This window comes from Methylobacterium hispanicum (assembly GCF_022179285.1).
GTDB classification, from domain to species: domain Bacteria; phylum Pseudomonadota; class Alphaproteobacteria; order Rhizobiales; family Beijerinckiaceae; genus Methylobacterium; species Methylobacterium hispanicum.
This window is the reverse complement of the sequence record NZ_BPQO01000008.1, coordinates 53,677-108,186: the sequence shown is the minus strand read 5'-3', so window position 1 is coordinate 108,186 and position 54,510 is coordinate 53,677. Positions and strand designations below refer to the sequence as shown.

Here is a 54,510-nt window from a genome sequence, read left to right as displayed (position 1 = left end):
GCCAGCGGCTACGGGCGGCGGCTGCTGATCACGGGCGTCAACGAGCGCACCAGCCGCGACGAGATCGCCCGGCTCAACCCGAGCCAGCGCGACCTGATCGCCTGCTGCGTCGATCTCGACTACCGGGCGCGCAACACCATCGGCAACGCCATCGAGACGCGCCGCTGGATGCGCCGGCACCGCTTCAGCACGGTCGCGGTGGTGACCTCGAACTACCACATGCCGCGGACCCTGATCGAGCTCGACCACGTGCTGGAGGGCGCCGACCACGTCATCCCGCACCCCGTCGTGGCGGACGGGTTCGATGCCGGGCGCTGGTGGCAATGCGCGGGCACCGCGCGGCTGCTCGCGGCCGAGTACGCGAAGTTCCTAGTGGCGTGGCTGCGGACCCGCTTCGAGGACGATCCCGAGCAGTCCCGCGCCGCGATCCTGATCGGCCGCGGCAAGCCGGTGAAGATGGTGGCCGAGCCGCTGCCGCGGGGCACCCTGCGGGCGGCGGCCGAACCGCGGCTCTGATCCCCGCGCCCGATCAGTCCCGCCCCGCGTGCCAGTCCTGCAGGGCGGCGAGCGTCACCACGCCGCCCGGCCAGGCAACGCCCGCGAGGTGCCGGTGCGGCCGGTCCGGTTCGCCGAGGTCGGAGACCGCCGAGAAGGCGCCGTCGAGGGGGTGCCCCTCGGTGTACTGGCTGCGCGTCGCCAGCACCGGCAGGCCGGCATCCAGCGCCGAGCGGATGCCGGCCGCCGAATCCTCGAAGGCGACCGCCTCGGCGGGCGCCACGCCCAGGCGCTCCAGGGCCAGGGCGAATATGTCGGGCGCGGGCTTCTTGCGGGCCGCCTCGTCGCCCGCCGCGATGGCGTCGAAGGGCTGCTCGCCGCCGGGGAAGTTCACCGCGACCAGGCGATCGACGTTCGGCCGGCTCGTCGTGGTCGCCACGGCGACCCGCAGGCCCGCCTCCCGCGCCTCCGCGATCAGCCGGCGGATGCCGGGCCGGAGACCCAGGCCGCCGGCCGCCACCAGCTCGCCGTAGAGCCGGGTCTTGAGCCCGTGGATCTCGGGCGCGCGGGCGTGGAGCGCGGCGGCCTCGTCCGCGTGCTCGGTGTCGATGAAGTGGGCGAGCCGCTCCTTGCCGCCCATCACCGCGAGCAGGTCGCGGTAGGTCGCGGGCGACCACGCCCAGGGCAGGCCGAGCGCCGCGAAGGCGCGGTTGAAGGCCTGCCGGTGCAGGTCCTCGGTCTCGGCCAGCGTGCCGTCGACGTCGAAGATCAGCGCCCTCAGCATGCGAGCGGGCCGCCGCCGGCCGCCTCGGCGCCCGCCCGGATCGCGGCGATCCGCTCCGCGTAGGCGGCGGGGCCGTCCTTGAACACGGCGTTGCCGGCCACGAACACGTCGGCCCCCGCCCGCGCCGCCGCCTCGACGGTCCTGGCGTCGATGCCGCCATCGACCTGGATGCGGATGTCGCGGCCCGCACTCATGGCGCGCACCCGCGACACGGTCTCGAGCGCGCTTCCCAGGAAGCTCTGGCCGCCGAAGCCCGGGTTGACCGTCATCACCAGCACGAGATCGACCATGTCGAGCAGAGGCTCGACCATCGCGGCCGGCGTGCCGGGGTTGAGCGCCACGCCCGCGCGCTTGCCGAGCGCCCGGATGGTCTGGAGCGAGCGGTGGATGTGGGGGCCCGCCTCGACATGGACCGTGATCCCGTCCGAGCCCGCCTCCGCGAAGGCCGCGAGGTAGGGGTCGGCCGGCGCGATCATCAGGTGCACGTCGAAGAACTTGTCCGTGTGGGGCCGCAGGGCCTTCACCACGGGGGGCCCGAAGGTGATGTTGGGCACGAAATGCCCGTCCATCACGTCGAGGTGGATCCAGTCGCCCCCGGCCTCGGCCACCGCCCGCGTCTCCTCGCCGAGCCGCGCGAAGTCGGCCGAGAGGATCGAGGGGGCGATCAGGGGCGGGCGGGTGGTCATGGGAGAGGCCTTTCGGGGCGTGTCAGATAGGGCTCCGCCGGGGCGCCGGCATCGGCCCGCGCGCGGTTCGGTGCCCGGGGGCAAGGTTCGAATCAGGCCAGCCGGCGCCGGCGCTCGACGAGCTGCATGATGATCGGTGTCAGGATGAGCTGCATGGCGAGGTCGAGCTTGCCCCCCGGGATCACGATGGAGTTCGCCCGGCTCATGAAGCTGTCGTGGATCATCGAGACGAGGTACGAGAAGTCGATCCCCTTGGGGTCCTTGAAGCGGATCACCACCATCGACTCGTCGGCCGTCGGGATCCAGCGGGCGATGAAGGGGTTCGAGGTATCGACCGTCGGCACCCGCTGGAAGTTGATGTCGGTCCACGAGAATTGCGGGCAGATCGTCTGCACGTAGTCGGGCATCCGCCGCAGGATCACGTCGGTGACGGCCTCGGTCGAGTAGCCGCGGAACGAGCGGTCCCGGTGCAGCTTCTGGATCCATTCGAGGTTGATCACCGGCACGACGCCGATCTTGAGGTCCGGGTAGCGGGCGATGTCCACGCTGGAATCGACCACGCAGCCGTGCAGCCCCTCGTAGAACAGGAGGTCCGAGCCCGCGGCAAAATCCTCCCAGGGCGAGAACGTGCCCTCGGGCACCCCGTAGCGGGCGGCGTCGGCGGCGTCGTGCACGTAGTGCCGGGTGCGGCCGCGGCCGGACTCGCCGTAGCTGCGGAACACCGCCTCGAGTTCCGGCAGCAGGTTGGCGCGCGGCGCGAAGTGGCTGAGCGTCGGCTCGCGCGCCATCATCGCCCGCATGGTCTCGCGGTCGAAGGCGTGGAAGCCGTCGCCCTCGATGTAGACCGCGCTGACGTCCTCGCGGCGGAAGATCTGCTCGAAGGTGTTGCGGACCGAGGTGGTGCCGGCCCCCGAGGAGCCGGTCACCGAGATGATGGGGTGGCGTGCCGACATCGCGTGCGAGCGTGGGGCGTCAGCTGCGCATCAGGCCGCGCTGGCCGAAGAGGGGCGAGCGCCCGGCGGCGTGGTTGCGGCCGTCGAAGTACTTGGCGACGCAGGCCACCTCCTCGGTCGAGCCGAAGACCAGCGGCACGCGCTCGTGGATGCCGGTGGCCGCGATGTCGAGGATGCGGCGCTCGCCGTCCGTCGCGCCCGCGCCCGCCTGCTCCATCAGCATGGCGATGGGCGCGGCCTCGTAGAGCAGGCGCAGCCGCCCCTGCGCGTAGCCCTTGCGCTGGTCGCCCGGGTACAGGAACACGCCGCCGCGCATCAGCACGCGCTGTGCGTCCGCGACCAGCGAGCCCAGCCAGCGCATGTTGTAGTCCTTGTCGCGCGGGCCCTCGGCGCCGCGCAGGCAATCCTCGATGAAGGCCTTGATCGGCCCTTCCCAGTGCCGGGCGTTCGAGGCGTTGATCGCGTACTCCTTCGCCGTCGTGGGCACGTCGAGGCCTGGATGCGTCAGCCGGAAGGCGCGCTCGGCCCGGTCGAGCACGTAGACCTGCGTGCCCTCGCCCAGCGTCAGGACGAGCGCGGTCGCCGGGCCGTAGGTGACGAAGCCGGCCGCGAGCTGGGCCGTGCCGGGCGTGGTGAACGAGGCGATCGGGTTGGCCTCGTCCTGCACCGCCGGGCGGATGCCGAAGATGGTGCCGACCGCCATGTTGACACCGATGTTCGACGAGCCGTCGAGCGGGTCGATCGCCACCGCCAGCGGCGCGCCGGGATTGAGGCGCATCACCTCGTCGGCCTCCTCGGAGGCGACCTCGGCCACGGGCGCGGCCTGCAGCGCCTCGGTCACGCGCTGGTGCGCGATCACGTCGAGCGCCTTCTGCACGTCGCCGTCGCTGTTCTGCGAGCCCGCCGCCGCGAGGTCGCCGCCGAGCGCGCCGCGGCCGATCACCTCGCTGATCGTGATGGCGGCGCCCGCGATGGCCGAGACGACCGCGGCCGTGTCCTTCAGCGCAGGGTTGTGCGAGACCGCCCGCGCGAGACACGCGTCGAGATGCGCTCCGACCTCAAGAGACCCGTCCGCCATCGCTCTTAGCCCTCGCATGTCCGTGTATCCGGGCCGGGAAGACCCGGCATGAGGCGAAGCCTCTAACCGGAGCCGCGCCCGGATGATACCGCGCGCCCGGTCCGGATCGCCAGAGGCGTGGCGCGGGTGCTCAAGAATTCTAAAATATCTTGCGGCCGCCTACAAAAAAACTAGAACAGCAATTGATGCGCAACCTGTCCTTGAAACAGCTCCAGGCCGTCGCCGCCGTCGCCAAGCTCGGCACGATGACGCGCGCCGCCCAGGAACTCAACGTCACCTCGGCGGCCCTCTACGCCCGCATCCGCCAGCTCGAGGAGGAGGCTGGCCTTCTCCTGTTCGACCGGACGCCGAACGGGCTGAAGCCGACCGATGCGGGCCGCGAAATGCTCTGGGCGATCGACAGCATCAACACGGTGCTGGAGAGCTGCGCCGACCGCCTGCGCACCCTGAAGGGCGGCGCCGGGGGCCGCGTGGCGATGGGCGTGGTCTCGACCGCCAAGTACTTCACCCCGCGGGCGATCGCGGGCTTCGTCGAGACCCATCCGGGCGTCGAGATCAACCTCTCGGTCGGCAATCGCGGCGAGACGGTCGAGGCGCTGCGCAACTACGAGATCGATTTCGCCATCATGGGCCGTCCGCCGCGCGACTTCGCGATCGAGGCCGAGAAGCTCGGGCCGCACCCGCTGGTGCTGATCGCCGCGCCGAACAACCCGCTGGCGGGCCGCCGCAACATCCCGCGCGAGGCGCTGGCCGACCAGCCCTTCTTCGTGCGCGAGGACGGCTCGGGCACCCGCACGGTGTTCGAGGAGTTCATCAGCGGCATCATCATCCGCCGGGCCAAGCTCGGCATCGACACCGGCTCGAACGAGACGATCAAGCAGGCGGTGATGGCGGGCCTCGGCATCGCGCTGCTCTCCGCCCACACGGTCGCGGCGGAGGTCGAGAGCGGGCGCCTCGTGCTGCTCGACGTCGAGGGCCTGCCGATCCGGCGCGACTGGTACGTGGTGCGCCGCGCCGACAAGGTGCTGGGCCCGGCGGCGGCGGCCTTCTGGGACTATCTCTACCGGGACGGCGCCCGCTGCCTGCCGCGGCTCGACGCGGTGCGGGCGATGACGGCCGGAGCCGCCCGGTGAGCGAGGCCGGCATCGTCGTCCTGGGCGGAGGCCAGGCCGGGTTCCAGGCCGCCGCCTCCCTGCGGGAGGCGGGCTTTGCCGGTGCGCTCACCCTGGTGGGCGACGAGACCGCCCTGCCCTACCAGCGGCCGCCCCTGTCGAAGGCCTATCTCGCCGGCAAGACCGATGCGGAGGCTCTGGCGCTGCGCCCCGCCGCCTATCTCGAAGAGCATCGCATCGCCTTCCGTCCGGGCCTGGTCGCGGAGGCGATCGACCGCGACGGCCGACGGCTGGTGACGACGGGCGGCCGGATCCCCTACGACCACCTCGTCATCGCCACCGGCGCACGCAACCGGCCGCTGCCCGTGCCGGGCGCGGACCTCGCGGGCGTGCACCAGCTCCGCGGCCTCGCGGACGCGGACGCGCTCAAGGCCGCCCTCGGGACCTGTCGCGCCGCCGTCGTGGTGGGCGCGGGCTTCATCGGGCTCGAATTCGCCGCGGTCGCGGCCGCGCGGGGCGTCGCCGTCACGGTGATCGAGCTGGCCGAGCGGCCGATGGCGCGCGCGGTCTCGCCCGAGACCGCCGCCTTCTTCCGAAGTGCCCACGAGGTCGCCGGGGTCCGGTTCCGCTTCGGGGCCGGGATCGCCGCGGTCGAGGGACGGGAGGGCCGGGTCTCCGGGGTGAGGCTCGCGGACGGTACCGCGCTCGCGGCCGACCTCGTGCTCGTCGGCATCGGCGTGCTGCCGAACCAGGAGATCGCCGCCGGGGCGGGCCTCGCGGTCGCCGACGGGATCCGGGTCGATGCTTGCCTCGCCAGCGACGACCCGGCGGTCTCGGCCGTCGGCGACTGCGCCCGCTTCCCGACCCGCTTCGCCCACGGCCTCTCGGCTGACGGCACCGTACGGATCGAGTCCGTGCAGAACGCGATCGACCAGGGCCGCTGCCTCGCCGCACGCCTCGCCGGGCGGCCAGCGCCCTACGCCGCGGTGCCCTGGTTCTGGAGCGACCAGGGGCCGCACAAGCTCCAGATCGCGGGTCTCGGCGCGCCCGGTGACGCGGGCGTGCGACGCGGCACGGAGGCGGCCTTCTCGGTCTTCCGCTTCCGAGGCGGGCGGCTCGCCGCGGTCGAGTCGGTCAACCGGGCGGGCGATCACATGCTGGCCCGGCGCCTGCTCGCTGCGGGCACGCCGCTCACCCCGGAGCAGGCCGCCGATCCCGGCTTCGACCTGAAGGCGCTGGCGACGCGCGCCTGAGAGCCTGTTTTACCTCCGCTCCGGAGGATTCTCCGCCCCCTTTCCGGGCCCTTCGGGCCTGCACGCCTGGAACGCAGTGGAAGGTGATCCGGGATCCAGCAGGCGAGGTGCCGCGAAGCGGCTCGATCTCCGGCCGCGTCGCAGGATCATGACGCTTCGCGCCTTCTTGTGCTCGATCCCGGATCACCCTCCGCTGGCGCTCCGGGCGTGCAGGCCCGAAGGGCCGGGAAAGGGGTGGTTCGCGCATCGCTAGGCGCTGCGAGGCGGTCAGACAGGCTCCGGGAGGGCGCACGGTTTTCACGTGAAATTAACCATCCGGACCTCGTTCGTCCGACCGCTGTCGCGCTGCAACAGGTGTGACGTGAATGCTGCGCCCAACCACGCGTGTCATTGACCGCGCGAACCTGAACGCTCAAGCTTCGTTAGGGGCTGGCACGGGTTCGAGAACGAGTCTCGGGACAAGGGTCATGACGCGTCGATCCACACTTTTCCGCGGCCTCCTCGCGCTCGGGTTCGCGGGCCAGCTCGCGGCCTGCTCCTCGCTGCCGCGCACCGCCTACACGGCCGCGCAGTCAGCGGCCGCGACCGTGCCGAACATACCGGACGCCCGGGTCTACTCGGACGCGGCGGTCGAGACCTTCACGGCGCTGGCCGCACCGAAGGCGAAGAGTCGCAGCTTCAGCTACCTCGCCCTCTCGGGCGGCGGCGGCGACGGCGCCTACGGGGCGGGTGTGCTCAACGGCTGGACGGCCTCCGGCACGCGCCCCGAGTTCAACATGGTCTCGGGCGTGAGCACGGGCGCGCTGATCGCGCCCTTCGCCTTCCTGGGTCCGGCCTACGACCCCTACCTCACCGAGTTCTACACCAGCGGCGTCGCCGAGACCCTGGTGCAGTCGCCCAACATCACCAACGTGCTGTTCGGCTCCGGCCTGTTCGGCGACGGGCGCCTGCGCAACCTGATCGGCCGCTACGTCAACGCGGACCTGCTCCGGGCGGTGGCCGAGGAGCATGCCAAGGGCCGGCGCCTGCTGGTCGTGACGGCCAACCTCGATTCGCAGCGCGCCGTGATCTGGAACATGGGCGCGATCGCCGCGAGCGGTGCGCCGAACGCCGTCGATCTGTTCCGCGACGTCCTGACCGCCTCGGCCAGCATCCCGGCGGTGTTCCCGCCCCAGCTCATCGACGTGCAGGCGGGGAACGCCGGCTTCCAGGAGCTGCACGTGGACGGCTCGGTGGTCACGCCGGTCTTCACCCTGCCCCAGTCGCTGCTGGTGCAGGAGGGGCGGCTGCGCACCGCCGGCAAGGCCGACATCTACGTGGTGATCAACGGGCGCCTCGAGCCCGAGTTCGACGTGACGCGGAACAACACGCTCGCGATCGTCGAGCGCTCCTTCACCACGGCGAGCCGCGCCCGCAGCCGCGCCACGCTGACGGCGACCTACGCCTTCGCCAAGGCGAACCGGATCGGCTTCAACCTCACCTACATCGACGAGGCGGCGCCGAACGCCTCGACGGCGCGCGGCTTCGACACCGGCTACATGCGCGCGCTCTACAACGCGGGCTACGAGAAGGGCCGCACCGGCCGCTTCTGGGAGCACAGCGTGCCGGCGGCCCCCATCCTGAAGACCGTGGCGGCCGAGGCGGCGCGCTGAAGCGCCGCCCTCCGCTCGCAATGCGGGCACCCGCCACCTAGATCCGGGGGACAGACCGAGACGAGGAGCGGATCACCCGATGAGCGAGAGCGCAGGCGAGAGCCCGAACGCGGGCCCCACGGGATCCAAGGGCCGCAAGACGGCCCAGAAGGCCGGCCCCCGCGGCGGGGCGGAGGCTGCGCCCGAGGCCCCGAAGCTGCCGCCGCGCGAGGCAGCCGTCGAGGCGCTGATGCGGCTCGCCGCCGAGCAGCCGTGGAACGACATCGAGATCGGCGACATCGCCCGCGAGGCGGGGCTGACGCTCGCCGAGCTGCGCGAGCTCTACCCCTCGAAGGGCGCGGTGCTCGGCGGCCTCACCCGCATCATCGACCGCAAGGTGCTGGCCGAGGACAACGCCGACCTCGCCGACGAGCCGACGCGCGAGCGCCTGTTCGACGTGCTGATGCGCCGCCTCGACGCGATGACGCCCTACAAGCCGGCCCTGCGCCGGATCTCCTACGCGCTGCGCGGCGACCCGCTCACCATGCTGGCGCTGAACGGCGTGATGCTCAACTCGCACCGCTACATGCTGGCCGCGGCCGGTATCGACACGGAGGGGCCGCTCGGCCGGGTGAAGCTGCAGGGCGTGGTCATCGCCTTCGCGCGCGTGACCGAGACCTGGCTGGAGGACGACGACCCGGCGCTCGCCCGCACCATGGCCCGGCTCGACCGCGAGATCCGCAACGGCGAGCGCTTCATGGAGCGGGCCGAGGACGTGCGCCGGCTGACCGCCCCGCTGCGGGCGCTCGGCCGCGCCGTGCTGGAGCGCCGGGAGCGCCGCCGCGAGCGCCCGCGGGAGGACGGGGAGGAGTCGGACCCGGCCGCGGCGATCTGAGCGAAGCCCGAGAGCGCGGTGCCCGACCTGCACCGCGCCCTCTCCCGGACGCCCGGAGCGCCAGCGGAGGGTGATCCGGGACCCAGCATAGGGAGACGCGAAGCGTCCTGATCCTGCACCGTCGCTGGGTCCCGGATCACCTTCCACTCCGTTCCAGGCGTCCGGGAAAAGGTCGCGCTTCATCTGTCGAGGTCTGCGGAGACCGGTGGCGGCGAATATCGGATCCGGTCTTCTGCCGCAGGGACGTCTCCCTTGTCCGCCCGCATCGCGGGTGCTACCGGCAAAATAACCTCGCTGTCCCAAGCCTCTACCGAAAAGTCCGCGCCGATGCCGAGCCCCACCGTCCGCCTCCACCGGGGCGACCTGCCCGAGGGCTACGCGCCGGGCGCGGCCATCGCCATCGATACCGAGACGCTCGGCCTCAACCCGCATCGGGACCGGCTCTGCGTCGTGCAGATCTCGACCGGCGACGGCTCGGCGGACGTCGTGCAGATCCCGCTCGACGGACCGGAGCCGGCGAACCTGAAGCGCGTGCTGGCCGACAGCCAAGTCCTGAAGATCTTCCACTTCGCCCGCTTCGACCTGGCGGTGCTCTATCGTCGCCTCGGCGTGATGCCGGCCCCGGTCTACTGCACCAAGATCGCCTCGAAGCTCGCCCGCACCTACACCGACCGGCACGGGCTGAAGGACGTGGTGCGCGAACTCGTGGGCGTCGATCTCTCGAAGCAGCAGCAATCCTCTGACTGGGGCGCCGAGACCCTGAGCCAGGCCCAGCTCGACTACGCGGCCTCCGACGTGCTGCACCTCCACGCCGCCCGCGCGCGCCTCGACCAGATGCTTGCCCGCGAGGGCCGCACCGATCTCGCCGCCGCCTGCTTCGCCTTCCTGCCGACCCGCGCCCGGCTCGACCTCGACGGCTGGCCCGAGACCGACATCTTCGCGCACGCCTGAACCCGCCCGATCGGCGTGCCGGGGCGCACATCCCGGTACGGGGCCTCCACTCCGCACTCTGCCGCGCTGGCCGCCAAACGCGCGCCATGGTTGAAGTTTCGGAAACGCTTGAGCCATAACTTCGCCATCGCCCGGGCGCATCCGGCGGCGGGCTCACGGGGGCAGCCCTTCCACGCATTCGCGCCCAGGGGCGCGCCGCACGGACAGGTCCATGCAGGTGGTCGACGCGATCGGGACGAACGGGGCCGGCGGCAACGCCCGGCGCACGCGCGCGCATGCCCGCGCCCACCGGCACAGCGCCCGGGTCCGCACGCTCCGGCGGGTGATCCCGGTGGTCGCGGCGGGCGCGGTCATCGCGGTCGCCGCCCTGGTCTTCAACCCCTTCGGCGCCGCGATCCCGAGCGTCAGCGTCGGCCCGGTCACCCTCTCGGGCACGAAGGTGCGGATGGACAATCCCCGCCTCTCGGGCTTCCGCAAGGGGGACCGCGGCTACGAGGTCACGGCGGCGGCCGCGCTCCAGGACATGCGCAAGCCCAGCCTGATCGAGCTCGAGACCATGCGGGGCCACATCGCCACCGACGACCGGGGCGGGCTCGCCCGGCTGGAGGCCGCGACCGGCCTGTTCGACACCGCGCGCGAATCGCTCGACCTCAACCGCGACATCCGGATCTGGACCGACAAGGGCGAGGAGGCGCGCCTGATCTCGGCTTCCGTGAACTTCAAGGCGGGCAGCGTCGTCTCGAAGGAGCCCGTCACCGTGACGGTGCCGAGCGGCTCCGTGGCCGCCGACAGTCTCGACGTGGTCGAGAACGGCCGCGTCATCTCCTTCATCGGCAACGTCCGAACCGTGTTCCACGGCGAGGACAAGGCGGCCAGGCCGGCGCGCTCCCGGCCAGGCGGCGATGTCGGCCCCACGGTCGATGGCGAGACCCTGCGGACCCTGACCTCGGCGGCCGAGCCGCAGGACGGCCGGCCATGAGAGCGTCCGTGAGACCGTGCATGAGACCCGTGCCCCTCGTCCTCCTCGCCGCGATCCTGATCGCCGGCCCGGCCGCAACGGCCCCGGCCGCTCCGGCGGCCCAGAAGGAGTCCCCGCTCGGCGGCTTCGGCGGCAGCGGCAAGGAGCCGATCAAGATCGACGCCGACCGGCTCGACGTGTTCGACCGCGAGAACAAGGCGGTCTTCGCCGGCAACGTGGTGGCGGTGCAGGGCGACAGCACCATCCGCTGCTCGACCATGACCGTGCACTACAAGCGCGGCAAGGAGAAGGACGCCCAGAAGGACAAGGCCGCCGAGAAGCCGGCCGAGGAGGCCCGCGCCACGCCCGAGAACGGCATCCAGAAGGTCGAGTGCGCCGGCCCCGTGACGGTGGTGCAGAAGGATCAGGTCGCCACCGGCGACAGCGCCGTGTTCGATCAGGCGGCCAAGCGCATCGTGCTCACCGGCAACGTCGTGCTGAGCCAGTGCCAGAACGTCACCCGCGGCTCGCGCCTCGTCTACGACATGAACACCGGCCGGGCGAACATGGACCCGGTCGCGGGCGGGCGCGTCTCGGCCATGTTCGTACCGGGCGAGAAGGCCGAGGCGAAGGGCGCCGGCTCCAAGGGCTGCGCCCAGCCGGCCGTCGCCAAACCCGCACCGAAGCCGGGCGAGCCGGACGCGACCCGGGCGCGGGCCCAGGCCAATTGAGCGAGGCCGTGTCGTTCGATGCCGGCGCCGCGGCGCCGGGCACGCCATCGGGTGCGCCGCCGGCCGCGGCGGCGCGGCGCCCCTCCCTGCTCGGGCGGCTGTTCGGCCGCGCGCGCGCCGCCGAGGGCGCGTCCGAGCCCGTCGAGGGCGGCCCCGGCATCCTCAGCGTGCGCGGCCTGCGCAAGAGCTACGGCGCCCGCACCGTTGTGCACGAGGCCGGGTTGACCGTGCGCACCGGCGAGGCGGTGGGTCTGCTCGGACCGAACGGCGCCGGCAAGACCACGATCTTCTACATGATCACCGGGCTGGTCACGGCGGATCGCGGCCACATCACCCTCGACGGCCTGCCGATAACCCAACTGCCGATGTACCAGCGCGCGCGCCTCGGCATCGGTTACCTGCCCCAGGAGGCCTCGATCTTCCGGGGCCTCTCGGTCGAGGACAACATCCGGGCCGTGCTCGAGGTGGCCGAGCCCGACCGGAAGGAGCGCGAGCGCAAGCTCGAATCCCTGCTGGAGGAGTTCGACATCGCGCGCCTGCGCAAGTCGCCCTCGATCGCGCTGTCGGGCGGCGAGCGCCGTCGCTGCGAGATCGCCCGCGCGCTCGCCTCCTCGCCGACCTTCATGCTGCTCGACGAGCCGTTCGCGGGCATCGACCCGATCGCGGTGGGCGACATCCAAGATCTGGTGAAACACCTCAAGCAGCGCGGCCTCGGCGTGCTGATCACCGACCACAACGTGCGCGAGACGCTGGGGCTGATCGACCGCGCCTACATCGCGCATTCGGGCCGCATCCTCACCGAGGGAACGCCCGAAGAGATCGTGGCGAACCCCGACGCGCGCCGCCTCTACCTCGGCGAGGATTTCCGGCTGTAGGCTCGGGCTGGCGCGGCCCTCGATACCGTCTCCGGTCGATCCCTTCGGTGCGCTCCGTCAGCCGTCATACTGGGGTCGCGCAGCGGAACCCGGGATGGCGGTGGTGAGCGCCTGACCGAACCATTCAACCGAAACCGGTACGAAGCCACCCGGCCGGGAGAGTGCCGTCACAGGCTCCCCGGGAGACGATGCATCTCCGCGCGGAGACCGATCGCGCGCACATCTTCCCTTAAGCGGCGCTGGCGCAGGTCGGCACCGGCACGGTCGGGCCATGTGCGGCCAGCACTTCCGCGGCGGAAAACCGACGCCGCGCTTTGACGCGCGGGCCGGAAGGCGCTAGACCTAACAAAAGCAACAAGCAAGAAACGTGCCGGTACGGTGCGAGCCCGGGGCTGGGCTGTCTTCTCGAACAGGCAGGGCATGGCATGAGTCTGCTGCAACGGCTGGAGATGCGCCAGGGCCAGGCCCTGGTGATGACGCCACAGCTTCTGCAGGCGATCAAGCTGCTCCAGCTCTCGCAGCTCGATCTCGCCGCCTACGTCGAGACCGAGCTGGAGCGGAACCCGCTGCTGGAGCGCGCCGAGACCGGACCGGCTGAGGGCGCCGAGAATGCCGAGCCCTACGCCGAGCCGCGGGCCGATCTCGAAGGGTCCGATGATTCGTGGTCGGCGCCGGAGCTCGACCCGGCCCGCGGCGAGATCGACGCCGGCTTCGAGACCCGCCTCGACAACGTCTTTCCGGACGACGCGCCGGCCGAGGCCCGGGCCGAGGGTCAGTCCGGGGACATGCTGGCGCTCACCCCCGCCCCCTACGGCAGCACCGGCGGCAGCTTCGACGCGCAGGCGCCGGACTTCGAGGCGAGCCTCACCGCCGAGACCTCGCTGCGCGAGCACCTCTCCGGCCAGCTCGAACTTGCGACCCGCGATCCGGTGGATCGCCTGATCGGCGGCTTCCTGATCGACGCGATCGACGATGCCGGCTACCTGCGCGAATCGATCGAGACCGTGGCCGAGCGCCTGGGCGCCGACCTCGACCGGGTGGCGGGGATCCTCCGGCTGATCCAGGGCTTCGAGCCCTCGGGCGTGGGCGCACGCGACCTCGCCGAGTGCCTCGCGATCCAGCTGCGCGAGCAGGACCGCTTCGACCCCGCCATGCAGGCGCTGGTCTCGCGCCTCGACCTCGTGGCCAAGCGCGACTTCGCCGCCTTGCGCCGCCTCTGCGGGGTGGACGACGAGGATCTGGTCGAGATGCTCTCCGAGATCCGCCGGCTCGACCCGAAGCCCGGCCGGGCCTTCGGCGCCGGCGCCGTCGAGGTGCTGATCCCCGACGTGTTCGTGCGCGCGGCCCCCGACGGCTCCTGGCTGGTCGAACTCAACGGCGAGACCCTGCCGCGGGTGCTGGTCAACCAGAGCTACTACGCGCGCGTCGCCCGGGGCGCTGCCAGCGACACCGACAAGGCCTTCCTCTCCGACTGCCTGCAGACCGCGAACTGGCTCACCCGCAGCCTGGAGCAGCGCGCCCGCACCATCCTGAAGGTCGCCACCGAGATCGTGCGCCAGCAGGACGGATTCTTCCTGCACGGGGTCTCCCACCTGCGCCCGCTGAACCTGAAGACGGTGGCCGAGGCGATCGGCATGCACGAGTCGACCGTCTCGCGCGTCACCTCCAACAAGGCGATCGGCACGAGCCGGGGCACGCTTGAGATGAAGTACTTCTTCACCGCGGCGATCCCGGGCGCGGCGGGCGCGGCCGCCCACTCCTCGGAGGCGGTGCGCCACCGGATCAAGCAACTCGTCGATGGCGAGACCCCGAACGACGTGCTCTCCGACGACGCGCTGGTGCAGAAGCTCAGGAGCGAGGGCGTCGACATCGCCCGCCGCACGGTCGCCAAATACCGGGAATCCTTGCGGATTCCCTCCTCGATCGAGCGCCGCCGGGCCCAGTACGGACAGGGCGGCGCCCCGGCCGGGGCGGTCGCGTTACGCTGAGGCGCAGCTCCGCCTGCTTCGGCTGCACCTCCGTTGACTTCCGGCGAGCCGGCTCCTTAACTCTCCTGCCACACCTGTTCTGAGCGGAGGAAACATGGGGGCGTTGCGCGTCACGGGCCACGGCCTGGACCTCGGGGAAGCACTGCGCGGGCGCGTCGAGGATCGGATGGCGGCGACGCTTTCGAAGTACCTCGACAGCCACATGAGTGGCACCTGCACGGGCCACGTCACCCTCAGGCGCGACGGCACCGCCTACCGCACGGACTGCGTCATCCACCTCGTCTCGGGCCTGACCCTGGAGGCGACCAGCGCCGCCCACGACCCCCGCGCGAGCTTCGAGCAGACCGCCGACCGGCTCGAGAAGCGCCTGCGCCGCTACAAGCACCGCCTGAAGGACCACGCGGCCGCCCAGACCAACGGCGCGGTCGAGGCGGCCTACGCGGTCTTCGCCGCACCCGAGGACGAGGAGCCCGAGGAGGTGCAGGAGGAGGACGGGGCCGAGCACCCGCCGATCGTCGCGGAGAGCACCCGGACCCTCAAGCGGCACTCGGTCAGCGAGGCGGTCACCGCCCTCGATCTCACGGGCGCCCCGGTCCTCGTCTTCGTGCACGCTGGCACCGGCCGCATCAACGTCGTATACCGGCGCAGCGACGGCGCGATCGGATGGGTCGATCCGCCCGAGGCTGCCTGAGGCACCGGGACGGATCCGGAACCGCCCTTCAGGCCGGTGATTGAGACTCGAGGGGCCGGCCGGACCGGCCCCAGGTGACGGCCCAGGGTCCCTCCGGATCCGGCCAAAGGGGCAACGGTCCTCCCATGCCAATCCTGGAATTCCTCGATCCGGATTCCGTGGTGCCGTCGTTGCGCGCCCGCGCCAAGAAGCAGGTCCTGCAGGAGCTGAGCGCGCAGGCGGCCCGCCGCCTGCCCGGCCTCGACGAGCGCGAGGTGTTCGAGACCCTGCTCCAGCGCGAGCGTCTGGGCTCGACCGGCATCGGCGACGGCGTCGCGATCCCGCACGGCAAGCTGCCGGGCTTCGACCGCCTGTTCGGTCTCGTCGCGCGGCTGGAGAAGCCCGTGGATTTCGAGGCGCTCGACGGGCAGCCCGTCGACATCGCCTTCCTGCTGCTCGCACCCGAGGGGGCGGGCGCCGACCACCTGAAGGCCCTGGCCCAGGTCGCCCGCGTCCTGCGCGAGCCCGGCATCCTGGAGCGCATCCGCGCCGCCCGGGACGCCAGCGCCCTCTACGCCCTGCTCACCCACACCCCGGCACCTCAGGCGGCATGACCCGTCCTCTTCTTCTCGCGACCCTGGCGCTCGCCCTGATCCCGGCCGGCGCCGGCGCGCAGAGTGCGGCCGACGGCACCTGCCCGCGCGACGTGCTGGTCGCCCAGTCGATGCAGCGCCAGGCCATCGACCAGCTGGAGCAGGCGGACGGCGACGAGGCCAAGAACTGCCGGATCTGGCGACGCCACATCGACACGATGCGGCGCGTCGCCAGCGTCTACGGTCGCTGCCTGTCGGGCTCGGAACGCAACGAGCGGCTCGCCCAGGTCCAGGGCTCCGAGCGCGAGTTCGCCGGCGCCATCAAGGCGCGCTGCCGGGGCAACTGAGCCTCGAAACCCCGGCGACCTGACGACCGGCCTGCCGCTCCTCGTGCCCGCCGCCGCGCTCCCCGGTGCCGCGCGGGCGCTGGCCCAGGGCGGCGCCCCTCTGAGGCGCGCCGGCCGGGCCGCGGGGGAAATTCACGGCTGCGGCGGCGACGAACGGGCGCCTTGAGCGTTGTGCCGGCACGATGCGCCCGGCTTCCGCGCCGGGCCCGACCCCGCGCCGGAGTTCACCACCATGAAACCGTTCCGCTCCGCCCCGACGTGCGCCGCCGCCCTCGCGCTCCTCGGCTGCCTCGCAGGCGCGGCCCGCGCCGACGCGGTCCCGGACCTCGACATCGAGAAGACCTGCAAGAGCGCCGGCCGCGTCGATATCGGCTCCAGCGCCTCCGAGGAGGATAGCCGCAAGGGTTGTCTCCGCTCGGAGCGGGAGGCCCGGAAGGAGGCCGAGCGCCGCTGGGGCGACTACACGCCGGCCGCGAAGAAACAGTGCCAGAGCCAGTTCGAAGCGGGCGGCTACCCGTCCTACGTCGAGATGGTGACCTGCCTGGAACTGGCGAGCGGCACCGTGCCGTCCCAGACCGGCGCCTCCGGCACCGCGGTCGGCGGCCCCGGCTCGGTCAAGGGCCAGGCCCCGCAGGAGCGCAAGCCGGGCTCCAGCTCGCTCACGCAGGAGCCCGCGGCGAGCGATCGGACGAACCCGATCCAGGTGCTGGAACGGAAGTAGGAGGTCCCGGATTCCAGAGGTCCGAGACCTTTGGTGGGTGTAGGGTGAAACCCTGCATCTGGAACCTCCATTCCGGGACCCCGCCTGCAGGCGCCGAAACGGCCTCGGCCCTTGGGAATCGCGCGGATCTCAGGCCTCGTCGGTTGCCAGGAGGACCACCGGCTGCGGCTCGCGATGGGCCGGCTTGGCGGGGGCGGGCAGCGCGCGGGTCTGGTGCAGCTCGGCGAGTTCCGGGGCCTGGGCCGTGTCGTCCGCGGTGAGGAACAGACCGCGCAGGCGCGACAGCCGGCCGAGCTCGGCGCTGCTCGTCACCACGCTCTGGACCGGGCTGGTGATCAGCGCCAGCGCCAGCGGCGCCATCCACAGGGCGAGGACCGGGTCGCCCGCGAGCGCGAGGCCCAGCGCCAGCACCGCGCCGACCACCACCGCGTCGGCCTGGAGGCGGAACGCCTCGCTCCACGGCACCCGGCGGTCATCGCGCACCTGCGCGTCCCAGCGCACCACCCGGCCGAAGAAGGTCGAGACCACGGCGCCCGCGGTGAACAGGGTCATCACCGGCCAGAGCACCACCCAGACGAGCTGCTCCAGCGCCGCGCTGGCGAGCAGGCTCCGCGTGCCCCCGAAGGCGGCGCGGCGCTCAGGGGACACCAGCACATGGCCCAGGCTCAGGAGCTTCGGCAGGGCCAGCACCGCGACGGTCAGGGCGGCGAGCACATGGGCGGCGGCCCCGGTGCCGGTGAGCCCGTAGCCGATGAGGCCGAGGTCGCCGGTCCGCGCCGCCTGCCAGGTGCCCAGGCCCAGGAAGGCGATCCAGAGCGGCAGCATCAGGTAGGAGAGGATGCCGACCGCGAGGTGCCAGCGGCTCGCCGCCCGAAGCCCCCGCCAGGGCAGCACCGAGAGGTGCTGCAGGTTGCCCTGGCACCAGCGGCGCTCGCGCCCGAGCAGATCGACGAGGTTCGTCGGCATCTCCTCCCAGGTGCCGCCCATCTCCGGGACGAGGCGGACCTCCCAGCCGGCCCGGCGCAGCAGCGCGCCCTCGACGATGTCGTGGCAGAGGATCTCGCCGCCGAGCGGGGCCTTGCCCGGCAGCACGGGAAGCGCGGCGTTGCTGGCGAAGGCCTCGATGCGCAGGATCGCGTTGTGCCCCCAGTAGCTGCCGTCCGGCCCCTGCCAGGTCTCGAGGCAGCGCAGCGCCAGCGGCGCGTAGAGCCGCACCGCGAATTGCTGCACGCGGGCGAACAGCGTGTCGCGCCCGGCCGCGTACGAGACGGTCTGGATCAGGCCGACACGGGGATTCTCCTCCATCAGCCCGACCAGGCGGCGCATGGCGGCGCCGGTCATCAGGCTGTCGGCGTCGAGCACGATCATGAAGTCGTATTCGGGCCCGTAGGTCTCGCAGAACTCGCCGATGTTGCCGGCCTTGCGGCCGATATTCTCGGTGCGGCGGCGGTAACGGATCACCGGCAGGTCGGGGCCGGCGCTCTCCCGCCAGGCCTGGATGCGGGCGAACTCGTGCTCCTCCACCGCCGCGATGGCGCCGTCGCGGGTGTCGGAGAGCACGAAGAGGTCGATGTCCTCGGCACCCGCGCGGGCGAGCGAGCGGGCCATGACGCGAAGCCCCGCGAAGACCGCGACCGCGTCCTCCGCGTGGATCGCCACGACCGCGGCCGTGCGGCTGCGGCCGCTCGGGGCGGGCACCGGCCCGTCCGAGCGCAGCTCCAGGAGAGACTTGGCGCGGTCCCCGAAGCCGGCCGCGATCAGGCCGTAGAGGTACTGCCAGGCGGTGAAGGATTGCCACGCCATCAGCACGCAGAACAGGCCGAGCACGAGGGCGCCGAGCCAGCCCGTCGCCGGGTAGGCGGCGGCGGCGAGCGCCGCGATGGCCGCGCCCGTGGCGAGCGCGGGCAGCCCCAGGGCGAGGCGTCGACGCAGCAGGACGCGGGACGCCCGCGGCCGCTTGCCATCCAGCGGGGCCTTGCCATCCGGCGGGGCCTTGCCGCCGGGGGTTCCGGACTCCACCTGCCAAGCTTCCGTGACGGCTTCCGCGGTCGCCGACGGGCGGCCTGCACGGAGGTCGTCCGCGCGCGGCGCGTCGGGTGTCTCATGCGGCGACGGAGTGGTGAGCATGGCGGGTGAGACTCGGACGAGAGGGCTGCACGGCCGCCATCGGGGACCGCGGAGAACGTGATGAGCGAGGACGCCTTCGAGCGTGGCGAAGGGCAGGGGCCGGAGCGGCGGGACAGGCCGCCGCCGGACGATTCACGTTCCCCCTCCCGCCGCTCCGTTCTTCGGACGGCCGCGACCGCTGCTGCCGGCGCGATCTTTCCTAGCGCCATCGACCTGAATGCCGCCAGAACGATGGCACAGGAGGCCGCGCCCGTCCCGAATCCCGCGCCTGAGGCCGGTCCGATGACCTTCGAGGGCGTGGTGGCGCAGGCGCAACGCCTCGCCGCCGCCCCCTACGCCGCCCCGGCGGACGACCTGCCGCCCGCGCTCGCCGCGCTGAGCTACGACGGCTATCGCCGCATCGTCTTCCGTCCCGCGGAAGCGCTGCGCCTCGGGCGGAACTTCAGCGCGCAACTCTTCCACCGCGGCTTCCTGCAGAGGAAGCGCGTGCGGCTCTTCGTGCAGCCGCGGGACGGCGCGCCGCGCCCCGTGGCCTACGACCAGCGCCTGTTCGACCTCGGCAAGGACCTGGCCGGCCAGCGCTTCGCACCCGATCTCGGCTTCGCGGGCTTCCGCCTGCACTACGTCTTCGCGGACGCGCCGAAGGACCGCCCGCCCGGCTTCCAGGAAGAGTTCCTGGTCTTCCTCGGCGCCTCGTATTTCCGCCTGCGCGGGGACGGGCAGGAATACGGACTCTCGGCCCGCGGGCTCGCCATCGGCACGGGCGCGCCCGAGGGCGAGGAGTTCCCGGACTTCGTCGCCCACTGGATCTGCGAACCGGAACCGGAGGCGCGCACCCTCACGGTGCTGTCGCTCCTCGACGCGCCGAGCGTGGCGGGTGCCTACCGGTTCGAGATCGCGCCCGGCGACCCGTCCCGCATGACCGTGACCGCCTCGCTCCATCCCCGCCGGAGGCTCGACAAGGTCGGGCTCGCGCCGCTGACCAGCATGTTCCTGCATGGAGAGAGCGGGCCGGGCGCCCGCAATGCCCAACCCTTCGACGATTTCCGGCCCGAAGTGCACGATTCGGACGGGCTCGCCGTGGCGGCCGGTGGCGAACGGCTCTGGCGCCCGCTGGTGAACGGGCGCCCGGCACCGCAGATCTCGGCCTTCCGGGCAGCCCCCCTGCGCGGCTTCGGCCTGCTGCAGCGGGAGCGGAATTTTGCCGCCTATCTCGACGTCGAGGCCCGGCACGAGGCCCGGCCGGGCCACTGGATCGAGCCGGTCGAGGCGGAGGCGCGCCCCGAGATGGTCGCGGCCGGGGCCTCGCCGCGGCCCGGCGGCGCCTTCGCGGACGGCGCCGTGCAGCTCTTCGAGATCCCCTCGCGCGAGGAGTACATGGACAACATCGTGGCGGCCTTCGTGCCGGCCACGCCCTTGGAAGCCGGCAAACCGCTGCGCCTCGCCTACCGCCTGACCACCGTGGGAGCGGAGCCGACCGGGGCGTTGCCCGGCGATCTCGCGCGCGTGGTCTCGACCCGCGTCGGCTCGGCCGAGCGCCTGCGCCCGACCCAGCCGCCAAGCCCGGAGCGGCGGCTCTACGCGATCGATTTCGAGGGCCCGAACCTGCCGCGGGACCATGACGCGCGCGTCCGGGCGGTGGTCTCGGCGAGCGCGGGCGAGATGGTCGAACCGGTCGCGGCGCCCGTGCCGCAGACCGGCGGCTGGCGCATCTACGTGGAGTGGCGCCCGCCCGCGCCGCTGCCGCCCGGCGACGTGATCCTGCGGGCACACCTGGAGCGGGACGGCGATCGGATCAGCGAGACCTGGGACGCGCCGGCCTGAGCGGGCTCAGCCCGTCCGCCGCTCGCGCTCCAGGCGCTTGCGCAGGCGCGTCGCGACGTGGATCGCGCCGAGTTGCCGGCGGGCGGCGTGCGTGGCGGGCGTCTCGCGCTCGGCGCGGACGGTGGCGATCGCCTGCAGGGCCGCGGCGACCGACAGTTGCAGACGGATGGCGTCGAACTCGGACATGGATGCCCCGAACCCCGTTCGGCCCCCTTGGGGGCTCGTCCGGGTACGATCCGGGGCGCGCATGTCCGTAACAAGGAGAGCCGAGGGCCGGATTCCGGCAGCTTGGCCGTTGGGCGCCCTCCCCTCCTCAGGGGCCGTCGCGGCCTTCCGAGAACGGATCGACGCAGCGGTAGCCGATGAAGCAGTTCGGCACATCCCGCGTCCGCTCGTAGTCCGGCTGCGTCGATTTCTCGACGACGCAGAAGCCGACGTCGCGCACCGCCCGCGTGTAGGTCGCGGGGCCCGTGGTGACCACGATGGCGCCCGCCCGCGCCACGAGGGCCTGCGCCTCGGCGCAGGTCATCGCCGTGACGTCGGGGCGCGGCTGGGCGAGGGCCGGCCACGCCGCGAGGCAGAGCAGTCCGAGTGCCGATCCGAGCGCGCACCCTCTCATCGCAGTTCCTCGTGCCAGGTGCGGCCGTCGCGCTCGATCAGCGCGATGGCTGAGGTCGGCCCCCAGGTGCCCGCCGGGTAGGGGCGCGGCGCCTCCGGGCGGTCGGACCAGGCCTTGAGCACGCCGTCGGCCCAGGCCCAGGCTGCCTCGACCTCGTCACGGCGCATGAACAGGGTGGCGTTGCCGCGTACCACGTCCATCAGCAGCCGCTCGTAGGCGTCGGGGTAGCGCTGCTTGAAGGTTTCCTCGAAGGAAATGTCGAGGTTGGTCGGCCTCAGGCGCATGCCGCCGGGGCCCGGATCCTTCGTCATCACCTCGAGCTTCATGCCCTCCTGCGGCTGCAGGCGGATGACGAGACGGTTCGGCTCGCGCCCGAACGATTCCTCGGGGAAGATCGAGAAGGGCGAGGCGCGGAACTGCACCACGATCTCGGAGAGCTTCTGGGGCATGCGCTTGCCGGTGCGCAGGTAGAACGGCACGCCCGCCCAGCGCCAGGACTGCACCTCGACCTTCATGGCCACGAACGTCTCGGTCCGGCTCGGGCCCTCCAGCTCGGTGGCGTAGCTCTCGACCGGCTTGCCCGCGACGGCGCCCGCGCCGTACTGGCCGCGCACGGTAACCTGCTGCACGTCGTTCGGCGTGATGGGTTTCAGGGCGCGCAAGACCTTCAGCTTCTCGTCGCGCACCGCGTTGGCGTCGAGGTTGAGCGGGCTCTCCATCGCGGTGAGGCAGAGGAGCTGCAGCAGGTGGTTCTGTAGCATGTCGCGGAGTGCACCCGACCGGTCGTAGTAGCCGGCCCGGCCCTCGACGCCCACCGTCTCCGCCACCGTGATCTGGACGTGGTCGATCACGTCGGCGGTCCAGAGCCGCTCGAAGATCGTGTTGGCGAAGCGCAGCGCCAGCAGGTTCTGGACGGTCTCCTTCCCCAGGTAATGGTCGATCCGGTAGATCTGCGTCTCGGGGAAGACCTCGCCCACCGCGTCGTTGATGGCGCGGGCCGATTTCAGGTCCTTGCCGATCGGCTTCTCCAGTACGACGCGCGATTTCTCGCCGATCAGCCCGTGGCTCGCGAGGTTGCGGCAGATCGGGCCGTAGAGGTCGGGCGAGGTGGCGAGGTAGTAGGGCCGCACCTGGTCGGGCCGCTCGTTCAGCTTGGCGGTGAGTTCGGCCCAACCCTCCTCGCCCGCGCCGTCGATCATCACGTAGTCGAGATGGTCGATGAAGGCATCGAGCGCGCCCTCGCGGATGTCCTGGGGCGGCACGAAGCGCTTGATCGCGTCGCGGGCGCGCTCGCGGAACGTCTCGGCAGCGATGTCGGTGCGCGAGGCGCCGATGATGCGGCTGGTGCCGGGGATCTGCCCGTCCTGAAAGCGGTAGAACAGGGCCGGCAGGAGCTTGCGGGTCGTCAGGTCGCCGGTCGCGCCGAACACGACGCAGTCGAAGGAGGCGACGGGGATGATCGTGGCCAAGGGCGGCTCCCGTGTGCTGACGGCCCTGAAGATCCCGGGCAACTCTGCGGCTTATACGCCTTAGCAAAGCCTTCGCCAGCCGGCCCCACTGGCCCCGAGGGCGACGTCAGCGCTCCATATGCTGTCGGAACGCCTCGGCGTAGTCCGGGTGCCAGCGGGAGAGGGCGGGGCGGTTCTCGATGATGTCGCCCGCCGCCCAGGCGATGCGGCGCCGGTCCTGCTCCGTCGTGGTCTCGTTGTCCGGGCAGAGGATGTAGAAGTCGCCGGCCTCCAGCCGCTCCAGCATGAAGGCCACGGTCTCCTCCGGCGTCCAGGCGCCAGGGGGCTTCTCGGCCACCCCGCGGGCCCGGGTGAGGCCCGTGTAGACGAAGCCCGGGATCAGCAGGTGGGCGCTGGTGCGGCAGCTCTCGCGCCCGCGCAGGTCGTGGGCGAGCGCCTCGGTGAGGGCTTTCACGCCCGCCTTCGACACGTTGTAGGGCGTGTTGCCGGGCGGCGTGGTGATGCCCTGCTTCGAGCCGGTGACGATGAGCGCGCCCGGCTGGCCGCCCTCGATCATGCCGGGGGCGAAGGCCTGCACGCCGTTGATCACGCCCCAGAGATTCGTGTCGAGGATGCGGGCCCAGGTCTCCGCGTCCGAGAACAGGCGTCCGCCGGCCTCGATCCCGGCATTCAGCATGACTACCGCGGGCGGGCCCGAGCGCGCGACCGCGTCGCGCAAGGCCTCGACGGCCTCGCGCCGCCCGACATCGGTCGCCACCGCCCGCACCTCGACGGCGGCGAGCGCGGCGACCTCGGCGCGGGCCGCCTCCAGGGCCTCGCCCGGCAGGTCGGCCAGCCAGACGTGCATGCCGGCCCCCGCGAAGGCCTTGGCGGCGGCGAGCCCGATGCCGCTCGCGGCCCCCGTCACCACGGCGGCGCGGCCAGGGCTGATCGCAGGATGGGGCATCGCTCGAACTCTCCGGGACCTTCCGTTGAACCGTCGGACGAAGGGTGGGGCGCCGGGCCGCCGCGTCGAGTGGGACAGAGGCGCGCCGCCGGGCGGAGCGGATTGGTAACCATCCGGCGGCCATGATCCGTCCCGTCCGCGAGCGGGCATCTCGACCGGAGTCACGCGTATGGTCCCGACGTCCGCTTGCGCACGCGCCGCCGCGGCGCCGCTCGCGCTTCTGATCGCGCTCGGCCCGGCGGCGGCGCAGAACGCCCCCGCGGAGCCCGCCGCGCAGGTGCAGACCGCCCCGGCGCCGGCCACCCCGCCGGTCCCGGCTCCCCTCCCGGTGCCGGTGCAGGTCGCGCCCGCCTCGGCCCAGAAGGAGGCCGAGCCCGCGCCGCGCAAGGCGGAGGCGCAAGCCAGGGATGCCAACCGGAAGGCCGAGTCCGCCCCGCCGAAACCCGCGGAGGCCCAGCCCAAGGACGGCGTTCAGAAGGACGCGGCCCAGAAGGAGGCGCAGCGGAAGAAAGAGCCCGCGCCGCTCGTCTACGCGAAGGTCTCGGCCGATCCGACGCCGACGCTCAACCCGCGCACCTTCCTCGACACGTTGCGCGCCGCCGAGCGCTATCAAGCCTTCGCGGAGGCGGGCGGCTGGGAGCCTCTGCCGGCCGACCTCGTGCTGAAGCCCGGCGCCAGCAACCCGGCCGTGCCCGCCCTGCGCCATCACCTCACGCTCACCGGCGACCTGCCCGCGGACGCGCCCCCGAGCGACCGGCTCGATCCGCCGCTCATCGCCGCCATCACGGCCTTCCAGGCCCGGCACGGCCTGCCCGAGACAGGGCTCCTCGGCCGCCAGACCCTCGCGGCCTTGAACGTGCCGGCCGCGGTGCGTCAGCGCCAGCTCGCCGCCTCGGCCCAGCGCCTGATGGGCTCGAACTTCCCCTTCGGCGAGCGCTACGTGGTGGTGAACATCCCCTCCGCGGTGGTCGAGGCGGTGGAGCGAGGCCAGGTCGCGCGCCGCTACGTCGCGGTGGTCGGCAGCCCCGACAAGGCCACGCCCGCGGTCGAGACCCGCATCACCGACGTCAACTTCAACCCGACCTGGACCGTGCCGATCTCGGTGGTGAAGAACGAGATCATCCCGCGGATGCGCAAGGAACCCGGCTACCTCGCCAAGAACCACATCCGCATCCTCGGCCCCGGCGGCGTCGAGGTCGATCCGACCACGCTCGACTGGTCGACCAACAAGGCGGCGAACTACACGCTGCGGCAGGATCCGGGCTTCGACAACTCGCTCGGCCAGGTGCGGATCGACATGCCGAACCGTCACGCGGTCTACATGCACGACACGCCCTCGAAGTCGCTCTTCGGCCGCTCCGTGCGCTTCCACAGCCACGGCTGCGTCCGGGTGGGTCAGGTCAAGGAGTTCGTCGGCTGGCTGCTGCAGGGCACCGAGGGACCGAACGGGCCGGGCTCGTCCTGGGGGCCGATCGAGATCGAGACCGGCATCGCCGACGGCGAGCGCCGCGACATCAAGCTGCCCAAGCCCGTGCCGGTCACCTTCGTCTACCTGACCGGCTACGCCACGCCGGACGGGCGCGCCCATTTCCGCGACGACATCTACGGCCTCGACGCGCCGGGGGCGCCGGCCGATGCGGGCAAGGCGGCCACCGTCAAACCTTCCGAGGCAACCAAGCCCGCTCCCGCGCGCCCAGCCGCGGCGGGGACGCAGGCGCGCCCCGCGGAGACGCGACCGAAGCCCGCCGAGGCCCGCGCCGCCGAGCCGCGGCCCGCGGATCCCGCCACCACAGGATCGATCCGCCCGGCCGCGCCGCGGGCCTCGAAGCCCGCGCCCCTGCTGCCGCCGGGTCTGGTCGGGCAGGCCGATTGACGCATCACGGATAGTTTAGAACGGATCCAGGCTTTGCGTCCCCCGGGACCCGGCCATGCGCGTCCCGGGGGGGCCGGAACAAACAGCGTCACCGCTCATTCTGCCGATGAACGATGCCAGCGCGACCGCAGGGACACCCGTGGGCGCAGCATCGACACCGGACATTCCAGACGAACGGAGACCTCCATGGCCAAGGCCAAGCCCGTCAGCCGGATCGGCAGCGACCGCCTCAACACCCCGACCGACCTCAACCCCGAGGACGTCAAGAAGATCTCCGAGGGCTTGACGGTCCTGCTGTCGGACCTCTTCGCGCTCTACATCAAGACGAAGAACTTCCACTGGCACATCAGCGGCCCGAACTTCCGCGACTACCACCTGCTCCTCGACGAGCAATCGCAGCAGATCTTCGCGATCATCGACGCCGTGGGCGAGCGCGGCCGCAAGATCGGCGGCACGGTGCTGCGCTCGATCGGCCAAGCGAAGTCGCTGACCAACGTGCAGGACAACGACGCCGAGTATGTCGGTCCGCTCGACATGCTCAAGGAACTGCGGGACGACAACAAGGCGCTCACCGCCCGCATGCGCGAGCTGCACGAGGTCACCGACGAGGCCAACGACGTCTCGACCACCAGCCTGCTGGAGGAGTGGATCGACCAGTCCGAGGAGCGCACGTGGTTCCTCTACGAGACCACCCGCAACGCCGAGGCCGGCGGTCACTGAGCCGTCCCAGTCCCCGGAGCAGCAGGGCCCCGCACCACCGGTGCGGGGCCTTTTTCATGGTCAGGGGCCGAGCAGATCGACCAGGAACGGGATCAGAGGCTCGTCCGCGGGCGGCATGGCGAGATCCCGCAAGGCACTCGGCCGGACCCATTTCAAGGCCTGACCCTCAAGACCCTGCGGCGTGCCGGACCAGCGGCGGCAAACGTAGAGCGGCATCAGCAGGTGGAAGCTCTCGTAGGCGTGGCTCGCGAAGGTGAGCGGAGCGAGGCAGGGCTCCTCGACGCGCACGCCGATCTCCTCGGCGAGTTCGCGGATCAGCGTGGCCTCGGGCCGCTCCCCGGGCTCGACCTTGCCGCCCGGGAACTCCCACAGACCCGCGAGCTGCTTGCCGGGCGGGCGCTGGCTCACCAGCACGCGCCCGTCCCGGTCCACCAGGGCGACCGCCACCACGAGGAGCAGGCGCAGCGGCGCGGCCTCGCTCCTGGTCATTGCGCGACCGCGAAGCTGGCCTGGACCTCGCTGCGGCTCTCGATCGCGCCGGCGGCGAGCGGCACCCGGCGGCCCGGCGCCGGGGCCTTCATGCGCGCCTGCGCGGCCATCGGCATGGGCGGCGGCACGGCACTGCCGCTTCCGGAGAGGCTGCACAGCCGCCCGAGCTTGGCGCCGACCGCTTCGGCGAGTTCCGCGGCGCGGGCGCGCGCGTCCCTGGCGGCGGCGACCTGAAGCTCCGCGTCGACCTTCTCGGGATCGTTCAGGCCGAAGCCGATGGAATCGATCCGGTTGGCGCCGGCGTCGAGCGCCCGGCGCAGCAGGTCGCCGAGGCGGCCCATGTCGGCGAGCCGGATCGTGACCGCGTTCGCCGCCCGGTAGCCGTCCGGTTGGGACTCGACGGTGCCGTTCGGACGGGTGACCGCGCGGGTCGCCGCCTCGAGCACGACCGCGGAGGTGCCGATGTCGCCCTCCGGCACGCCGAGCTCGCGCCCGAGGGCGACCACGCCCGCGACCGCCTTCGAGGCGGCGTCGAGCGCCGCGGCCGGGCTCTGTGCCTTCGTCTCGACGCCGACCGTGACCGCGGCGAAGTCGGGCGCGCGGGCGGAGGCCGCCCGGCCCGTGACGCCGATCGTGTGCGCGCAGGCATCGTCGGCGCGCGCGGGCGCCGCGACGAGCAGCAGGGCGAGGCCGGCGAGCGCGGCCCTCACGAGCGGTAATCCCCGTTGATCTCGATGTAGGCCTTGGTGAGGTCGCAGGTCCAGACGCGGGCGCTGCCCTCCCCCAACCCGAGATCGACCCGGACGCGGATGTCCTGCTCGCGCATCACGGCGCTCGCCGCGTCCTCGCTGTAATCGGGGTCGCGCGCGCCCGCGACGGCCACGCGCACGTCGCCGAACCAGATCGCGAGGCGGTCGCGGTCGGCGGGCTCTCCGGCCTTGCCGACCGCCATCACGACGCGGCCCCAGTTCGCGTCCTCGCCCGCCACCGCGGTCTTCACCAGCGGCGAGTTCGCGATCGACATGGCGATGCGGTGGGCGGAGCGGTCGCTCTCGGCGCCCGTGACCTCGACGGTCACGAACTTGCGCGCGCCCTCCCCGTCCTTGGCCACGAGTTGCGCGAGTTCCGCGAGCAGGTCGTCGAGCGCCGCCCGGAAGCCGGCGAGGCGCGGGTCGGCGGCGTCCGCCACCGCCGCGTTGCCGGCCCTGCCCGTGGCGAACAGCATCAGGGTGTCGGAGGTCGAGGTGTCGCCATCGACCGTCACGCAGTTGAAGCTGCGGTCCGCCCCTTCCGTGAGCAGCGCCTGGAGCACCGGCTGCGGCAGGGCGGCGTCGGTGAAGACGAAGGCCAGCATCGTCGCCATGTCGGGGGCGATCATGCCCGCGCCCTTGGCGATGCCGTTGATGGTCACGGCGCTGCCGTCGATCTCGGCCCGGCGCGTGGCGCGCTTCGGGAAGGTGTCGGTGGTCATGATGGCCTGCGCGGCCGCGGCCCAGGCGGCGGGGCCGTCCTCGGCACGGGCCGCGCAATCGGCCAGCACGCCCTCGAACTTGGAGGCGTCCAGGGGCTCGCCGATCACGCCCGTGGAGGCGACGAACACGTCGGTCTCTGCGCAAGGTGCGGCCTGCGCGGCGATGCGGGCGGTGAGCGCCACCGCATCGCGGCCGCGCCGGCCCGTGAAGGCGTTGGCGTTGCCGGAATTCACGACGAGCGCCCGGGCCGATCCGGAGGTCAGCGCCTCGCGGCACCAGTCGACCGGCGCGGAGGGGCACTTGGAGCGGGTGAACACCCCCGCCGGCACGGTGCCGGCGGCAAGCCCGACATAGAGCACGTCCGTGCGGCCGGAATAGCGGATGCCGGCCTGCGCGGTGGCGAGGCGCACCCCTGCGACGGGCGGCAGGTCCGGCTGTGTCTTCGGGGCGAGGGGCGAGACGGGCGGCGGATTGGCGGACGACAAGGACGATCTCCGGCGTTGACCGCGGGGCGCCGCGGTGTTGCCCCGCGGGAGGCTCGGCCGTCAACCGGGCCCCGGGGTCCCGCACGCACCCGTGCCGCGTCGCGGTGCGCCGGGTCGCGATGCCTCTCGGCCGGGCAGCCCGGCCGGAATTGCGGCGCCTTCGCGGCAAGACCCTTGTGTGACCGCGAGATGTCGGTCTAGCATGATGCAATGCAACGCGAACACGATGCCGATCGCGCCATGCCGCGAGTAGCCCTCGGATCCGCTGCCGATTCTCCCGTCGTCCCGCCTAGGGGATGCTACCGGGTTCAGGTGCTCGTCGCCGGCCGCCAGAAGCGCTGGCGCGACGCCGTCTCCGCCCAGATCCGCCGGACCGGCTATCAGGTCACGGCCTGCGACAACGGGGTGGACGCGATGGCCGTGCTCGCCCTCGGGCTTCCCCTCGACGTGATGGTGGTCGACGCCTCGCTGGAGGGGCGGCTGTGCTGCTCGCAGCTGGCCCAGGAAGCCCGGGCGCTGCGCCCCTCGCTGCGCGTCGTGCTGGCCTGCGACATGACGGAGGCCGAGCGCGCGGCGGTCGATCGGATGCCCGACGCGCTGATCGTCGCGAAGGACCACCGCGCGGGAGCGGTCGCGAGCATCGTGCGCGAGGCGCTCGCGGCGCCGGGTATCTGAGGACAGCGATACAGTTCCTCTCCGCCCGCGCAGGGCACGCGGTCCTTATCGATCTCGTTCCCAGGACGAGAACCTGTATGAGGCGCGAGTCCCCTCTCCCATAGGGAGAGGTCTGCTTTCGCAGAAAGCCAGGTGAGGGGTATGAGGTTTCCAGGTAGGGCGCGGAGCTGAACGCGCGTCGATCCCGTGCTCGGTCCTGAGGCGTCATACCCCTCACCCCAACCCTCTCCCTATGGGAGAGGGGGCACGGCGCGATTCACCCCGGACGGCCGAACCGATCGACCGAAGGCCGTATGAAGCACGTGAACGTGGCAATCCGCCGGGGCGGATCCTGCGGCCTCACACCACCAGGTTCACGATCCGGCCCGGCACCACGATGACCTTCCGGGGCGCCCGCCCCTCCAACACCTTCTGAACGGCCTCCAGCGCCAGGGTCGCGGCCTCGACGGCCTTCGCGTCGGCGTCGCGGGGCACGGTGACGTCCGCGCGCTTCTTTCCGTTGATCTGCACCGGGAGCGTGATCTCGTCCTCGACCAGCAGCGCCGCCTCGACCTCCGGCCAGGGGGCCTGGGCCACCAGCCCCGAGCGCCCGAGCGCCTGCCAGCATTCCTCGGCGAGGTGCGGCATCATCGGGGCGATGAGCTGCACCAGGATGCCGGCGGCCTCCGTGGCGGCGGCGCGGGAGGCGGTGCCGCGCAGGGCCTCGTCGAGGGCGTTGGCCAGCGTGTAGACCTGCGCGACGCAGCGGTTGAAGCGCAGGCGCTCGACATCCTCGCCGACGCCCGCCAGCGCCCGGTGCGCCGCCTTGCGCAAGGAGAGATCGGCCGCGCCGTCCCCGGTCGCCTGCGCCGCCGCGTTCACGAGGCGCCAGACCCGCTGGACGAAGCGGGCGGCGCCCTGCACGCCCTCCTCCGTCCAGATCACGTCGCGCTCGGGCGGCGAGTCCGAGAGCATGAACCAGCGGGCGGTGTCCGCACCGTAGCTCGCGATGATGTCGTCGGGATCGACCACGTTCTTCTTCGACTTCGACATCTTCTCGATCGCCCCGATGGCGATCGGCGCGCCGGTTTTCACGTGGAACGCTTGGCGGCCACCCTCCCCGCCCTCGAACCGGATCTCGGCGGGCGGCACCCAGGCGCCGGCCTCGTCCTTGTAGGTCTCGTGGACGACCATCCCCTGCGTGAACAGGCCCGCGAAGGGCTCGGCCACGCCGGACCAGCCGGCCTCGCGCATCGCCCGGGTGAAGAAGCGGGCGTAGAGCAGGTGCAGGATCGCGTGCTCGATGCCGCCGATATACTGATCGACCGCGAGCCAGTGATCGACCGCCCGGCGGTCGGTCGGCGCGTCCGTGAGCCAGGGCGCGGTGAAGCGTGCGAAGTACCAGGACGAGTCCACGAAGGTGTCCATCGTGTCGGTCTCGCGCCGGGCCGCCTGCCCGCATCTCGGGCACGGCACGTCGCGCCACGCGCGGTCGCGCTCCAAGGGATTGCCGGGCTGGTCGAACGAGACCTCGTCGGGCAGCCGCACCGGCAGGTCGGCGACGGGCACCGGCACCGGGCCGCAGGCGTCGCAGTGGATGATCGGGATCGGGCAGCCCCAGTAGCGCTGGCGCGACACGCCCCAGTCGCGCAGCCGGAACTGCACCTTGCGGGCGGCCACGGCCTCGCCCGCCAGGACCTCCTGCTCCAGGCGGTTGGCCACCGCCTCGAAGGCCTCGTGCGTGGTCATCCCGTCGAGGAAGCGCGAGTTGATCAGCCGTCCGTCGCCGTCGTAGGCGGTGTCCGTGACGACGAAGGCGGCCGGGTCCTGCCCCTCCGGGCAGACCACCGGCGTGTTGCCGAGGCCGTACTTGTTGGCGAAGTCGAGGTCGCGCTGGTCGTGGGCCGGGCAGCCGAACACGGCGCCGGTGCCGTACTCCATCAGCACGAAGTTCGCGACGTAGACCGGCAGTTCCCAGGCCGGGTCGAGCGGGTGGCGCACGGTGAGCCCCGTGTCGAAGCCGAGCTTCTCGGCCGTGTCGATCGCCTCCTGGGCGGTGCCGATGCGGCGGCACGCCTCGATGAAGCTTTGCAGCTCCGGCCTGTCGGCGGCCAGCGCGGCCGCGAGCGGATGGTCGGCCGCGATCGCCAGGAACTTCGCGCCGAACAGCGTGTCGGGCCGCGTGGTGTAGACCTTCACCGCGTCCTGCCCCTTGGCGGGCCGGGTCAGCGCGAAGCGGACCTCGAGGCCCTCCGACTTGCCGATCCAGTTCTTCTGCATCAGCCGGACCTTCTCCGGCCAGCGGTCCAGGCCGTCGAGGGCGCCGAGCAGATCCTCGGCGAAGTCGGTGATCTTGAAGAACCACTGGGTCAGCTCGCGGCTCTCGACCAGCGCGCCCGAGCGCCAGCCGCGCCCGTCGATCACCTGCTCGTTGGCGAGCACCGTGTGATCGACCGGGTCCCAGTTCACCTTCGCGGTGCGGCGCGTGACCAGCCCCTTCTCCAGGAAATCGAGGAACATGCGCTGCTGGTGCTTGTAGTAGTCCGGATCGCAGGTCGCGATCTCGCGGCTCCAGTCGAGCGACAGGCCCATGGACTGGAGCTGGCCGCGCATGGTGGCGATGTTCGCGTAGGTCCAGTCGCGCGGGTTGACCTTGCGCTCCATGGCGGCGTTCTCGGCGGGCAGGCCGAAGGCGTCCCAGCCCATCGGGTGCAGCACGTTGAAGCCCTTCGCGCGCTTGTAGCGGGCCACCACGTCGCCCATCGCGTAGTTGCGCACGTGCCCCATGTGGATGCGCCCCGACGGGTAGGGGAACATCTCCAGCACGTAGTATTTCGGGCGGGGATCGTCGTTCGGCGTCTCGAAGATCCTGGCCTGCGCCCAGGCCTCCTGCCAGCGCGGCTCGGCATCCTTGGCGTTGTAGCGCTCGGGCGCGGTCGGGTTCGGGTTCGTCATGGCTCGGATCGCAGGGAACGGGCGGCGGGCCCGGAGGCCGCATTCGGGCCGGCACTAGCATATCCGCGCCCGCTCCGGTCAACGCGCGGGCGCGCACCGCCCCTGCGCGCCCGCTGCTGTGCGGAGCCGGGCGCTTGCGGCGCGCGTTGCGGCTGGTAGGTCCCTCGCCTGAACCGACCCGAAAAGCTGGACGTGCCGATGACCGAACCCGCCCCCTCCCCCGTCGCCCGCCCTCCCGTCGGCGAGGCCGACGTCGCGGCAGGCTTGGCCGAGGTGCGGGCCGGGATCGCGCAGGCGGCCGAGGATTGCGGGCGGGACCCCGCGGGCGTCCGGCTGATCGCGGTCTCGAAGACGGTGCCGGCCGAGGGAATCCTGTCGGCGCTCGAGGCCGGGCAGCGGGTCTTCGGCGAGAACTACGTGCAGGAATCGCGCGCCAAGTGGCCGGATCTGAAGGCGCGCTACCCGGATGTCGAGCTGCACCTCGTCGGCCCGCTCCAGTCGAACAAGGCTCGCGAGGCGGTCGAGCTGTTCGACGTGATCCACGCGCTCGACCGGCTCTCGCTCGCCGCGGCGCTCGCCAAGGAGATCGCCCGCACCGGACGGGCGCCGAAGCTGCTGATCCAGGTGAACACCGGCGCGGAGCCCCAGAAGGGCGGGATCGCGCCGGACGAAGTCGACGTGCTCCTGGCCGAGTGCCGCGACACGCACGGGCTCGCGATCCAGGGGCTGATGTGCGTGCCGCCCCTTGAGGATCCGCCGTCCGCCCACTTCGCCCTGCTGGCGCGGATCGCGGAGCGCCACAACCTGCCGATCCTCTCGATGGGCATGAGCGCCGACTACCCGGCGGCGATCCAACTCGGCGCGACCCATGTCCGGGTCGGCACCGCGATCTTCGGCGCCCGCGCCCGCCGGGGCTGACGAGGCCGATCAGGCCCGCCCGACCACCCGGGCGAGCGAGAGGCGCAGGGTGTCGGCCTCCTCCGCACCGTACTGCGCCTCGAAGGCGGCCTGGGCCCGGCGCCAGAGGGCGCGGGTCGCCTCCAGCTTGGCGCGGCCCGCCGGCGTGAGGCTGAGCGAGCGGGTGCGGCCGTCGCGGCCCGGCCCGATCTCGACGAGGCCGTCGCGGGCGAGCGGGCGCAGGGTCCGGCCGGTTGCGGTGCGGTCCATCACGAGATGCACCGCGAGTTCGTTCACCGCGAGCGCTCCGGTCCGGTCGAGCACCGCCAGCACGGAGAACTGCGTCGTCCGCAGGCCCGAGACGGCGAGGAAGCGGTCGTAGAACTGCGTCATGTGCCGCGCCGCCTGCCGGACGGCGAGGCAGTGGCAGGGACTCGGGATCAGCGGCGCACCGCCGGCCTTCCTCACGGTCTCGGCGCGGGCGCGCACCGGCCCGGACGCTTCGGCAGGGGGCATGCCCTGGATTCTCCTCAACCCCGACGGCGCAGCGGGCGGCGCCGGATTCGCCTGCGGGTTAGGCCACAGGCACGGCCCGCGCGTCTACCCGGCGGCCGGATCCCGGGGGGCATGGCGCCGTTGATGTGCCGGCATGGAGTCCCTCGCGGGATCGGCTCAGAGGATCCGCAGCCGCGTCCTCGGCCCGACCCGCCGCAGCAGCCGGAGCAGGTCCGGCAGCCGCAGGGCGACGCACCCCTCCGTCGGGCGGAAGCCCGGCCGGGCGACGTGCAGGAAGATCGCGGAGCCCCGGCGGGGGCGGATCGGCCCGCGGTTGTAGTCGAGGTCGATCACCACGTCGTAGAGCCCGTCCTCGCGCCACATCCGCTCGTGGCTCACCCCCGGCACGGGCAGGCGGACGGGCCGGTTGTAGCGCCGGTCGCGGGGGTCGTCGCACCAGCCGTCCCGCGGGCCGGTCCGGCGCAGCGGCAGGGCCGTCACCGGGCGCTTTCCCAGCCGGTCGTGCCGGTAGGCGCCGCCGAGCAGGCGGAAGCTGCCGCGCGGCGAGCCGCCATCCCCTTCCCGCTTGGCGCGCACGATCCCGGCGGCGCCGAGCGCGCAGGGGATCGGGCAGCCCGGCACTAGGATCTGCCCGCGTCTGCGGTCCCCGGCCCCGGCCCGCACGCGCAGCGTCCGCAGCGTCGTCGGCACGGTCCGCGTGAGCGGGAGGCGGGTTGATTTCATCGACACGACCTCGTCTCGAAACAGGTACGGGCGGCTCTTGAGGCAAGCGCGAGCACACAGTATGAAGAATTGTGCACAAGCCAATTCACAACGGCGAATCGCGCCTTATTCTCGTGCATATGCCCGGACCTGCGGATCCGGAGCCAGGGGGTTCGCAGCGGCGAGCCCGGTCTCCCGCTCCGGGGGCCGTGCGCGCGACTCCATGGCCCGGCTCTGACCGCGCGGGCCTTTGAGAGTTGGACGGATGAACGCCTACCGCCTCCTGATCTGCGACGACGACGCGATCCTGCGGGAGACTCTGACCGAGCAGTTCGATGCCTACGAGGAGTTCACGGTCGTCGCCGTAGCGAGCGCCGCCGCGGCGGTCGAGGCGGTCGCCGAGCACCGGATCGATCTCGCGGTCATGGATGTCGGTCTGCCCGACATGGACGGGCGCGAGGCGGTGCGCCGGATGCGCCGCAACGGCTATCGCGGCCCGGTCGTGATGCTGACGGGCCAGGATTCGGAGGAGGACACGGTCGAGGGCCTGGAGGCCGGCGCCAACGACTACGTCACGAAGCCCTTCAAGTTCGGCATCCTGCTCGCCCGCATCCGGGCGCACCTGCGCAGCCACGAGGCCTCGGAGGACGCGGTCTTCCAGATCGGTCCCTACACCTTTCGGCCGGGCGCCAAGCTGCTGGTCGGCGAGCGCGGCTCGAAGCTGAAGCTCACCGAGAAGGAGACCGCGATCCTGCGCTTCCTCTACCGGGCCGGCCGCGAGGTCGTGGGACGCGACACGCTGCTCGCCGAGGTGTGGGGCTACAACGCCCACGTCACCACCCACACGCTCGAGACCCACATCTACCGGCTGCGCCAGAAGATCGAGCCGAACCCGGCCACCGCCGCCATCCTCGTGACCGAGGCCGGCGGCTACAAGTTGCTGCCCTGACCGGCGTCCCGGTCTTTTCGCGCCCGCCCGTCGTGCGCGCCGGATCCGGTTCGGCTAGAACGGTCCGCGTCTGAACGGCCGAGGATCGGGACGTTGGCGATCGACGACGACATCGCGGTTCTCGCCGCCGCACCGCTGTTCCGCTGCTTCGGGCGCGACGCGCTGCGGCTTCTCTCCTTCGCGGCCGAGCGGCGCGACCTCGCGGCCGAGGAGGTCCTGTTCCGGCGCGGCGAGCCGGCCGACAGCGGCTTCGTCGTGGTCTCCGGCCGCATCCTGCTGGCGCCGCCGACGGCCGCCGCCGAGCCGGTCGCCGCGGGCCGCGCCGCCCTGATCGGGCAGATGGCCCTGTTCGTGCGCGGCGAGCGTCCGGGCGAGGCGCGCGCGGCCGAGCCGACATCCGTGCTGCGCATCACCCCGGCCCTGATGCGGCGCGTGCTGGAGGAGTTTCCGGACGCGGCCGCCGCCATCCACGACACCCTGGCCGAGGATCTGGCCGGGCTCGCGCAGGGGCTGGAGCGGGTACGCGGCCTGCTGGCGGCCGTCTGAACCCCCTCCCCTGCCCGCCCGAAGGGTGACAGGCCTGGGCCGGCTCTGTAAGCACGGGCCCGATTCCACCCGAAGCACCGACCGGAAGAACCATGTCCGAGGCCCAAGCCCGCACGGAAGCCCACGCCGATCTCGCCCGCACCATCGAGAACGCCTGGGAGGAGCGCGCCTCCATCGACACCGGCACCCGCGGCCCCGTGCGCGAGGCGGTGGACGAGGCCCTGAACCTGCTCGACGCCGGCAAGGCCCGGGTCGCCGAGAAGGCGGAAGCGGGCTGGCAGGTCAACCAGTGGCTCAAGAAGGCGGTGCTGCTCTCCTTCCGCCTCAACGAGATGGTGGCGGTGCCGGCCGGCGCCGCCGGCGCGCCGGCCTGGGACAAGGTGCCCTCGAAGTTCGAGGGCTGGGGCGAGAACCGCTTTCGCGATGCCGGCTTTCGCGTGGTGCCGGGCGCCGTGGTGCGCCGCTCGGCCTACATCGCGCCGGGCGTCATCCTGATGCCGTCCTTCGTCAATCTCGGCGCGCATGTCGGCACCGGCACGATGGTCGATACCTGGGCGACGGTCGGCTCCTGCGCCCAGATCGGCAAGAACGTGCACCTGTCCGGCGGCGTCGGCATCGGCGGCGTGCTGGAGCCGCTCCAGGCCGGCCCGGTGGTGATCGAGGACGATTGCTTCATCGGTGCCCGCTCCGAGGTGGTCGAGGGCGTGGTGGTCGAGCGCGGCGCCGTGCTCTCCATGGGCGTGTTCATCGGCGCCTCCACGAAGATCATCGACCGCGAGACCGGCGAGGTCTTCCGCGGGCGCGTGCCGGCCTACTCGGTGGTGGTGCCGGGTGCGCTCCCCGGCAAGGCGCTGCCCGACGGCTCGCCCGGCCCCTCGCTCTACTGCGCGGTGATCGTGAAGCGGGTCGATGCGCAGACGCGCGCCAAGACCAGCATCAACGAGCTCCTGCGCGACTGAGCCCCGTGCGGCCGGAGACCCGCCACCTCGACCTCACGGTCGCGGGACGCCCCTGCCCCACCCCGGTCGATGTGCGGGGGCAGGGACCGGCGGCCCTGTTGCTGCCGGCCCTCTCCACCATCTCGGCGCGGGCCGAGATGCACGGGCTCGCCGAGGCGCTGGCGGACGAGTACCGCTGCCTCGTACCGGACTGGCCGGGCTTCGGTGAGCGCCCGCGCCAGCGCCTGCCCCTGGATCCGGCGACGCTGCACGCCTTTCTCGACGCACTCGTCGCCGCCCTGCCCGGCCCCTACGCCCTCGGGATCGCGGCCGGCCACGCGGCGGGCTACCTCGTGGCCGCCGCCGCGCGCCATCCCGGGCTCTTCGGGCGGCTCGTGCTCGTGGCGCCCACTTGGCGCGGACCCCTGCCCACCGCCATGCCCGGGCGCCGATCGCTCCACGGCCGGATCCGGCGCGCCATCGAGACGCCGCTCCTCGGTGACGCCCTCTACCGCCTCAACGTCAGCCCGCCGATCATCGCCCGGATGATGCGGGCCCACGTCTACGCCGATCCCGAGCGCGTCACGCCGGCCCTGATACGCGCGAAGCATGCGGTGACGCGCCAGCGCAACGGGCGCTTCGGCACGGCCGCCTTCGTCACCGGCGGCCTCGATCCGGTCGCCAGCCGCGAGGCGTTCCTGGCCCTGTTCGGGTTAGGGCTGCCGCCCGTGCAGGTGCTGCGGCCGGAGCGTGCCCCTCCCCGCTCGGGCGCCGAGATGGACGCGCTGGCTGCGAGCGGGCGCGTGCACACTGTCGTGGTCCCCGGCGCCCTGAGCGCGCACGAGGAGCATCCGGCTTCCGTCGCCGCAGCGATCCGCGCAGCGGTCTGACCGGTCCGCGAGCCGACCCGGGACGCGAGAACGGGGCATTTATGTATCATGAATGCGGCCGTTGCGGCCCGGGCCGTGCCGAGTGCCATAGGCGCGTCGTGAATCGCCTCGTATGATTCCAAGAATCAAAGGATTGTGACGCTGCAAAATCCGATGCTCCGCTCCTCTTCAGCCCGCGCCATGCCGGCGCTTCTGGCCCTTGCACTCTCGACGGTCGCGCTGCTGACGCCCGCGCCGGCCGGCGCCGAGCCGCCGAAGCCCGCCGCACCGCCCGAGAGCGCCGCGCCTGGTCCGCAATCCGCCCCCTCAGTCGGTGCCGACACGCTGAAGCCCGGCAGGCCCGCCGCGAGACCCTATCTCAGCGAGGAGGAGGCCCCCGACACGGTGAAGATCCTGTCGCCGCCGCCCGCGAGCCACTCGCCCCTCGAGAATGCCGACCGGGCAGCCTTCAACACCACGCGCGCCCTCAAGGGCAGCGCGCGCTGGGATCTGGCCGCCAACGACGTGGCGGAGGGCGCCTCGGCGATCCTCGACACCTACGCCTGCGTGCTCGGCACGAGGATCGACGCGGCGCGCGTGCCCGCCGTGGTCAACCTGTTCGAGCGTGCCCGGCTCGATATCGCCCGCGGCACCAAGGCGCCGAAGCTGCACTACCGCCGCCTGCGGCCGTTCGTGGGCAACGACGCGCCGATCTGCGTGCAGCGGACCCAGCAGCTTGCCGACAGCTTCAGCTACCCGTCCGGCCATGCCACGCAGGGTTGGGCCTACGCCCTGATGATGGCGAGCCTGATCCCCGCGAAGTCCGGTGCGATCCTGGCGCGCGGGCGCGTGTACGGCGAGAGCCGGATCGTCTGCGGCGTGCACTGGCTCACCGACGTCGCGGCAGGCCGCACCAACGGCTCGGCGATCGTCGCCGCCCTGATGGGGAACGCGGAGTTCCGGGCCGACATGGACAAGGCCCGGATCGAACTCGCCAAGGTCGTCGAGGGCAACGGACCGCCCCCGGTGGAGGCGACCTGCGCCCGCGAGAACGCGGTGCTCACCGCGCCGGCCCTGCAGTTCTGACACGGACGGGATAGTTTTTAACTGTTCCAAGTGTGTGATTTCAATCACGTTTTCGGCTTGAACACGTCAGCTTGACCGCTAAACCTCGGGCGACCCTGATCGCACCGGACCGAGGTTTCATGACCCAGCCCGCCCGTCTCGCAGCCCTCGCCTCGCTGCTCGTCGCGGGGCCGGCGGCGGCTCAGCAGAGCGTCGAGCTCAGCCAGATCTCGGTGGAGGCCGCGAAGCCGAAGGCGCGCGCCACGGAGCCCCGCGCCCGGGCGCGGCCGCAGCCGGTCCAGCAGATGGAGGCGGGACCGGGCGGGGGTGAGCCGGCCGGCCCCATCGGCCCGGGTGCCGACAGCTCTGCCACCAGCGGCGGCGGCGGCGGTCCGAGCGGCGTCGTCGGCTACACCGCCAAGGTCAGCCCGACCGCGACCAAGACCAACACGCCGCTGATCGAGACCCCGCAATCGGTGAGCGTCGTCACCCGCGAGCAGCTGAACGACCGCAACGTTCAGTCGCTCAACGAGGCGCTGGCCTACACGCCGGGCACGTCCACCGACGTGTTCGGCTTCGACCCGCGCTTCGACGCCTTCTACATCCGCGGTTTCCAGGTGACCTACAACGGCATCTACCGCGACGGCCTGCGCCAACCCGGCGTCGGGCTCGCGGTGCCGCGCGTCGAGCCCTACGGTACGGAGGCGCTGACCATCCTGCGCGGGCCCGCCTCGGGACTCTACGGGCTCGGCTCGCCCGGCGGCATCGTCGACGTGACGACGAAGCGTCCGACCTTCACCCGGTTCGGCGAGGTCTGGTTCCAGGGCGGCAATTACGACCGCTACCAGGGCAATTTCGACATCGGCGGTCCGGTCGAGGGGTCGGACGGCACGATGGCCTACCGGCTGACGGGCCTCGTGCGCCAGTCCGACACCTTCCTGCCCGGCGCGACCGACGACCGGGCCTACATCGCCCCCGCCCTCACTTGGAAGCCCGGCGCCGACACCACCTTCACGTTGCTGACCGAGTTCCAGCGGACGCAGGTACCCGGCACGGCGGCGTTCTACAATTTCCCGGGCTTCGTGGTCTCACGGCTCTACCAGGGTGACGCGGGCTTCAACGCCTTCACCACGCAGCAGTACCGGATCGGCTACGCCTTCGAGCACCGGTTCTCGCCGGACCTGATCTTCCGTCAGAACGTCCGCTACTACGGCGTCAACGGCGACTTCCCCTATACGGAGATCACCGGTATCACCGGCCTGTCGGCGCAGCGCTACGCCGGCCTGTTCATCGATGACCTGCACGCGATCACGCTCGACAACCAGTTCGAGGGCCACGCCGTGACCGGGCCGGTCAGCCACACGATCCTCGGCGGCATCGATTACCAGCGCTACGACTACACCCGCCGCTCCGGCTTCAACTTCGCCGTTCCCGATCTCGACCTCGCGGGCGTCACCGACTTCTCGAACTTCCGCTACCGCACCGTCATCCCGAAGCCGGCGCTCACCGCTTCCTCCTTCCAGACCCTGGATCAGGTCGGCCTCTACCTGCAGGAGCAGGCGAGGTTCGACCGCTTCGTCCTGACCCTGACCGGCCGCCAGGACTTCGTCTCGCAGAGCACCCGAACCGGCGCCCCGGGCGCCCTCGGCGCCGCGACCGTGCAGGACGACGCGGCCTTCACGGGGCGCGTCGGCCTGAATTATCGCCTCGCGCCCGGCCTCGTCCCCTATGCCAGCTACGCCACCACCTTCACGCCGCAGGTCGGCGTCGACGGCCAGGGTCGTCCCTTCCCGGCCGCCACCGGCGACCAGATCGAGGCGGGCGTGAAGGTAGCCGTGCCGAACACCAACGTCACCGCGGCCTTCGCGGGCTTCGACATCGTGCAGTCCTCGATCCTGCGCCCCGATCCCACGAACACCGCCAACCAGGTCGCCACCGGCGCGGTGCGATCCAAGGGCTTCGAGGCGGAACTGGTCGCCAACCTCGCGCCCGGCACCAACCTGACGCTGGCCTACACCCATCTCGACTTCCGCTTCGTGCGCCAGACCTCGCTGCTGGCTCCGAACCTGCCGATCGACGGCAACGCCCTCTCGGGCATCCCGGGCGACAGCTTCAAGGCCTTCGCCACCTACCTGTTCCCGCCCTCCTCGCCGCTCTCCGGCCTCACCATCGGCGGGGGCGTGCGCTACGCCGGCACGAGCTTCGCCGACGACGAGAACACCGTCCGCAACCCGACCGTGACGCTGTTCGACGCCCTCGTCGCCTACGATTTCGCGGCGCTGGACCCGAAGTACAGGGGCTTGCGCGCCCAGCTGAACGGCTTCAACATCTTCGACCGGGACTACACGAACTGCCAGGCCGGGTTCTGCTACCGCGGCGCGCCCGCCACCGTGATCGGCAGCCTGATCTACCGCTGGTAGGGCAGGGCGCCGGGGTCGGCTCGACCACGCTCCCGCCGCAGAGAAATCGTAACGCCTGTGCCTCAGGCTGATGGCGCGGCGCTGTGCGCGCGCGTAAAGAGCGGATCGGGACAGGGCTGGGGCGCGGGCGCATGGTTCGTCGGGAAGGGCAGGGACTTCGGCAGGGACTTCGAGTCGCGAGCCGGCTCGCCTGCGCGGGCGTGCTGGCGCTCGGCCTCTCGGCCTGCTTCCGCCCGCTCTACGGACCGACCGCCTCCGGCGAGCCGATGGGCGCGCTGCTCGCCGCCATCCAGGTCGACGAGATCAACATGGCCCAGGGCCAGGAGCGCCTGGGACACTACCTGCGCAGCGAGCTGATCTTCGATCTCGACGGCTCCGGCCAGCCCGCGCCCAAGCGCTACCGCCTGAAGATGCAGGGCAGCGAGACGGTCCAGACGCCGATCGTCTCGACCCAGACCGGCCGGGCCGAGGCCGGCACGATCGTGGGCAGCGTGCGCTACAGCCTGGAGAGCCTCGACGGGCTCAAGGTGATCACCGAGGGCGTGGCGACCTCGACCGCGACCTACGACCGCTCGATCCAGCGCTTCGCCAGCCAGCGCGCCGCCCGCGACGCCGAGATCCGCCTGTCGAAGGTCCTGGCCGAGCAGATCAAGACCCGCATCGCCTCCGTACTCTCGGCCAAACCTTGATCGGACGCGCCTTGGTCGGCCGAGCCTTGGTCGGCGACACCGCGATCGGGGCACGCGCGTGACGGCCGTCAAGGCGCACGAGGCCGACGCGCTGATCCGGCGCGGGCCCGATCCCCGCATCCCCGTGATCCTCGTCTACGGGCCCGATACCGGCCTCGTGGTCGAGCGCGCCAAGCGCCTCGCCGAGAGCTTCGTCACCGACCCGAACGATCCCTTCGCGCTCGTAAAGATCGACGGTGACGCCCTGGCCGGCGATCCCGGCCGCCTTGTGGACGAGGCCGGCACGGTCGGCCTGTTCGGGGACAAGCGCACCATCTGGGTCCGGCCCGGCGGCCGCAACTACGCGCCCGCGGTCGAGGCGGTGCTGAAGGCGGAGGTCGCCGACACCCGCATCGTGGTCGAGGCGGGCGACCTCGCCAAGTCCGCGCCCCTGCGCACCTTGTGCGAGCGCTCGCCGCGGGCACTCGCCATCCCCTGCTACCCGGACGACGAGCGGGCGCTCGCCGAGCTGATCGACCGCACCCTGCAGGAGCGCGGCCTGCGCATCGCCCGGGAGGCCCGGGAGGTGCTGGCCCAGAGCCTCGGCGGCGACCGGCGCGCCAGCCTCGCGGAGATCGAGAAGCTCGCCCTCTACGCGGCCGGGCAGGGGAGTGTGGAACTCGACGACGTCGAGGCGGTCGTCAGCGACGTCGGGGCGAGCGTGCTCAACACGCTGATCGACGCGGCCTTCGTCGGGCGCACGGGGGAGGTCGAGCGCGAGTACCGCCGCTTCCGCCACGAGGGGCTCGATCCCTCGATGATGTTGGGCTCGGCCCTCCGCCACGCGCTCGCGCTGCTGGCGAGCCGTCTGGATGGGCCCGACAAGAGCCCGAGCCTGCTCGTCGCCTCCTGGCGCGGACTTCACTTCAAGCGCAAGGCCGCCGTCGAGACACAGCTCGGGCGCTGGAGCCCAGCCGCGCTCCGGCAGGCCGTGCAGATCCTGCAGGAGGCGGTGCTGGCCTGCCGCCGGGCGGATGCCGATCTCGCCCACGCCCACGCTTCCGCGGCGCTCCTGCGCATCGCCACGGAGGCGGCGCGGCGCCGGGCCGGCTGACATCCGCGCGAGCGAGCCCGGGCGGGGCGGCTCCGCCAACACTCCGTTAAGCCGGCACGGTCCAATCTCTCCTCCAATCCGATCTGTCCGAACGCGATGTCGTCCTACTTCTTCCGGCAGCGCCAGTGCGAACCAGCCGATGCACCCGCGCCAGAACCGGATCTGGCCGCGCTGAAACGGGAAGTTCAGCGCCTGCGGGAGATGCTCGATCTCAACTCGGACTGGATCTGGGAGGTCGATGCGGCGGGCCGCTACACCTACGTCTCGCTCCACTGCCTCACGCTGCTCGGCTACAGGCCGGAGGAGATGCTCGGGCGCACCCCCTTCGACTTCATGCCGCCGGACGAGGCGGCCCGCGTGGGCGCGGCCTTCGCGGCGATCGTCGCGGAGAAGCGCGGCTTCTCGCATCTGCTGAACCGCAACGTCCGCCGCGACGGCCGGATCGTCGTGCTGGAAACGAGCGGCGTGCCGCTGCTGAACCCGGACGGCAGCCTGCGGGGCTATCGCGGCATCGACCGCGACATCACCGAGCGGGAGGCGGCGAACGAGCGCCTGCGCCATGCGGCGCGGCACGATTCGCTCACCGAGTTGCCGAACCGGCTCTACCTGCGTGAGCATCTCGAAGTGCGCCTCGGTGGGGCAGGGGCCGGCTGCTGCGCGCTGGCGATCGATCTCGACCGCTTCAAGCCGGTCAACGACCGGCTCGGCCACGAGGCCGGGGATCTGGTGCTGCGGGAGATCGGCCGCCGCCTGGCGGACCTGGCGGCCGCGCGCGGGGCCTTCGCCGCGCGGCCGGGCGGCGACGAGTTCGTGGTCGTCGCCGGAACCCTTGCACCGGAGGCCGCGGATCGCTTGGCGGAGGACCTGCGGGCGGCGATCGGCGGCCCGATCGGCCTCGGCAGCGAGACGGTCGCGGTCGGGGCCAGCATCGGCATCGCCCACGGCCGGGCCGAGGACACCGTGGACACCCTGCTGGCCGCCGCGGACCGGGCGCTCTACCGCGCCAAGGCGGCGCGCGACGCCGCCTGCTGAGGCGTCGCCCTCAATCCGCGTCCGGAATCTCGAGGCGGCGGCAGAGGGCGTCGAGTTCCTCCGCGGTCTGGTAGCGGATGCGGATCTCGCCCTCGTTCGGGTTCTTCGCCTTCAGGCTGACGCCGATGCCGAGCGCGCGGGCGAAGCGGCGCTCCAGGCTGCGGACCTCCTCGGAGCGCTCGCCGGCGCCGCGGGGACGGCCGGGACGGGGCCCTTCCTGCTCGGGCACCTCGGCCGCCGCGATCGCCTCGACCTCGCGGACCGACAGCCCCTCCTCCACGATGCGGCGCCCGACCGCTTCCGGATCGCGCACGGCGAGCAGCGCGCGGGCATGGCCCGCCGTGATCTCGCCCGCGATCACCCGATCCTGAATCGTCGGCGGCAGGTTGAGGAGACGCAGCGTATTCGCCAGGTGGCTCCGGCTCTTGCCGAGGATCTCGGCAAGCTCGCGCTGGCTATAGGCGAACTCGCTCATCAATCGCTCGTAGCCGGCCGCCTCCTCGATCGCGTTGAGATCGGTGCGCTGCACGTTCTCGAGGATCGCGAATTCGAGCGAGGCCCGGTCGTCGATCTCGACGACGACCACCGGAACCTCGTCGAGGCCGGCGCGCTGGGCCGCGCGCCAGCGGCGCTCGCCCGCTACGATCTCGTAGGCACCCGGCACGTCGGCGAGCGGGCGCACGACGATCGGTTGAATCAGCCCGCGCGCCTTCAACGAGACGGCGAGCTCATCGAGGTCGGTCTCGCTGAAGCGCCGACGGGGGTTGCGCGGGTTGGGACGCAGGAACTCGACCGCCACCCGGCGCTGCGGGGTCGGGGACTTCGCGCCGTCCGCGGCTGGTTCCGCCGCGCCGAAATCGCCGATCAGGGCCGCGAGCCCGCGCCCCAGCCGGGGCCGTGCGCCCTCTTCCGCCATCACCGCCACCCATCCACTCCGTTACGCAACCCGCGGCGCCGCCCGTCGGCTACCAGCACCCACATCGTCGGCTACCGACTCCTAAGCCGCCGCCGGCACCCGGCCTTCCCGCTGGATCACCTCTGAGGCGAGCCGCAGGTAAGCCTGGGACCCCGCGCATTTGAGGTCGTAGAGCAGCGCCGGCTTGCCGTGCGAGGGCGCCTCCGAGATCCGCACGTTGCGCGGGATCATCGTCTCGTAGACCTTCTCGCCCATGAAGCTGCGCACATCCGCCACGACTTGGTTGGAGAGGTTGTTGCGCGGGTCGAACATCGTCAGCACGACGCCCTGGATCGTCAACTTGGGGTTGAGCGCCGCGCGCACCTGCTCGACGGTGCGCAGGAGCTGGCTCAGGCCCTCCAGGGCGAAGAACTCGCATTGCAGCGGCACCATCACGGCGTCGGCCGCGACCAGCGCGTTGATGGTGAGGAGGTTCAGCGAGGGCGGGCAGTCGATCAGCACGTAGCTGAAGGCCGCCGTCTCGGCCGCGTCGCCCATGCCCTTCAGCACGTTGCGCAGGCGGTGCGCCCGGTCCGGGCTCTGGGCCATTTCCAGTTCGAGGCCGAGCAGGTCCATGGTGGAGGCCGCGATCGACAGGCGCGGCACCGCGGTCGGCACCACCGCCTGGGCGAGCGTGGCCTCGCCGGCCATCACCTCGTAGGTCGAGACCCGGCGGGCGCGCCGGTCGATGCCGAGCCCCGTCGAGGCGTTGCCCTGCGGGTCGAGGTCGATCACCAGCACCTGCTCGCCGATCGCGGCGAGCGCGGTCCCTAGGTTGATCGCCGTCGTGGTCTTGCCGACGCCGCCCTTCTGGTTGGCGAGCGCGAGGATCCGCAGCGGGCGCGCGGGTGCGGCCGGCTGGACGGAGGAGGGGAGGACGTCGCTTGTCATGGGGATGGGTCCGGGACTCGCGGGCTCGATCGAGGACTCGCGGGCGCGAGATCGTTGACCCGCACGATCCGGGCCATCGACTCGGTTCGGCTCGGAACGAGGTCGTAGGCGACTGTCCACCGTGCGGCGGCCCGGGTCAATTCCGCTTCGACCTCGCGCCCCTTCGGAAACAGGCCGGTGGTGCCCGAATTCAACAGGGGCTCGGTCCAGTCGAGGAGTTGTTCCAGCGGCGCGAGGGCCCGGGCGCAGACCACGTCCACGCCCCGGAAATTCGGGATGACCGCCTCGATCCGCGCGGCGTGGACGCGGGCCCGCGCGCCGGTGAGCCGGGCGGTCTCGGTGAGGAAGGCGCATTTGCGCGCGTTGCTCTCGACGAGATCGACGGAGATCTCGGGCCCGCCCGCGATGGCGAGGATCAGGCCGGGGATGCCGGCGCCGGAGCCGAGGTCGAGCCAGCGCCGGGCATCCGGCGCTAGCGCGAGAAGCTGGAGCGCGTCGGCGACGTGCCGGGTCCAGACCTCGGCGAGCGTCGCCGGCCCGACGAGGTTCTTCACCGATTGCCAGCGCCGCAGCTGCGCGACGTAGAGGTCGAGGCGCGCCGCGGTTTCACGTGAAACACCGGCCTCCGCGAGGACACGGTCGCGGTCGTGCTGGGCCGCCATCAGGCACGCACCGCCGCGCGCCCATCCCGGCGGGCATGGGCGGCCAGGAGCGTGAGCGCCGCGGGCGTGACGCCCTCGATGCGCGCGGCCTGCCCCAGCGTGCCCGGGCGCACCGCCTCGAGCTTCGAGCGCATCTCGTTGGAGAGCCCGCTGATCCCCGCATAGTCGAGTCCGGCCGGTAACCGCACCGCCTCGTCGCGCCGGAAGGCGGCGATGTCGGCCCGCTGCCGGTCGAGATAGACCGCGTAGGTCGCATCCGTGCGCAGGCGCTCGGCGATGCGCGGGCTCACCGCGGCAAGCTCCGGCCAAACGCCCGCAAGCCGCGCCCAGTCGAGTTCCGGGTAGGAGAGGAGCTGGAAGGCGCTGCGGCGGATGCCGTCCTGATTGAGCGCGATCCCGTGGGCCCGCGCCTCGGTCGGCGTGAGGCTCAGGGCGTCGAGTCGCGCGCGGGCGGCGGCGAGTTCGGCCTGCGCGGCGGCGAAATGCGCGGCCCGCCTCGCGCCGACGCAGCCCAGCGCCAAGCCGCGCGGAGTCAGCCGCTCGTCGGCGTTGTCCACGCGCAGGCTGAGCCGGTACTCGGAGCGCGAGGTGAACATCCGGTAGGGCTCGCTCACCCCGTGGGTGACGAGGTCGTCGATCATCACGCCGAGATAGGATTCGGCCCGGTCGAAGGCCGCGACCGCCTGACCGCCCGCGAGGCGGGCGGCGTTGAGGCCGGCGACGAGCCCCTGGGCCGCGGCCTCCTCGTAGCCGGTGGTGCCGTTGATCTGGCCGGCCAGGAACAGGCCGGGCAGGCGCGCGGTCTGCAGCCCGGCATCGAGTTCGCGCGGATCGACGTAATCGTACTCGATGGCGTAGCCCGGCCGCACGATGCGGGTCCGCTCCAATCCGGGGATCAGCCCGACGAGCGCGCGCTGCACGTCCTCGGGGAGCGCCGTCGAGATGCCGTTCGGGTAGACGGTCGGGTCGTCGAGGCCCTCGGGCTCGAGGAAGATCTGGTGCCCCTCGCGGTCGCCGAAGCGCACCACCTTGTCCTCGATCGACGGGCAGTAGCGCGGGCCGCGGCTGCTGATGCCGCCCGAGTACATCGGCGAGCGGTGGAGGTTCGCTCGGATCAGGTCGTGCGCCGCGCGCGTCGTCCGGGTGATGCCGCAGCGGATCTGCGGCGTGGTGATCCGCTCGGTCAGCGTCGAGAACGGCACCGGCTCGGCGTCGGCCTCCTGCATCTCCAGGGCGGCCCAGTCGATGGTGGTGCCGTCGAGCCGCGGCGGCGTGCCGGTCTTCAGGCGGCCGAGCCGGAAGCCGAGCCGGTCGAGGGTCCTGGCGAGGCCGACGGCCGGCGCCTCGCCGACGCGGCCGGCCGGCACCTGCACCGGGCCGATATGGATCAGGCCGCGCAGGAAGGTGCCGGTGGTGATCACGGCGGCCCCGCAGGGGAGGGTGCGCCCGTCGCCGAGCACCACGCCCGCGACGCGGCCGTCGGCGACGACGAGATCCTCGCAAGCGGCCTCGATCACCGTGAGGCCGGCGGTCTCGGCCAGGGCCGCCTGCATGGCGGCGGCGTAGAGCTTGCGGTCGGCCTGGGTGCGGGGCCCGCGCACGGCCGGGCCCTTGCGGCGGTTGAGCAGACGGAACTGGATGCCGGCGGCGTCCGCGACCCGGCCCATCAGGCCGTCGAGCGCATCGACCTCGCGCACGAGATGGCCCTTGCCGAGCCCGCCGATGGCCGGATTGCAGGACAGCGCGCCGATGGTCGCCGCTGCGTGGGTGACGAGGGCGGTGCGAGCACCGCAGCGGGCGGCGGCGGCCGCCGCCTCGACGCCGGCATGGCCGCCGCCGACGACGACGACGTCGAAGGTTGAGGAACCGTTGATGGACATGCGGGTGATTAGGCGCGCCCGCGCGGGATCGTCAACGGATGGGTGGGGTAGGGGCCACTCTCCCCGCAGAGGGGAAAGGACGTGGAGGCGAATGCACGTTCCGTCGAGACGACAGCCCGCGAATCCATGGGGTCGCGATCCCCGAATCGGTAACCGGTACCACCCCGACCCAACAATACTGCTTTATCCGAGCCATCACGGCATCGATATTGCTTCGTCTCCGGAGGTCCATGCGCGCGGCGCACCGGCCCATGTTCCTGCGTCCTAGCACTTCGAGGAGGCGGCATGCATCTCTGGGCGATCGGGCTGGGAGCCCTGTGCTGCGCGGGCGGAGCGGTCGCGCATTTCACCGACCCCACGCACCGGCGCGAGGGCGCGCTCGGGCTAGCGGGACTGGGCTTCCTGCTGGCGGGCCTGTTCCTCGGGCGCTAGCGTCGGTCCTCCTCCGCACCTCTCTCCGGCCGGAGGGGTCGGCGCTACACGGCCGCGCGCAGCTGCTTCACCCAGAGGTCGGCCGAGATATCGGCGCCGCCGCGCGTCGCGAAGGCGTAGGGGGCGTGCACGACGCTCCCGTCCTCCAGCTGGATCTGCCAGCGGAAGACGCCGGGCTTGTCGGGGCAGGGCGCCACGCGCGGGCGTCCGGGCTGTCGGGATCGAACCATGGGGAGCAAAGCCCTGGGCACCCGGATGGTTCCGAGGCGCGGACGGAGAGGGCTGCGGGGCGGTCCGCGGCCGCGGCGGTTGCCGGGCGCCGGTGCCCTGCGTTAGAGCCCGGCAACCCGTTCCGACACGAAGCGAAATCCTGCGATGTCCAAGGCCGATGCCGCGAAGGCCGATCCGAAGAAGGCCGACACCCTGAAGCCCCGCCTTCCGCGCGGCTTCGTCGACCGGCGCGAGGACGAGATCGCGGCCCAGCACCGCATGCTGGAGCGCATCCGCCAGACCTTCGAGCTCTACGGCTTCGAGGCCCTGGAGACGCCCTTCGTCGAGTATACGGAAAGCCTCGGCAAGTTCCTGCCCGACCTCGACCGGCCGAACGCGGGCGTGTTCTCGTTCCAAGACGACGACGAATCCTGGCTCTCGCTCCGCTACGATCTCACCGCGCCGCTCGCCCGGTTCGTGGCCGAGCACTACGACACCCTGCCCAAGCCCTACCGGAGTTTTAGAGCCGGCTACGTTTTCCGCAACGAGAAGCCGGGACCGGGCCGCTTCCGGCAGTTCATGCAGTTCGACGCCGACATCGTGGGTGCCTCCTCGGTCGCCGCGGACGCCGAGGCCTGCATGCTGATGGCCGACACGCTGGAGAAGCTCGGCCTCGCGGGCCAGTTCGTCGTCAAGGTGAACAACCGCAAGGTGCTCGACGGCGTGATGGAGGCGATCGGGCTCGCGGGCGACGACCGGGCCGGCCAGCGCCTGACGGTGCTGCGCGCCATCGACAAGCTCGACCGCCTCGGCGCCGACGGCGTGCGCCAGTTGCTGGGCGCCGGCCGCAAGGACGAGAGCGGCGACTTCACCAAGGGCGCGGGCCTCGACGAGGCGCAGATCGCCCGCATCCTGGCCTACGTGGCCTTCCAGCCCTCCGCGGATGCGGGCGCCGACCGGCTCGCCTTCTGGGAGCAGTTCTTCGGCTCCTGGCAGGACGTGGTCGGCCCCTCCGAGACGGGGCGGGAGGGCATCGCGGAGCTGCACGCGATCATGCGGCTCTGCGAGGCGGCGGGCTACGGCCACGACCGGATCCGGGCCGATGCCAGCGTGGTGCGCGGGCTCGAGTACTACACCGGGCCCGTCTACGAGGCGGAGCTGACCTTCCCGGTCACCAACGAGGACGGCCAGGTAGTCCGCTTCGGCTCGGTGGCGGGCGGCGGGCGCTACGACGGCCTCGTCGGGCGCTTCCGCTCGGAGCCGGTGCCGGCCACCGGCTTCTCCATCGGCGTCTCGCGCCTGTTCTCGGCGCTCCAGCTCGTCGGCAGCCCGCTTCTCGGCGGGGCGAAGAAGCCCGGGCCGGTGGTGGTTCTGGTGCTCGACCGCGAGAACATAGCCGACTACCAACGTCTCGTCGCGGCCCTGCGCGCCGAGAACGTCCGGGCCGAGCTCTATCTGGGCGGGGCCGGCATGAAGGCGCAGATGAAGTACGCCGACCGCCGCCGCGCCCCGGTGGCGATCATCCAGGGCTCGAACGAGCGCGCGGCGAACGAGGTCCAGGTCAAGGACCTAATCGAGGGCGCGCGCGCGGCCGAAGGCATCGCCAGCAACGCCGAGTGGAAGGCCGCGCGGCCGGCACAGTTCTCCTGCGCCGAATCCGAGATGGTCGCCCGGGTGCGCGCGGTGCTCGCCCGCCATTTCCCGGAGGGGTGAGCGACGCCTCTCGCGCGCCGGCATTGACCAGCTTCCGAGAAGCCGGTCGCCAAGCCACGAAGCGGTTGCTACAGAGCCGCCGGACACGGGCGAGTGGAGCCGATGACACGACCGGAAGCGGAGACGGGGGCGGACGAGGCCGCGCAGGCGCAGCTGCTCGCGCATCTGACGGCGGCCGGCTACGCGCCGGTGACCCCGCCTGTGCTGCAGCCGATCGAGCCCTTCCTCGAACTCTCCGGCGAGGACATCCGGCGGCGCATCTTCGTGACGCAGGACGTCTCGGGCGCCGAGATGTGCCTACGGCCGGAATTCACCATTCCGGTCTGCCGCCTGCACCTCGCCCGCCCGGAGGGGGGCGCCGACTACGGCTATCTCGGTCCCGTCTTCCGCCTCGCGGCCGACGAGCCGGACGAGTTCCTGCAGGCCGGCATCGAGTCGATCGGGCGCGGCGACATCCCGGCCGCGGACGCGGAGGTGCTGGGGCTGGCGCTGGAGGGCCTCGCGCTGTTCGGCCACGCGCGCCCGCATGTCCGCCTCGGCGACATGGGCCTCACCGTGGCGCTGCTCGACGGGCTCGGCGTGCCCCCGGCCGCCAAGCGGCGCACGCTGCGCGCGCTCGCCGCCGGACGGCCCCTCGACGGCCTCGTCAACGCGGCCGCCCCCGAGGATCCGCACGCGGGCCTGCTCGCGGCGATCCAGGGCCAGGACCCGCGCGGCGTGCGCGCCTTCGTGGAGGACGTACTGGCCATCGCCGGCATCTCGGCGGTGGGCGGACGCTCGGCCGGCGAGATCGCCGAGCGCTTCCTCGCCAAGGCCGCCGCCCAGGCGAGCGGCGGGGCCGGGCTCAACGCCGAGAACCGCGCGGTGATCGAGCGCTACAGCGCGATCGCGGGCGACCCGGACGCGGCGGCGCGCGATCTGCGCGCGCTGGTCGCCGAGGCCGGCCTCCGGCATGGCGCGCTCGAGGCGGCGCTCGACCTGTTCGAGGAGCGCAACGGCTTCATCGCGGCCCGCGGCCTCGCGCTCGACGCCTTCCGCTTCAGCGGCGGCTTCGCGCGCAACCTCGACTACTACACGGGCTTCATCTTCGAGGTGACGGGGGGCGCGGGGACACCCGTCCTCGTCGGCGGCGGGCGCTACGACGGGCTCCTGACCCATCTCGGCGCGCCCGAGCCGCAGCCGGCGGTGGGCTGCACCTTCTGGGTCGATCGCGTGGTGGGAGGGGCCCGGTGAACCTGTCCGAGAATCCCCTCGCGGATCCCCTCGCGGACCCCCTGGTCCTGGCCGTCCCCTCGAAGGGCCGGCTGCAGGAGAACGCCAACGCGTTCTTCGGCCGGGCCGGGCTCAAGCTGGCGCAGGGCTCGGGCGCGCGCGACTACCGCGGCAAGCTCGTCGGCGTGCCGGGGGTCGAGGTGCGCTACCTCTCGGCCTCCGAGATCGCGAGCCAGCTCGCCTCCGGCGCCGCCCATCTCGGCATCACCGGCGAGGACCTGATCCGCGAGAGCCTGCCCGACGCGCGCGGGCAGGTCGAGCTCTTGACGCCGCTCGGCTTCGGCAACGCCACCGTGGTGGTCGCCGTGCCCCAGGCCTGGATCGATGTCCGCGCGATGAGCGACCTCGACGAGGTCGCGGCCGAGATGCGCGCCCGCCACGGGCGGCGCCTGCGCATCGCCACCAAGTACGTGAACCTGACCCGCCGCTTCTTCGCCGAGAAGGGGGTGGCCGACTACCGCATCGTGGAGAGCCTGGGCGCCACCGAGGGCGCACCGGCCGCGGGCTCGGCCGAGATCGTCGTGGACATCACCACGACGGGCGCGACGCTGGCCGCCAACGCCCTGAAGATCCTCGACGACGGGATCATCCTGCGCTCGGAGGCCAACCTCGTCGCCTCGCTGAACGCCCCCTGGGGCGAGGGCCAGCGCGCGGCGTTCCGGGCCGTGATGGGCCGGATCGCCGCCGAGGAGCGCGCCCGCACCACCCGCGAGGTGCGCGCCGGGCTGCCCGAGGACGGCGCGATCGACCTCGCGACGATCGCGGGGCTGCACGAGGCCGAGTTGCCCTACGGCGCCCCGCGGGGGCCGGACGGCGAGATCGTGCTGCGCTGCCCCGAGGCCGCGGTGTTCGACCTCGCCGACGCGCTGGTGCGGGCCGGGGCGCGGGCGGTCAGCGTGCGCCGCATCGACTACGCCTTCGCGGCCGAGAACCCGCTGGCCGAGCGGTTGCTGGCGCGGCTCTAGCCGCCGTGCGGAGAGCGGCGGTCAGGCCGCCCGGCGCTCGGCCGCCCGGTGCGCCTGCGTGAGGCCGGCATAGCCCCAGGCCTCGCCCGGCACCTCGTCCACCACGACGTAGGTGGCCAGGGGCAGGTCCGGCCCCAGCACCTCGGCGAGTAGCGCATGCGCGGCGGCGATGAAGCGGGCCTTCTCCTCCGCGCTGTTGGTGCCCCGGGTGATCTTCGCGTCGAGATGCGCACCGCATCCGACCGCCGCCCCGCCGACCGTCCAGCCGGCAACCGCCACCGGCTCGACCAGCACGGCGGTCAGCTCGGCCTTCTTGCCGAGCACGTCGTGCATCAGCGCCGTGAGGCCCGCCTGCAGGCGTGCGGTCCGCGCCGCGTCGGGGCCGGGGGAAACTTTCAGGTTCACGAAGGGCATGACGCGTCGTCCCGCTGCTGCAGACCGCCCGTGCGGCCGTTGACGGGAACACGCTAGAACCGCAGGATCATCCCGAAAATCATGAAGTTCCAAAGCGTCAATTGAGCAGAACCGAACGGTCTCGATGCTGCCGACCAACCTCGACATGGATGTGCTGCGCACCTTCGTGGCCGGCATCGACCTCGGCGGCTACGCCCGGGCGGCGGCGCGTCTCGGCCGCTCGCCCTCCGCCGTCAGCCTGCAGTTGCGCAAGCTGGAGGAGCAGGTCGGACAGCCCCTGCTCCTGAAGCGGGGGCGCGGTCTCGCCCTGACGGAGGCGGGCGAGGTGCTGCTGGGCTTCGCCCGGCGGCTGCTCGACCTCAACGACGCCGCGCTCGCCGCCGTGCGGTCGCCCGCCCTGTCGGGCGAGGTCCGGATCGGTCTGCCGCAGGATTTCGCCGAGACGCGGCTGCCGGCCGCTCTGTCCCGGTTCGCGCGCCTGCATCCCGGTCTCCGGGTCAGCGCGCGCGTGGCCTGCAACGCCCGGCTCCGGGAGGCCTTCGAGGCCGCCGAGCTCGATCTCGCGCTGCTCTGGGACGAGGACGGGACGCTCGGCCCGGAGGCGGCGCTGCTCGAACTGCCGATGGTCTGGATCGGGAAGCGGGACGGGTCCGGGCCGCCGCCGGACGCGCCGCTGCCGCTCGCCCTGCTCGATGCCCCCTGCCTGTTCCGTCGCGCCGCGCTCGACGCTCTCGACGCGCGGCGCATCCCCTGGCGGGTGAGCTTCGGCAGCCCGAGCCTGTCCGGCCTCTGGGCAGCGGTCACCGCCGGGCTCGGGGTGACGGTGCGCACCGCGCACGGCCTGCCCGGTTCGCTGGCGCCGCTCGGCGCGGCGGCCGGTCTGCCGGCCCTGCCGAGCCTCCGGCTCTCTCTGCAGACACCGCGGGTCGGTGCCGGTCCCGCGGTCGAGCACGTGGCCGCGACGCTGCGCGAGACCTTCGCCGAACCGGGCCGCTGAGTGCTACTGCCCCTGCTTGGCGAATTCCGAGATCAGGCCGCGCAGGGTC

At 72.3% G+C, this 54,510-nt stretch carries 55 protein-coding genes (2 of these 55 cut by a window edge); 33 read left to right on the top strand and 22 right to left on the bottom strand.

Annotation, left to right across the window (positions count from 1 at the left end; translation table 11 throughout):
- Nucleotides 1-516, top strand: the 3' portion of a protein-coding gene (locus tag MFF56_RS11525; protein ID WP_238230037.1) for a YdcF family protein. The gene continues 285 nt to the left of window position 1, outside the view; 516 of the gene's 801 nt are visible here — the last part of the coding sequence; its start codon lies off the left edge, out of view; it ends in the stop codon at nucleotides 514-516.
- Between the two features lie 13 nt (nucleotides 517-529).
- Here the strand turns inward: MFF56_RS11525 and MFF56_RS11520 are convergent, their stop codons facing one another.
- From MFF56_RS11520 to MFF56_RS11505, 4 genes are all read right to left on the bottom strand, one after another.
- Nucleotides 530-1,279: an HAD-IA family hydrolase gene (locus tag MFF56_RS11520; RefSeq protein ID WP_238230036.1), complete on the bottom strand. Its 750-nt coding sequence runs from the start codon at nucleotides 1,277-1,279 to the stop codon at nucleotides 530-532.
- On the bottom strand, nucleotides 1,273-1,965 hold the full coding sequence (gene rpe / locus MFF56_RS11515) for a ribulose-phosphate 3-epimerase (protein WP_066918119.1): 693 nt from the start codon (nucleotides 1,963-1,965) through the stop codon (nucleotides 1,273-1,275). Before rpe ends, MFF56_RS11520 begins: the two co-directional genes overlap by 7 nt.
- Nucleotides 1,966-2,057: 92 nt before the next feature.
- Entirely contained in the window at nucleotides 2,058-2,918 is an 861-nt protein-coding gene (locus MFF56_RS11510; protein ID WP_066920796.1) for a phosphoribulokinase, read from the bottom strand.
- Between the two features lie 19 nt (nucleotides 2,919-2,937).
- Entirely contained in the window at nucleotides 2,938-3,996 is a 1,059-nt protein-coding gene (locus tag MFF56_RS11505; protein ID WP_066920797.1) for a class 1 fructose-bisphosphatase, read from the bottom strand.
- Nucleotides 3,997-4,181: 185 nt separating this feature from the next.
- Between MFF56_RS11505 and MFF56_RS11500 the strand changes: the two genes are divergently transcribed.
- The 13 genes from MFF56_RS11500 to MFF56_RS11440 all read left to right on the top strand — a co-directional run bounded on the left by MFF56_RS11500 (nucleotide 4,182) and on the right by MFF56_RS11440 (nucleotide 16,721).
- Nucleotides 4,182-5,129 carry a LysR family transcriptional regulator gene (locus MFF56_RS11500; RefSeq protein ID WP_066920800.1) on the top strand — a complete coding sequence of 316 codons (948 nt, stop codon included), beginning with the start codon at nucleotides 4,182-4,184 and terminating at the stop codon, nucleotides 5,127-5,129.
- Nucleotides 5,126-6,361, top strand: coding sequence for an NAD(P)/FAD-dependent oxidoreductase (locus tag MFF56_RS11495; RefSeq protein WP_238230035.1), 1,236 nt, complete (start codon nucleotides 5,126-5,128; stop codon nucleotides 6,359-6,361). Before MFF56_RS11500 ends, MFF56_RS11495 begins: the two co-directional genes overlap by 4 nt.
- Before the next feature lie 467 nt (nucleotides 6,362-6,828).
- Nucleotides 6,829-8,013, top strand: coding sequence for a patatin-like phospholipase family protein (locus MFF56_RS11490; RefSeq protein ID WP_066920049.1), 1,185 nt, complete (start codon nucleotides 6,829-6,831; stop codon nucleotides 8,011-8,013).
- A 79-nt stretch (nucleotides 8,014-8,092) separates the two neighbouring features.
- Entirely contained in the window at nucleotides 8,093-8,887 is a 795-nt protein-coding gene (locus tag MFF56_RS11485; RefSeq protein ID WP_066920047.1) for a TetR family transcriptional regulator, read from the top strand.
- Between the two features lie 327 nt (nucleotides 8,888-9,214).
- Nucleotides 9,215-9,838: a ribonuclease D gene (locus tag MFF56_RS11480; RefSeq protein ID WP_066920046.1), complete on the top strand. Its 624-nt coding sequence runs from the start codon at nucleotides 9,215-9,217 to the stop codon at nucleotides 9,836-9,838.
- Nucleotides 9,839-10,049: 211 nt separating this feature from the next.
- Complete coding sequence (gene lptC / locus MFF56_RS11475) at nucleotides 10,050-10,817, top strand: LPS export ABC transporter periplasmic protein LptC (RefSeq protein WP_066920045.1); 768 nt, start codon at nucleotides 10,050-10,052, stop codon at nucleotides 10,815-10,817.
- Between the two features lie 20 nt (nucleotides 10,818-10,837).
- Entirely contained in the window at nucleotides 10,838-11,527 is a 690-nt protein-coding gene (locus tag MFF56_RS11470; RefSeq protein ID WP_238230034.1) for an LptA/OstA family protein, read from the top strand.
- An 8-nt stretch (nucleotides 11,528-11,535) separates the two neighbouring features.
- Complete coding sequence (lptB, locus tag MFF56_RS11465) at nucleotides 11,536-12,402, top strand: LPS export ABC transporter ATP-binding protein (protein WP_066920055.1); 867 nt, start codon at nucleotides 11,536-11,538, stop codon at nucleotides 12,400-12,402.
- A 425-nt stretch (nucleotides 12,403-12,827) separates the two neighbouring features.
- A complete protein-coding gene (rpoN, locus tag MFF56_RS11460; RefSeq protein ID WP_082772927.1) occupies nucleotides 12,828-14,390 on the top strand; it encodes an RNA polymerase factor sigma-54 in 1,563 nt (520 codons plus the stop codon).
- Between the two features lie 94 nt (nucleotides 14,391-14,484).
- Nucleotides 14,485-15,081 carry a ribosome hibernation-promoting factor, HPF/YfiA family gene (gene hpf, locus MFF56_RS11455; protein ID WP_066920043.1) on the top strand — a complete coding sequence of 199 codons (597 nt, stop codon included), beginning with the start codon at nucleotides 14,485-14,487 and terminating at the stop codon, nucleotides 15,079-15,081.
- A 125-nt stretch (nucleotides 15,082-15,206) separates the two neighbouring features.
- Nucleotides 15,207-15,674 (top strand): PTS IIA-like nitrogen regulatory protein PtsN, encoded by a 468-nt coding sequence (ptsN, locus tag MFF56_RS11450; RefSeq protein ID WP_066920042.1) that lies wholly within the window; start codon nucleotides 15,207-15,209, stop codon nucleotides 15,672-15,674.
- A complete protein-coding gene (locus tag MFF56_RS11445) occupies nucleotides 15,671-16,000 on the top strand; it encodes a hypothetical protein (RefSeq protein WP_066920041.1) in 330 nt (109 codons plus the stop codon). The genes ptsN and MFF56_RS11445 overlap by 4 nt, the downstream gene beginning before the upstream one ends.
- A gap of 232 nt (nucleotides 16,001-16,232) precedes the next feature.
- Nucleotides 16,233-16,721 carry a hypothetical protein gene (locus MFF56_RS11440; protein ID WP_066920051.1) on the top strand — a complete coding sequence of 163 codons (489 nt, stop codon included), beginning with the start codon at nucleotides 16,233-16,235 and terminating at the stop codon, nucleotides 16,719-16,721.
- A gap of 129 nt (nucleotides 16,722-16,850) precedes the next feature.
- On the opposite strand, the gene mdoH is transcribed toward MFF56_RS11440, so the two are convergent.
- Complete coding sequence (mdoH, locus tag MFF56_RS11435; protein ID WP_066920040.1) at nucleotides 16,851-18,740, bottom strand: glucans biosynthesis glucosyltransferase MdoH; 1,890 nt, start codon at nucleotides 18,738-18,740, stop codon at nucleotides 16,851-16,853.
- A gap of 390 nt (nucleotides 18,741-19,130) precedes the next feature.
- Here mdoH and MFF56_RS11430 point away from each other — a divergent pair, with 390 nt between their 5' ends.
- Nucleotides 19,131-20,672: an OpgD/OpgG family glucan biosynthesis protein gene (locus tag MFF56_RS11430; RefSeq protein WP_066920039.1), complete on the top strand. Its 1,542-nt coding sequence runs from the start codon at nucleotides 19,131-19,133 to the stop codon at nucleotides 20,670-20,672.
- Nucleotides 20,673-20,678: 6 nt separating this feature from the next.
- Here the strand turns inward: MFF56_RS11430 and MFF56_RS11425 are convergent, their stop codons facing one another.
- The 4 genes from MFF56_RS11425 to MFF56_RS11410 form a co-directional block, all read right to left on the bottom strand.
- On the bottom strand, nucleotides 20,679-20,858 hold the full coding sequence (locus MFF56_RS11425) for a hypothetical protein (protein ID WP_066920038.1): 180 nt from the start codon (nucleotides 20,856-20,858) through the stop codon (nucleotides 20,679-20,681).
- Nucleotides 20,859-20,985: 127 nt separating this feature from the next.
- Nucleotides 20,986-21,291 carry a hypothetical protein gene (locus tag MFF56_RS11420; protein ID WP_066920037.1) on the bottom strand — a complete coding sequence of 102 codons (306 nt, stop codon included), beginning with the start codon at nucleotides 21,289-21,291 and terminating at the stop codon, nucleotides 20,986-20,988.
- Entirely contained in the window at nucleotides 21,288-22,760 is a 1,473-nt protein-coding gene (zwf, locus tag MFF56_RS11415; RefSeq protein ID WP_066920036.1) for a glucose-6-phosphate dehydrogenase, read from the bottom strand. Before zwf ends, MFF56_RS11420 begins: the two co-directional genes overlap by 4 nt.
- 106 nt (nucleotides 22,761-22,866) lie before the next feature.
- Entirely contained in the window at nucleotides 22,867-23,706 is an 840-nt protein-coding gene (locus tag MFF56_RS11410) for an SDR family NAD(P)-dependent oxidoreductase (RefSeq protein WP_066920035.1), read from the bottom strand.
- A 169-nt stretch (nucleotides 23,707-23,875) separates the two neighbouring features.
- On the opposite strand from MFF56_RS11410, the gene MFF56_RS11405 reads away from it, so the two are divergent.
- Together MFF56_RS11405 and MFF56_RS11400 are read left to right on the top strand one after the other, a co-directional pair.
- Nucleotides 23,876-25,579: a L,D-transpeptidase family protein gene (locus tag MFF56_RS11405; RefSeq protein WP_238230033.1), complete on the top strand. Its 1,704-nt coding sequence runs from the start codon at nucleotides 23,876-23,878 to the stop codon at nucleotides 25,577-25,579.
- Between the two features lie 186 nt (nucleotides 25,580-25,765).
- A complete protein-coding gene (locus tag MFF56_RS11400; RefSeq protein ID WP_066921935.1) occupies nucleotides 25,766-26,299 on the top strand; it encodes a Dps family protein in 534 nt (177 codons plus the stop codon).
- 60 nt (nucleotides 26,300-26,359) lie between these two features.
- On the opposite strand, the gene MFF56_RS11395 is transcribed toward MFF56_RS11400, so the two are convergent.
- The 3 genes from MFF56_RS11395 to argJ are packed head-to-tail and all read right to left on the bottom strand — an operon-like array spanning nucleotide 26,360 to nucleotide 28,745.
- The gene (locus MFF56_RS11395) at nucleotides 26,360-26,788 is read right to left on the bottom strand and encodes a (deoxy)nucleoside triphosphate pyrophosphohydrolase (protein WP_238230032.1); all 429 of its coding nucleotides are present in this window, start codon (nucleotides 26,786-26,788) and stop codon (nucleotides 26,360-26,362) included.
- Entirely contained in the window at nucleotides 26,785-27,498 is a 714-nt protein-coding gene (locus tag MFF56_RS11390) for an SIMPL domain-containing protein (RefSeq protein WP_066921939.1), read from the bottom strand. The genes MFF56_RS11395 and MFF56_RS11390 overlap by 4 nt, the downstream gene beginning before the upstream one ends.
- A complete protein-coding gene (argJ, locus tag MFF56_RS11385; RefSeq protein WP_066921940.1) occupies nucleotides 27,495-28,745 on the bottom strand; it encodes a bifunctional glutamate N-acetyltransferase/amino-acid acetyltransferase ArgJ in 1,251 nt (416 codons plus the stop codon). Before argJ ends, MFF56_RS11390 begins: the two co-directional genes overlap by 4 nt.
- A gap of 312 nt (nucleotides 28,746-29,057) precedes the next feature.
- Here argJ and MFF56_RS11380 point away from each other — a divergent pair, with 312 nt between their 5' ends.
- Entirely contained in the window at nucleotides 29,058-29,420 is a 363-nt protein-coding gene (locus MFF56_RS11380; RefSeq protein WP_308445269.1) for a response regulator, read from the top strand.
- Nucleotides 29,421-29,759: 339 nt separating this feature from the next.
- On the opposite strand, the gene leuS is transcribed toward MFF56_RS11380, so the two are convergent.
- On the bottom strand, nucleotides 29,760-32,354 hold the full coding sequence (gene leuS, locus MFF56_RS11375) for a leucine--tRNA ligase (protein ID WP_066921941.1): 2,595 nt from the start codon (nucleotides 32,352-32,354) through the stop codon (nucleotides 29,760-29,762).
- Between the two features lie 198 nt (nucleotides 32,355-32,552).
- Here leuS and MFF56_RS11370 point away from each other — a divergent pair, with 198 nt between their 5' ends.
- The gene (locus tag MFF56_RS11370; protein ID WP_238230031.1) at nucleotides 32,553-33,272 is read left to right on the top strand and encodes a YggS family pyridoxal phosphate-dependent enzyme; all 720 of its coding nucleotides are present in this window, start codon (nucleotides 32,553-32,555) and stop codon (nucleotides 33,270-33,272) included.
- A gap of 9 nt (nucleotides 33,273-33,281) precedes the next feature.
- Here the strand turns inward: MFF56_RS11370 and MFF56_RS11365 are convergent, their stop codons facing one another.
- On the bottom strand, nucleotides 33,282-33,767 hold the full coding sequence (locus tag MFF56_RS11365; RefSeq protein WP_082772888.1) for a MarR family winged helix-turn-helix transcriptional regulator: 486 nt from the start codon (nucleotides 33,765-33,767) through the stop codon (nucleotides 33,282-33,284).
- Between the two features lie 156 nt (nucleotides 33,768-33,923).
- Nucleotides 33,924-34,490: a L,D-transpeptidase family protein gene (locus tag MFF56_RS11360; protein WP_066919496.1), complete on the bottom strand. Its 567-nt coding sequence runs from the start codon at nucleotides 34,488-34,490 to the stop codon at nucleotides 33,924-33,926.
- A 244-nt stretch (nucleotides 34,491-34,734) separates the two neighbouring features.
- Between MFF56_RS11360 and MFF56_RS11355 the strand changes: the two genes are divergently transcribed.
- The 9 genes from MFF56_RS11355 to MFF56_RS11315 all read left to right on the top strand — a co-directional run bounded on the left by MFF56_RS11355 (nucleotide 34,735) and on the right by MFF56_RS11315 (nucleotide 44,070).
- Complete coding sequence (locus MFF56_RS11355; protein WP_066919494.1) at nucleotides 34,735-35,418, top strand: response regulator transcription factor; 684 nt, start codon at nucleotides 34,735-34,737, stop codon at nucleotides 35,416-35,418.
- A 93-nt stretch (nucleotides 35,419-35,511) separates the two neighbouring features.
- On the top strand, nucleotides 35,512-35,964 hold the full coding sequence (locus MFF56_RS11350) for a Crp/Fnr family transcriptional regulator (protein ID WP_066919491.1): 453 nt from the start codon (nucleotides 35,512-35,514) through the stop codon (nucleotides 35,962-35,964).
- 92 nt (nucleotides 35,965-36,056) lie between these two features.
- The gene (gene dapD / locus MFF56_RS11345) at nucleotides 36,057-36,923 is read left to right on the top strand and encodes a 2,3,4,5-tetrahydropyridine-2,6-dicarboxylate N-succinyltransferase (RefSeq protein ID WP_066919489.1); all 867 of its coding nucleotides are present in this window, start codon (nucleotides 36,057-36,059) and stop codon (nucleotides 36,921-36,923) included.
- A gap of 5 nt (nucleotides 36,924-36,928) precedes the next feature.
- Complete coding sequence (locus tag MFF56_RS11340) at nucleotides 36,929-37,792, top strand: alpha/beta fold hydrolase (protein WP_156453535.1); 864 nt, start codon at nucleotides 36,929-36,931, stop codon at nucleotides 37,790-37,792.
- Between the two features lie 153 nt (nucleotides 37,793-37,945).
- On the top strand, nucleotides 37,946-38,857 hold the full coding sequence (locus MFF56_RS11335; RefSeq protein WP_066919487.1) for an acid phosphatase: 912 nt from the start codon (nucleotides 37,946-37,948) through the stop codon (nucleotides 38,855-38,857).
- A gap of 119 nt (nucleotides 38,858-38,976) precedes the next feature.
- On the top strand, nucleotides 38,977-41,256 hold the full coding sequence (locus tag MFF56_RS11330) for a TonB-dependent siderophore receptor (protein WP_066919485.1): 2,280 nt from the start codon (nucleotides 38,977-38,979) through the stop codon (nucleotides 41,254-41,256).
- A gap of 131 nt (nucleotides 41,257-41,387) precedes the next feature.
- A complete protein-coding gene (gene lptE, locus MFF56_RS11325) occupies nucleotides 41,388-41,945 on the top strand; it encodes an LPS assembly lipoprotein LptE (RefSeq protein WP_066919483.1) in 558 nt (185 codons plus the stop codon).
- A gap of 58 nt (nucleotides 41,946-42,003) precedes the next feature.
- On the top strand, nucleotides 42,004-43,038 hold the full coding sequence (gene holA / locus MFF56_RS11320; RefSeq protein WP_066919482.1) for a DNA polymerase III subunit delta: 1,035 nt from the start codon (nucleotides 42,004-42,006) through the stop codon (nucleotides 43,036-43,038).
- Between the two features lie 96 nt (nucleotides 43,039-43,134).
- Nucleotides 43,135-44,070: a diguanylate cyclase domain-containing protein gene (locus tag MFF56_RS11315; protein WP_066919480.1), complete on the top strand. Its 936-nt coding sequence runs from the start codon at nucleotides 43,135-43,137 to the stop codon at nucleotides 44,068-44,070.
- A 10-nt stretch (nucleotides 44,071-44,080) separates the two neighbouring features.
- Here MFF56_RS11315 and MFF56_RS11310 read toward each other — a convergent pair whose 3' ends face one another.
- From MFF56_RS11310 to mnmG, 4 genes are all read right to left on the bottom strand, one after another.
- Nucleotides 44,081-44,986 (bottom strand): ParB/RepB/Spo0J family partition protein, encoded by a 906-nt coding sequence (locus tag MFF56_RS11310; RefSeq protein ID WP_066919478.1) that lies wholly within the window; start codon nucleotides 44,984-44,986, stop codon nucleotides 44,081-44,083.
- Nucleotides 44,987-45,067: 81 nt separating this feature from the next.
- Nucleotides 45,068-45,916, bottom strand: coding sequence for a ParA family protein (locus MFF56_RS11305; RefSeq protein WP_066919476.1), 849 nt, complete (start codon nucleotides 45,914-45,916; stop codon nucleotides 45,068-45,070).
- On the bottom strand, nucleotides 45,913-46,578 hold the full coding sequence (rsmG, locus tag MFF56_RS11300) for a 16S rRNA (guanine(527)-N(7))-methyltransferase RsmG (protein WP_066919474.1): 666 nt from the start codon (nucleotides 46,576-46,578) through the stop codon (nucleotides 45,913-45,915). The genes MFF56_RS11305 and rsmG overlap by 4 nt, the downstream gene beginning before the upstream one ends.
- On the bottom strand, nucleotides 46,578-48,458 hold the full coding sequence (gene mnmG, locus MFF56_RS11295; RefSeq protein ID WP_066919472.1) for a tRNA uridine-5-carboxymethylaminomethyl(34) synthesis enzyme MnmG: 1,881 nt from the start codon (nucleotides 48,456-48,458) through the stop codon (nucleotides 46,578-46,580). The genes rsmG and mnmG overlap by 1 nt, the downstream gene beginning before the upstream one ends.
- A gap of 285 nt (nucleotides 48,459-48,743) precedes the next feature.
- On the opposite strand from mnmG, the gene MFF56_RS11290 reads away from it, so the two are divergent.
- Nucleotides 48,744-48,890 carry a hypothetical protein gene (locus tag MFF56_RS11290; RefSeq protein ID WP_197430466.1) on the top strand — a complete coding sequence of 49 codons (147 nt, stop codon included), beginning with the start codon at nucleotides 48,744-48,746 and terminating at the stop codon, nucleotides 48,888-48,890.
- Between the two features lie 44 nt (nucleotides 48,891-48,934).
- On the opposite strand, the gene MFF56_RS11285 is transcribed toward MFF56_RS11290, so the two are convergent.
- A complete protein-coding gene (locus MFF56_RS11285; protein WP_156453534.1) occupies nucleotides 48,935-49,087 on the bottom strand; it encodes a hypothetical protein in 153 nt (50 codons plus the stop codon).
- Between the two features lie 178 nt (nucleotides 49,088-49,265).
- Between MFF56_RS11285 and hisS the strand changes: the two genes are divergently transcribed.
- The 3 genes from hisS to hisG all read left to right on the top strand — a co-directional run bounded on the left by hisS (nucleotide 49,266) and on the right by hisG (nucleotide 53,050).
- On the top strand, nucleotides 49,266-50,813 hold the full coding sequence (gene hisS, locus MFF56_RS11280) for a histidine--tRNA ligase (protein WP_238230030.1): 1,548 nt from the start codon (nucleotides 49,266-49,268) through the stop codon (nucleotides 50,811-50,813).
- Between the two features lie 102 nt (nucleotides 50,814-50,915).
- Entirely contained in the window at nucleotides 50,916-52,046 is a 1,131-nt protein-coding gene (locus tag MFF56_RS11275) for an ATP phosphoribosyltransferase regulatory subunit (protein WP_238230029.1), read from the top strand.
- Complete coding sequence (hisG, locus tag MFF56_RS11270) at nucleotides 52,043-53,050, top strand: ATP phosphoribosyltransferase (protein ID WP_238230028.1); 1,008 nt, start codon at nucleotides 52,043-52,045, stop codon at nucleotides 53,048-53,050. The genes MFF56_RS11275 and hisG overlap by 4 nt, the downstream gene beginning before the upstream one ends.
- A 21-nt stretch (nucleotides 53,051-53,071) precedes the next feature.
- Here hisG and MFF56_RS11265 read toward each other — a convergent pair whose 3' ends face one another.
- Nucleotides 53,072-53,464, bottom strand: a complete 393-nt coding sequence (locus tag MFF56_RS11265) for a tautomerase family protein (protein ID WP_238230027.1) — start codon at nucleotides 53,462-53,464, stop codon at nucleotides 53,072-53,074.
- Between the two features lie 124 nt (nucleotides 53,465-53,588).
- Between MFF56_RS11265 and MFF56_RS11260 the strand changes: the two genes are divergently transcribed.
- The gene (locus MFF56_RS11260; protein ID WP_238230026.1) at nucleotides 53,589-54,461 is read left to right on the top strand and encodes a LysR substrate-binding domain-containing protein; all 873 of its coding nucleotides are present in this window, start codon (nucleotides 53,589-53,591) and stop codon (nucleotides 54,459-54,461) included.
- A gap of 3 nt (nucleotides 54,462-54,464) precedes the next feature.
- Here MFF56_RS11260 and MFF56_RS11255 read toward each other — a convergent pair whose 3' ends face one another.
- A protein-coding gene (locus MFF56_RS11255) for a lysozyme inhibitor LprI family protein (protein WP_066922764.1) crosses the window boundary here: on the bottom strand, nucleotides 54,465-54,510 show its end. It continues 299 nt past the right edge of the window; the window shows 46 of its 345 coding nt (coding positions 300-345); the start codon falls outside the window, past its right edge; its stop codon occupies nucleotides 54,465-54,467.

Excerpts from the sequence above, each read along its gene's own strand:
- MFF56_RS11520 (WP_238230036.1), bottom strand. The coding sequence starts at position 1,279 with ATGCTGAGGGCGCTGATCTTCGACGTCGACGGCACGCTGGCCGAGACC.
- rpe (WP_066918119.1), bottom strand. The coding sequence starts at position 1,965 with ATGACCACCCGCCCGCCCCTGATCGCCCCCTCGATCCTCTCGGCCGAC.
- MFF56_RS11510 (WP_066920796.1), bottom strand. The coding sequence starts at position 2,918 with ATGTCGGCACGCCACCCCATCATCTCGGTGACCGGCTCCTCGGGGGCC.
- MFF56_RS11505 (WP_066920797.1), bottom strand. The coding sequence starts at position 3,996 with ATGGCGGACGGGTCTCTTGAGGTCGGAGCGCATCTCGACGCGTGTCTC.
- MFF56_RS11500 (WP_066920800.1), top strand. The coding sequence starts at position 4,182 with ATGCGCAACCTGTCCTTGAAACAGCTCCAGGCCGTCGCCGCCGTCGCC.
- MFF56_RS11490 (WP_066920049.1), top strand. The coding sequence starts at position 6,829 with ATGACGCGTCGATCCACACTTTTCCGCGGCCTCCTCGCGCTCGGGTTC.
- MFF56_RS11485 (WP_066920047.1), top strand. The coding sequence starts at position 8,093 with ATGAGCGAGAGCGCAGGCGAGAGCCCGAACGCGGGCCCCACGGGATCC.
- MFF56_RS11480 (WP_066920046.1), top strand. The coding sequence starts at position 9,215 with ATGCCGAGCCCCACCGTCCGCCTCCACCGGGGCGACCTGCCCGAGGGC.
- lptC (WP_066920045.1), top strand. The coding sequence starts at position 10,050 with ATGCAGGTGGTCGACGCGATCGGGACGAACGGGGCCGGCGGCAACGCC.
- MFF56_RS11470 (WP_238230034.1), top strand. The coding sequence starts at position 10,838 with ATGAGACCCGTGCCCCTCGTCCTCCTCGCCGCGATCCTGATCGCCGGC.
- rpoN (WP_082772927.1), top strand. The coding sequence starts at position 12,828 with ATGAGTCTGCTGCAACGGCTGGAGATGCGCCAGGGCCAGGCCCTGGTG.
- hpf (WP_066920043.1), top strand. The coding sequence starts at position 14,485 with ATGGGGGCGTTGCGCGTCACGGGCCACGGCCTGGACCTCGGGGAAGCA.
- ptsN (WP_066920042.1), top strand. The coding sequence starts at position 15,207 with ATGCCAATCCTGGAATTCCTCGATCCGGATTCCGTGGTGCCGTCGTTG.
- MFF56_RS11445 (WP_066920041.1), top strand. The coding sequence starts at position 15,671 with ATGACCCGTCCTCTTCTTCTCGCGACCCTGGCGCTCGCCCTGATCCCG.
- MFF56_RS11440 (WP_066920051.1), top strand. The coding sequence starts at position 16,233 with ATGAAACCGTTCCGCTCCGCCCCGACGTGCGCCGCCGCCCTCGCGCTC.
- MFF56_RS11430 (WP_066920039.1), top strand. The coding sequence starts at position 19,131 with ATGACCTTCGAGGGCGTGGTGGCGCAGGCGCAACGCCTCGCCGCCGCC.
- MFF56_RS11425 (WP_066920038.1), bottom strand. The coding sequence starts at position 20,858 with ATGTCCGAGTTCGACGCCATCCGTCTGCAACTGTCGGTCGCCGCGGCC.
- MFF56_RS11420 (WP_066920037.1), bottom strand. The coding sequence starts at position 21,291 with ATGAGAGGGTGCGCGCTCGGATCGGCACTCGGACTGCTCTGCCTCGCG.
- MFF56_RS11410 (WP_066920035.1), bottom strand. The coding sequence starts at position 23,706 with ATGCCCCATCCTGCGATCAGCCCTGGCCGCGCCGCCGTGGTGACGGGG.
- MFF56_RS11405 (WP_238230033.1), top strand. The coding sequence starts at position 23,876 with ATGGTCCCGACGTCCGCTTGCGCACGCGCCGCCGCGGCGCCGCTCGCG.
- MFF56_RS11400 (WP_066921935.1), top strand. The coding sequence starts at position 25,766 with ATGGCCAAGGCCAAGCCCGTCAGCCGGATCGGCAGCGACCGCCTCAAC.
- MFF56_RS11395 (WP_238230032.1), bottom strand. The coding sequence starts at position 26,788 with ATGACCAGGAGCGAGGCCGCGCCGCTGCGCCTGCTCCTCGTGGTGGCG.
- leuS (WP_066921941.1), bottom strand. The coding sequence starts at position 32,354 with ATGACGAACCCGAACCCGACCGCGCCCGAGCGCTACAACGCCAAGGAT.
- MFF56_RS11370 (WP_238230031.1), top strand. The coding sequence starts at position 32,553 with ATGACCGAACCCGCCCCCTCCCCCGTCGCCCGCCCTCCCGTCGGCGAG.
- MFF56_RS11365 (WP_082772888.1), bottom strand. The coding sequence starts at position 33,767 with ATGCCCCCTGCCGAAGCGTCCGGGCCGGTGCGCGCCCGCGCCGAGACC.
- MFF56_RS11360 (WP_066919496.1), bottom strand. The coding sequence starts at position 34,490 with ATGAAATCAACCCGCCTCCCGCTCACGCGGACCGTGCCGACGACGCTG.
- MFF56_RS11355 (WP_066919494.1), top strand. The coding sequence starts at position 34,735 with ATGAACGCCTACCGCCTCCTGATCTGCGACGACGACGCGATCCTGCGG.
- dapD (WP_066919489.1), top strand. The coding sequence starts at position 36,057 with ATGTCCGAGGCCCAAGCCCGCACGGAAGCCCACGCCGATCTCGCCCGC.
- MFF56_RS11335 (WP_066919487.1), top strand. The coding sequence starts at position 37,946 with ATGCTCCGCTCCTCTTCAGCCCGCGCCATGCCGGCGCTTCTGGCCCTT.
- MFF56_RS11330 (WP_066919485.1), top strand. The coding sequence starts at position 38,977 with ATGACCCAGCCCGCCCGTCTCGCAGCCCTCGCCTCGCTGCTCGTCGCG.
- lptE (WP_066919483.1), top strand. The coding sequence starts at position 41,388 with ATGGTTCGTCGGGAAGGGCAGGGACTTCGGCAGGGACTTCGAGTCGCG.
- MFF56_RS11315 (WP_066919480.1), top strand. The coding sequence starts at position 43,135 with ATGTCGTCCTACTTCTTCCGGCAGCGCCAGTGCGAACCAGCCGATGCA.
- MFF56_RS11310 (WP_066919478.1), bottom strand. The coding sequence starts at position 44,986 with ATGGCGGAAGAGGGCGCACGGCCCCGGCTGGGGCGCGGGCTCGCGGCC.
- MFF56_RS11305 (WP_066919476.1), bottom strand. The coding sequence starts at position 45,916 with ATGACAAGCGACGTCCTCCCCTCCTCCGTCCAGCCGGCCGCACCCGCG.
- rsmG (WP_066919474.1), bottom strand. The coding sequence starts at position 46,578 with ATGGCGGCCCAGCACGACCGCGACCGTGTCCTCGCGGAGGCCGGTGTT.
- mnmG (WP_066919472.1), bottom strand. The coding sequence starts at position 48,458 with ATGTCCATCAACGGTTCCTCAACCTTCGACGTCGTCGTCGTCGGCGGC.
- MFF56_RS11290 (WP_197430466.1), top strand. The coding sequence starts at position 48,744 with ATGCATCTCTGGGCGATCGGGCTGGGAGCCCTGTGCTGCGCGGGCGGA.
- hisS (WP_238230030.1), top strand. The coding sequence starts at position 49,266 with ATGTCCAAGGCCGATGCCGCGAAGGCCGATCCGAAGAAGGCCGACACC.
- MFF56_RS11275 (WP_238230029.1), top strand. The coding sequence starts at position 50,916 with ATGACACGACCGGAAGCGGAGACGGGGGCGGACGAGGCCGCGCAGGCG.
- MFF56_RS11265 (WP_238230027.1), bottom strand. The coding sequence starts at position 53,464 with ATGCCCTTCGTGAACCTGAAAGTTTCCCCCGGCCCCGACGCGGCGCGG.
- MFF56_RS11260 (WP_238230026.1), top strand. The coding sequence starts at position 53,589 with ATGCTGCCGACCAACCTCGACATGGATGTGCTGCGCACCTTCGTGGCC.